Origin of the sequence: Microbacterium sp. NPDC056736 (genome assembly GCF_042790415.1) — a bacterium.
GTDB lineage: Bacteria > Actinomycetota > Actinomycetes > Actinomycetales > Microbacteriaceae > Microbacterium.
Map to the genome: position 1 here is coordinate 16,621 of NZ_JBHTZE010000004.1, position 57,671 is coordinate 74,291.

At 72.3% G+C, this 57,671-nt stretch carries 46 protein-coding genes (1 of these 46 running past the window's edge); 25 read left to right on the top strand and 21 right to left on the bottom strand.

Annotation, left to right across the window (positions count from 1 at the left end):
* The first annotated feature begins 228 nt into the window (after positions 1–228).
* The gene (locus tag ACFRAL_RS09570) at positions 229–3,000 is read left to right on the top strand and encodes a BTAD domain-containing putative transcriptional regulator (RefSeq protein ID WP_378882190.1); all 2,772 of its coding nucleotides are present in this window, start codon (positions 229–231) and stop codon (positions 2,998–3,000) included.
* Positions 2,997–5,729 carry a BTAD domain-containing putative transcriptional regulator gene (locus tag ACFRAL_RS09575; protein WP_378882193.1) on the top strand — a complete coding sequence of 911 codons (2,733 nt, stop codon included), beginning with the start codon at positions 2,997–2,999 and terminating at the stop codon, positions 5,727–5,729. The genes ACFRAL_RS09570 and ACFRAL_RS09575 overlap by 4 nt, the downstream gene beginning before the upstream one ends.
* A gap of 15 nt (positions 5,730–5,744) precedes the next feature.
* On the opposite strand, the gene ACFRAL_RS09580 is transcribed toward ACFRAL_RS09575, so the two are convergent.
* A complete protein-coding gene (locus ACFRAL_RS09580) occupies positions 5,745–6,791 on the bottom strand; it encodes an ATP-dependent DNA ligase (RefSeq protein WP_378882195.1) in 1,047 nt (348 codons plus the stop codon).
* A 157-nt stretch (positions 6,792–6,948) separates the two neighbouring features.
* On the opposite strand from ACFRAL_RS09580, the gene ACFRAL_RS09585 reads away from it, so the two are divergent.
* Positions 6,949–8,526: an aspartate:alanine exchanger family transporter gene (locus tag ACFRAL_RS09585; RefSeq protein ID WP_378882198.1), complete on the top strand. Its 1,578-nt coding sequence runs from the start codon at positions 6,949–6,951 to the stop codon at positions 8,524–8,526.
* 34 nt (positions 8,527–8,560) lie between these two features.
* On the opposite strand, the gene ACFRAL_RS09590 is transcribed toward ACFRAL_RS09585, so the two are convergent.
* The 7 genes from ACFRAL_RS09590 to ACFRAL_RS09620 all read right to left on the bottom strand — a co-directional run bounded on the left by ACFRAL_RS09590 (position 8,561) and on the right by ACFRAL_RS09620 (position 16,007).
* Positions 8,561–11,482: an AAA family ATPase gene (locus ACFRAL_RS09590; protein WP_378882201.1), complete on the bottom strand. Its 2,922-nt coding sequence runs from the start codon at positions 11,480–11,482 to the stop codon at positions 8,561–8,563.
* A gap of 37 nt (positions 11,483–11,519) precedes the next feature.
* The gene (locus ACFRAL_RS09595) at positions 11,520–11,711 is read right to left on the bottom strand and encodes a hypothetical protein (RefSeq protein WP_336398278.1); all 192 of its coding nucleotides are present in this window, start codon (positions 11,709–11,711) and stop codon (positions 11,520–11,522) included.
* A gap of 181 nt (positions 11,712–11,892) precedes the next feature.
* Positions 11,893–13,044, bottom strand: a complete 1,152-nt coding sequence (locus tag ACFRAL_RS09600) for an AI-2E family transporter (protein WP_378882205.1) — start codon at positions 13,042–13,044, stop codon at positions 11,893–11,895.
* Between the two features lie 63 nt (positions 13,045–13,107).
* Positions 13,108–14,340: an acyl-CoA dehydrogenase family protein gene (locus ACFRAL_RS09605; protein ID WP_336398280.1), complete on the bottom strand. Its 1,233-nt coding sequence runs from the start codon at positions 14,338–14,340 to the stop codon at positions 13,108–13,110.
* A 95-nt stretch (positions 14,341–14,435) separates the two neighbouring features.
* A complete protein-coding gene (locus ACFRAL_RS09610) occupies positions 14,436–15,104 on the bottom strand; it encodes a DUF4166 domain-containing protein (RefSeq protein ID WP_336398281.1) in 669 nt (222 codons plus the stop codon).
* A complete protein-coding gene (locus ACFRAL_RS09615) occupies positions 15,101–15,727 on the bottom strand; it encodes an SRPBCC family protein (RefSeq protein WP_336398282.1) in 627 nt (208 codons plus the stop codon). Before ACFRAL_RS09615 ends, ACFRAL_RS09610 begins: the two co-directional genes overlap by 4 nt.
* A gap of 49 nt (positions 15,728–15,776) precedes the next feature.
* A complete protein-coding gene (locus ACFRAL_RS09620) occupies positions 15,777–16,007 on the bottom strand; it encodes a YkvA family protein (RefSeq protein WP_336398283.1) in 231 nt (76 codons plus the stop codon).
* A gap of 104 nt (positions 16,008–16,111) precedes the next feature.
* On the opposite strand from ACFRAL_RS09620, the gene ACFRAL_RS09625 reads away from it, so the two are divergent.
* Complete coding sequence (locus tag ACFRAL_RS09625; RefSeq protein WP_336398284.1) at positions 16,112–16,453, top strand: DUF2834 domain-containing protein; 342 nt, start codon at positions 16,112–16,114, stop codon at positions 16,451–16,453.
* A gap of 31 nt (positions 16,454–16,484) precedes the next feature.
* Here ACFRAL_RS09625 and ACFRAL_RS09630 read toward each other — a convergent pair whose 3' ends face one another.
* The 5 genes from ACFRAL_RS09630 to ACFRAL_RS09650 all read right to left on the bottom strand — a co-directional run bounded on the left by ACFRAL_RS09630 (position 16,485) and on the right by ACFRAL_RS09650 (position 23,303).
* Positions 16,485–17,351, bottom strand: a complete 867-nt coding sequence (locus ACFRAL_RS09630) for an AraC family transcriptional regulator (RefSeq protein ID WP_336398285.1) — start codon at positions 17,349–17,351, stop codon at positions 16,485–16,487.
* A gap of 219 nt (positions 17,352–17,570) precedes the next feature.
* Entirely contained in the window at positions 17,571–18,944 is a 1,374-nt protein-coding gene (locus ACFRAL_RS09635) for a diguanylate cyclase (RefSeq protein WP_378882210.1), read from the bottom strand.
* Positions 18,941–19,738, bottom strand: a complete 798-nt coding sequence (locus tag ACFRAL_RS09640) for an alpha/beta fold hydrolase (RefSeq protein ID WP_378882212.1) — start codon at positions 19,736–19,738, stop codon at positions 18,941–18,943. The genes ACFRAL_RS09635 and ACFRAL_RS09640 overlap by 4 nt, the downstream gene beginning before the upstream one ends.
* A gap of 96 nt (positions 19,739–19,834) precedes the next feature.
* A complete protein-coding gene (locus tag ACFRAL_RS09645) occupies positions 19,835–22,555 on the bottom strand; it encodes a cation-translocating P-type ATPase (protein ID WP_378882214.1) in 2,721 nt (906 codons plus the stop codon).
* A gap of 61 nt (positions 22,556–22,616) precedes the next feature.
* Entirely contained in the window at positions 22,617–23,303 is a 687-nt protein-coding gene (locus tag ACFRAL_RS09650; protein ID WP_378882216.1) for a TetR family transcriptional regulator, read from the bottom strand.
* Between the two features lie 125 nt (positions 23,304–23,428).
* Between ACFRAL_RS09650 and ACFRAL_RS09655 the strand changes: the two genes are divergently transcribed.
* From ACFRAL_RS09655 to sucD, 3 genes are all read left to right on the top strand, one after another.
* Positions 23,429–25,012, top strand: a complete 1,584-nt coding sequence (locus tag ACFRAL_RS09655) for an FAD-dependent oxidoreductase (RefSeq protein WP_378882219.1) — start codon at positions 23,429–23,431, stop codon at positions 25,010–25,012.
* A gap of 84 nt (positions 25,013–25,096) precedes the next feature.
* Positions 25,097–26,263: an ADP-forming succinate--CoA ligase subunit beta gene (gene sucC / locus ACFRAL_RS09660; protein ID WP_336398291.1), complete on the top strand. Its 1,167-nt coding sequence runs from the start codon at positions 25,097–25,099 to the stop codon at positions 26,261–26,263.
* A 45-nt stretch (positions 26,264–26,308) separates the two neighbouring features.
* On the top strand, positions 26,309–27,211 hold the full coding sequence (gene sucD / locus ACFRAL_RS09665) for a succinate--CoA ligase subunit alpha (RefSeq protein WP_336398292.1): 903 nt from the start codon (positions 26,309–26,311) through the stop codon (positions 27,209–27,211).
* Positions 27,212–27,277: 66 nt separating this feature from the next.
* Here the strand turns inward: sucD and ACFRAL_RS09670 are convergent, their stop codons facing one another.
* Complete coding sequence (locus tag ACFRAL_RS09670) at positions 27,278–27,514, bottom strand: tautomerase family protein (protein ID WP_336398293.1); 237 nt, start codon at positions 27,512–27,514, stop codon at positions 27,278–27,280.
* Between the two features lie 57 nt (positions 27,515–27,571).
* Between ACFRAL_RS09670 and ACFRAL_RS09675 the strand changes: the two genes are divergently transcribed.
* Positions 27,572–28,012 (top strand): nitroreductase family deazaflavin-dependent oxidoreductase, encoded by a 441-nt coding sequence (locus ACFRAL_RS09675; protein WP_336398294.1) that lies wholly within the window; start codon positions 27,572–27,574, stop codon positions 28,010–28,012.
* Between the two features lie 10 nt (positions 28,013–28,022).
* Complete coding sequence (locus tag ACFRAL_RS09680; protein ID WP_378882223.1) at positions 28,023–28,766, top strand: formylglycine-generating enzyme family protein; 744 nt, start codon at positions 28,023–28,025, stop codon at positions 28,764–28,766.
* A gap of 155 nt (positions 28,767–28,921) precedes the next feature.
* Here the strand turns inward: ACFRAL_RS09680 and ACFRAL_RS09685 are convergent, their stop codons facing one another.
* On the bottom strand, positions 28,922–30,406 hold the full coding sequence (locus ACFRAL_RS09685) for an NCS2 family permease (protein WP_378882226.1): 1,485 nt from the start codon (positions 30,404–30,406) through the stop codon (positions 28,922–28,924).
* Positions 30,407–30,534: 128 nt separating this feature from the next.
* Between ACFRAL_RS09685 and ACFRAL_RS09690 the strand changes: the two genes are divergently transcribed.
* The 16 genes from ACFRAL_RS09690 (at position 30,535) to ACFRAL_RS09765 (ending at position 50,774) form a co-directional block, all read left to right on the top strand.
* The gene (locus ACFRAL_RS09690) at positions 30,535–31,866 is read left to right on the top strand and encodes a DUF6350 family protein (RefSeq protein WP_378882228.1); all 1,332 of its coding nucleotides are present in this window, start codon (positions 30,535–30,537) and stop codon (positions 31,864–31,866) included.
* 9 nt (positions 31,867–31,875) lie between these two features.
* Complete coding sequence (gene purN / locus ACFRAL_RS09695; protein WP_336398298.1) at positions 31,876–32,478, top strand: phosphoribosylglycinamide formyltransferase; 603 nt, start codon at positions 31,876–31,878, stop codon at positions 32,476–32,478.
* A 25-nt stretch (positions 32,479–32,503) separates the two neighbouring features.
* Positions 32,504–34,108, top strand: a complete 1,605-nt coding sequence (purH, locus tag ACFRAL_RS09700; protein ID WP_336398299.1) for a bifunctional phosphoribosylaminoimidazolecarboxamide formyltransferase/IMP cyclohydrolase — start codon at positions 32,504–32,506, stop codon at positions 34,106–34,108.
* 74 nt (positions 34,109–34,182) lie between these two features.
* A complete protein-coding gene (locus ACFRAL_RS09705) occupies positions 34,183–35,487 on the top strand; it encodes an RDD family protein (protein WP_378882231.1) in 1,305 nt (434 codons plus the stop codon).
* Positions 35,488–35,512: 25 nt separating this feature from the next.
* A complete protein-coding gene (locus ACFRAL_RS09710; protein WP_378882234.1) occupies positions 35,513–40,042 on the top strand; it encodes an FtsK/SpoIIIE domain-containing protein in 4,530 nt (1,509 codons plus the stop codon).
* Between the two features lie 126 nt (positions 40,043–40,168).
* A complete protein-coding gene (locus tag ACFRAL_RS09715; protein WP_194397663.1) occupies positions 40,169–40,456 on the top strand; it encodes a WXG100 family type VII secretion target in 288 nt (95 codons plus the stop codon).
* Between the two features lie 83 nt (positions 40,457–40,539).
* Complete coding sequence (locus tag ACFRAL_RS09720; protein WP_336398302.1) at positions 40,540–40,845, top strand: hypothetical protein; 306 nt, start codon at positions 40,540–40,542, stop codon at positions 40,843–40,845.
* Positions 40,846–42,078: a hypothetical protein gene (locus tag ACFRAL_RS09725; RefSeq protein ID WP_378882238.1), complete on the top strand. Its 1,233-nt coding sequence runs from the start codon at positions 40,846–40,848 to the stop codon at positions 42,076–42,078. It begins immediately after the preceding gene.
* Positions 42,079–42,106: 28 nt separating this feature from the next.
* Positions 42,107–42,724, top strand: a complete 618-nt coding sequence (locus ACFRAL_RS09730) for a hypothetical protein (protein WP_336398304.1) — start codon at positions 42,107–42,109, stop codon at positions 42,722–42,724.
* On the top strand, positions 42,721–43,335 hold the full coding sequence (locus ACFRAL_RS09735; protein WP_336398305.1) for a hypothetical protein: 615 nt from the start codon (positions 42,721–42,723) through the stop codon (positions 43,333–43,335). Before ACFRAL_RS09730 ends, ACFRAL_RS09735 begins: the two co-directional genes overlap by 4 nt.
* Positions 43,332–44,117, top strand: coding sequence for a hypothetical protein (locus tag ACFRAL_RS09740; protein WP_336398306.1), 786 nt, complete (start codon positions 43,332–43,334; stop codon positions 44,115–44,117). The genes ACFRAL_RS09735 and ACFRAL_RS09740 overlap by 4 nt, the downstream gene beginning before the upstream one ends.
* Before the next feature lie 102 nt (positions 44,118–44,219).
* On the top strand, positions 44,220–44,507 hold the full coding sequence (locus ACFRAL_RS09745) for a WXG100 family type VII secretion target (protein WP_194397663.1): 288 nt from the start codon (positions 44,220–44,222) through the stop codon (positions 44,505–44,507).
* A gap of 159 nt (positions 44,508–44,666) precedes the next feature.
* Positions 44,667–46,211 carry a DNA-3-methyladenine glycosylase 2 family protein gene (locus ACFRAL_RS09750; protein ID WP_378882243.1) on the top strand — a complete coding sequence of 515 codons (1,545 nt, stop codon included), beginning with the start codon at positions 44,667–44,669 and terminating at the stop codon, positions 46,209–46,211.
* Positions 46,208–46,720, top strand: coding sequence for a methylated-DNA--[protein]-cysteine S-methyltransferase (locus tag ACFRAL_RS09755; protein WP_378882245.1), 513 nt, complete (start codon positions 46,208–46,210; stop codon positions 46,718–46,720). Before ACFRAL_RS09750 ends, ACFRAL_RS09755 begins: the two co-directional genes overlap by 4 nt.
* 404 nt (positions 46,721–47,124) lie before the next feature.
* Complete coding sequence (locus ACFRAL_RS09760) at positions 47,125–48,963, top strand: ABC transporter ATP-binding protein (protein WP_336398309.1); 1,839 nt, start codon at positions 47,125–47,127, stop codon at positions 48,961–48,963.
* On the top strand, positions 48,960–50,774 hold the full coding sequence (locus tag ACFRAL_RS09765) for an ABC transporter ATP-binding protein (RefSeq protein WP_336398310.1): 1,815 nt from the start codon (positions 48,960–48,962) through the stop codon (positions 50,772–50,774). Before ACFRAL_RS09760 ends, ACFRAL_RS09765 begins: the two co-directional genes overlap by 4 nt.
* Before the next feature lie 202 nt (positions 50,775–50,976).
* Here the strand turns inward: ACFRAL_RS09765 and ACFRAL_RS09770 are convergent, their stop codons facing one another.
* The 6 genes from ACFRAL_RS09770 to ACFRAL_RS09795 form a co-directional block, all read right to left on the bottom strand.
* The gene (locus ACFRAL_RS09770; RefSeq protein WP_378882247.1) at positions 50,977–51,864 is read right to left on the bottom strand and encodes an endonuclease domain-containing protein; all 888 of its coding nucleotides are present in this window, start codon (positions 51,862–51,864) and stop codon (positions 50,977–50,979) included.
* 255 nt (positions 51,865–52,119) lie between these two features.
* Positions 52,120–53,031 carry an N-acetylglucosamine kinase gene (locus tag ACFRAL_RS09775; protein WP_378882250.1) on the bottom strand — a complete coding sequence of 304 codons (912 nt, stop codon included), beginning with the start codon at positions 53,029–53,031 and terminating at the stop codon, positions 52,120–52,122.
* The gene (locus ACFRAL_RS09780) at positions 53,028–53,999 is read right to left on the bottom strand and encodes a glycoside hydrolase family 113 (protein WP_378882252.1); all 972 of its coding nucleotides are present in this window, start codon (positions 53,997–53,999) and stop codon (positions 53,028–53,030) included. Before ACFRAL_RS09780 ends, ACFRAL_RS09775 begins: the two co-directional genes overlap by 4 nt.
* The gene (locus ACFRAL_RS09785; protein WP_378882253.1) at positions 53,996–56,497 is read right to left on the bottom strand and encodes a glycoside hydrolase family 2 protein; all 2,502 of its coding nucleotides are present in this window, start codon (positions 56,495–56,497) and stop codon (positions 53,996–53,998) included. Before ACFRAL_RS09785 ends, ACFRAL_RS09780 begins: the two co-directional genes overlap by 4 nt.
* Positions 56,494–57,396: a carbohydrate ABC transporter permease gene (locus ACFRAL_RS09790; protein ID WP_336398314.1), complete on the bottom strand. Its 903-nt coding sequence runs from the start codon at positions 57,394–57,396 to the stop codon at positions 56,494–56,496. The genes ACFRAL_RS09785 and ACFRAL_RS09790 overlap by 4 nt, the downstream gene beginning before the upstream one ends.
* On the bottom strand, positions 57,393–57,671 hold the final stretch of the coding sequence (locus ACFRAL_RS09795) for a carbohydrate ABC transporter permease (protein ID WP_378882257.1). Its footprint extends 714 nt past the window's final position; 279 of the gene's 993 nt are visible here — the last part of the coding sequence; the start codon falls outside the window, past its right edge; its stop codon occupies positions 57,393–57,395. The genes ACFRAL_RS09790 and ACFRAL_RS09795 overlap by 4 nt, the downstream gene beginning before the upstream one ends.

A 57,671-nucleotide genomic window follows, 5' to 3' on the forward strand; every position in this document is an offset into this window, starting at 1 on the left:
GTATGATACCTGGGGGGTTTCTCACACGGGGGCCACAGGTCGTCGGGTAGGCCGCGCCACACTGCGGGCCGCGGCATCCGCTCGCTCGTGGGTGGCGGATTGCAGCGCGCCGCGCCTGCCGACCCGTCCGCGATTGCACCAAGATTGCACCGTGACCCGCGCCCGGCGGCGCGGGCCGCGGCGCGCCTAGCATCCTGAGAGACCACGAACCGGAGGAGACCGACGCGCATGGGGATCGACATCGAACTGCTCGGGGCGTTCGGACTGCGGATCGACGGGAGCGCGGTGCCGGTGCGCGGCGACCTCCCGCGCGCCCTGCTCGCGCGTCTGGCGAGCACGCCGCGCGAGCTCGTCCCGTCGGAGGAGCTCATCGCCGACGTCTGGGCCGATCGTCCCGAGAACGTGGTCTCGACGCTCCGCGCGCACCTGTCGCGACTGCGCAGCGCCGGCCTCGGCGCGTCGATCGTCGGCGCGCGCGGCGGCTACCTCATCGACATCCCGCGGGAGCGGGTCGACCTCACGCGGTTCCGCGACGACCTCGCGCAGGCCGCGCAGATCACCGACGCCGAGCAGCACCTGGCCCGCCTCGTCGAGCTGGCGGGGATCGCGGGGCAGGAGCCGCTCGCCGACCTCGACGGGCATCCGTTCCTGGCGCGGCTGCGCGCCGATCACCTGGAGGAGCGGCGGCTGCTGGACGAGGACCTCGCCGAATCGGCCATCGAGCTGGGCGACGACAGCCTCGCCACCGCCGTGCTGGCCGGAACCGTGGAACGCCACCCGCTGCACGAGCGGCCGGTGCGGCTGCTCGCCCTCGCCCTCGCGCGCTCCGCGCGCTACGCCGACGCGCTGGCCGTGCTGGACGGCTACCGCGAGCGGCTCACCGACCAGGGGCTCGACGCCTCGGCCCGCGTGGACGCGCTGCGGGCCTCGATCGTGCGGCTCGACCCCGCCGTCGTCGCGCCGATCGGCATCGGCGGGACGGTCAACCGCGTCGGCATCGCCATCCCGCTGACCCGCTTCATCGGACGCGGGAGCGACCTGCTCGCCCTGCGCGAGGCCCGGCGCGGGCACCGGCTGGTCACCGTCGTGGGGCCGGCGGGAGTGGGCAAGACCCGGATCGCCGTGGAGCTCGCCCGCGAGGCGACCACCGCCCTGGACGACGACCAGTACATGGTGGACCTCGCCGACATCCGCGACCCCGACGACGTCGTGGCCGCCATCGCCTCCGTCGTCCGGGCGCGCGAGCTCAGCATCGACGGCATCGTGCGCCGCCTCAGCCGCGGTCGCGTGCTCCTGGTGCTCGACAACGCCGACCATGTGATCGGCGCCCTCGCCGTCGCCGTCGACGCCCTGCTGGCCCAGACCGAGCACCTGCGCATCGTCGTGACCAGTCGCGAATCGCTGCGCCTCGCGCAGGAGCACGTCGTCGTGCTGCGTCCGCTCGTCGGCGACGACGCGGAGGACGCCTGGCGGCTGTTCAGCGAGCGGGCCGCGGATGCGCGCGGCGGTCGCGCCTTCCACGACGAGGAGCTCACCGAGGCCCGGCAGCTGTGCGCGCAGCTGGAGGGCATCCCGCTCGCGCTCGAGCTCGCGGCGGCGCGGCTGGACGTGCTGGACGTCGAGCAGGTGCGCGAGGGCATCGGCGGCCGCGGGGCGGGCACCGGCCGGCACGACAGCGTGCGCGCCGCGATCGGCTGGACGTTCGGCGAGCTGAACGACGACCAGCGGGCGCTCCTGGCGGACGTCGCCCGGTTCGCCGGGACCTTCACCGTCGGCGCCGCGGCCGGTACGAGCGGCCTGGACACCGCCCGCACGTCCGAACTCCTGATGCAGCTCGTCGGTCGCTCGCTCGTCGCCGTCGACCGCAGCGGCACCGGCCGGCGGCGATTCCGCGTGCTCGAGTCGACGCGCGAGTTCCTCGCCGATCGCGACGACCCCGCCCGCATCGCCGCGTGGCGGCTGAGGCACCGCTGGTGGTTCGCCGACCTCGCCAGCCGGCTCGGCCCGACCCTGCGCACGTTCGAGGCCCGCGACACCATGGCCGTGCTCGACGGCTTCCGCGCGGATCTCGCCGTCGCGTTCGAAGGCGCCATCGAGGCCGGCGATCGCGAGGCGGCGGTGCGCATCGCGGGCTGGCAGGCGCAGTACTGGTTCCTCCGCGGGCTGCTGCGGGAGGGCCGCACCCGCGTCGAGCGGGCCCTCGCGCTGCCGGGCGACCCGACCGACTCGGACGGGCTGGCCCTCACCGAGCTCGCCAACCTCGCCTACCAGACCGGCGACGCGATGGCCGGGTTCGAGGCGATCGCCCGCGCCCGCGCGGAGGGGGAGCGTCGCTCGGACGCCTCGGTCACCGCGGTCGCGCTGTCGCGCGAGGCGTTCGGGCGGTCGATGTTCGGCGAGCCGGACCTCGGCGAGCAGCTGATGGCGCAGGCGCTGGACCTGCTCCCCGACGCCCAGGCCTGGGCGCGCGCCGAGGTCCACATGTCGCTCGGCCAGCTGCGACGGGCGCAGGGGCGGCCGGACGACGCGCTCGCGGCGCTGAGCGAGTCGCACCGCATCGCATCCTCGGTCGGGTACACGTGGATGATCACGTCGTCGCAGTACATCATGGCCAAGTCGCTCGTCGACGCACGACGGCCACGCGAGGCGATCGCCGTCGCGCGCAGCGCGATCGCGGCTGCGCGTGCGAACGAGGACGCCGCCGGTGCCCTCGCCATCGTGCACGTCGCGGCCGGCGCGTGCGCGTTCGTGGAGCGGCACGAGGTGGGCGCGCGCCTCATGGGCGCGGTGGACGAGCTCGGACGGCGCTACGACTACGACATCGCCGCCGCGGAGGGCGACGATGCGCGCCGCCTGCGGGAGGCCGTCGCGCAGGGTCTCACCCCCGGCGAGTTCGAGCACGAGTACCGCAACGGGCGCCGGCTCGGGTGGGATGAGGTCTCGGCGCTGATCGAGCGTCTTCCGCAGACCGCGCCGCTCCCCGCCGAGGCGACGGCGTGACAGCCGTGCGCATCGCGCTCTTCGGCGCCTTCGAGGTGTCCGGCGACGGTGCGCCCGAGGCGGTGCGGGGCACGATCCCGCAGGCGATCCTCGCGCGGCTCGCCCTCGAGCCCGGACGCGTCTTCTCGGCCGACGAGCTCGTCGAGGCACTGTGGTCGGAGCCGACCGCCGCCGTCGTCAGCAGCCTCCGCGCGCACATCTCCCGCCTGCGCGCCCGCGGGTGGGGCGAGGCGCTCGTCGGCGGCCGCGCGGGCTACCGGCTCGAGCTGCCCCCGCAGGCGGTCGACATCGTCCGCTACCGCGCTCTCGTCGCCGGGAACGGCGCCTCGTCGCGCGCGGCCGAGCTCGAGGACGCCGACCGCCTGTGGCGCGGCGCGCCGCTCAGCGGGTTCGGCGAGTTCCCGTTCGCCCGGCCAGTCGCGGAGGACCTGGCAGCGCTCCGTCGAACCGCGCTCCTCGAGCTGACCAGTCTGCGACTGGAGGCGGGGGATGCCGCGGGGGCGGTCGCCGCGATCTCGCCGCTGGCGCAGGATCTCGGCGACGAAGAGATCGGCGCGCTGTACGCCCGCGCCCTCGACCGCTCGGGGCGGACGGCCGATGCCCTGGCGACGATCGACGCGCGCGCCACCGCGCTGCGTGACACCGGCACCCGCCCGCCGCGGGACCTCGACGCCCTGCGGCTCGCGATCGCCCGGCAGGACGAGGCCGAGCCCGCCGTGGTCGACCGCCCCGTCGACCGTGTCGGGATCCCGGTCCCCGTCACGAGGTTCGTCGGGCGGGAGACGGAGCTCGAGGTCATCCGGCGCGGCCGCGCCGAGTCGCGCCTGGTCACGCTCACCGGCCCCGCGGGGGTCGGCAAGACGCGCCTGGCGATCGAGGTCGCCCGGCGCGCGCGCGCCGACGAGGACGAGCAGCAGCGGCTCATCGACCTCGCGGTCGTCTCGTCGCCCGACCGCGTCGTGGGCGCCGTCGCCGACGCCGTCGGCGCGGCCGCCCACTCCGTCGACGCGATCGCCGACGCGCTCGGCGGCCGGCGGACGCTGATGATCCTCGACAACGCCGAGCACGTGCTGGGCTCCACGGCATCCCTGGCCGCCCGGCTGCTCGAGCGATGCGCCGGGCTCAGCATGCTGGTCACGAGCCGGGAGTCGATGCGGATGCCGGGGGAGCGGGTCATCGTCCTCGATCCGCTCTCGAGCGCGGCCGCCGGTGACGCCGTCGCGCTGTTCCTGCAGCGTGCGAGCGAGTCCAGCGGCATCCGCGACTGGAGCGCCGCCGAGATCGGCGAGGCTCAGCGCCTGTGCACCCAGCTGGACGGACTGCCGCTCGCCATCGAACTCGCCGCCTCGCGCCTGGACGTCCTCACCCTGGAGGAGCTCGCCTCGTCGCTCGACGCGGCACCCACCGGGCCGCGGCGCGGAGGCCGTCATGACTCGATCGACGACGCGATCGCGTGGAGCGTGGCGACGACGTCGCCCGCCGAGCGTGCGCTGCTGGCGCAGCTGGCGGAGTTCTCGGGCTCGTTCACCCTCGACGCCGTCGCCGGCGTGTGCGACGCCGGCGACGGCGACCCCCGAGAGGTCGCGGTCGCCCTCGCGCGCAAGTCGCTCGTCGCCGCGGTCGCGCCGACGCCCGGCGAGCGCCGGTTCCGCGTGCTCGACACCGTCAAGCGCCACATGCGGGCGCGGCATCCGATCGAGGATCTCGAGTCGTGGCACCGGCGGCACGCGGCGTGGATGACCGAGGACGCCGAGCGCCGGGCGCCGCTGCTGCGCACCGCCGACAACCGCCGCGCACGGGCGGCGCTCACCGCCAACCGCGCCGACCTGGACGACGCGTGCCGGCGGCTCATCGAAGGAGGGGACCGCCCCACGGCCGTGCGTCTGGTCGCGGCGCTCGCATGGCACTGGTACGAGCGCGGCAGCGGGCACGAGGCGATCGCGACGATCGACCGGGTGCTCGACCTGCCCGGCCCGACCGCCCCCGACGCGGAGGCGACGGCGCTGTACGCCGCGTCGTTCATGCGGTCGGTCTCGGGTGACGTGCTGGCGACGCTGCGCACCATGGAGAGGTTCGCGCTGGTCGCCGACCAGGCCCAGGACCCCTCGCTGCCCATGATCGCGCACACGATGCAGGCGACGATCGCCGCGCACGGCGAGTCGGTCGAGGCGGCGGAGGCGGAGCTCGCCACGGCCCAGCGGCACCGGGAGCGCCTCGCCGACGACAGAGTATGGGCGGTCGTGGACCACCTGTACATCCGCGGCGACGCACTGCGGGTGATGGGACGGCCCGCGCAGGCGCTGGACTCGCTCGAGCAGGCCTACCGGCTCGCCACCGAGCTCGGGCACACGTGGGCGCTCGCCTCCACCTGCTACATCACGGGCAAGGTGCTGACGCAGGTCGGCCGTCCGCGCGATGCGATGGGGATGCTGCGGACCGCCGCGCACCGCTCCGCCGAGCGGGAGGATGCCACGAGCACGGTCGCCGCCGTCAGCGGGTACGCGATCGCCCTCGTGGAGGCCGGCGAGCATCGCCGCGCCGCCGAGCTCTTCGGCGCGGTGGACGCGCTCGGCCCGCGGTTCGGCTTCCACCCCGTCCTCTCGGACGGCTCCTACGCGGCGCCCTTCCGCGAGCGCGCCGCTGCCGGGCTGGGAGCGGCGGAGTGGGACGAGGCGATCGCGCGCGGGCGGGACCGAGATCTGCGCTGGGCGCTCGCCCAGCTCGCGTGACGCGGCGTCGGCTCGTCAGACCAGCACGTCGGCCAGATCGTACGCTGTCACGACCTCGAGCTGCTCGTACGTGCACGACCGCGGGTCGCGGTCGGGGCGCCAGCGCTCGAACTGCACGGTGTGGCGGAAGCGCCAGCCCTCGAGCTGGTCGTAGCGCACCTCGAGCACCCGCTCCGGGCGCAGCCGCACGAACGAGGAGTCGGCCCGGCCGGACTGGAAGCGCGACTTCTCGCCTTCGCCCCGCAGCACCTCGCCGTCGGCGTCGCGCTCCACGAGCGGGGCGAGCTCGTCGATGAGCTCGAGCCGGCGCTTGTCGCTCCACGCGGCGACCCCGCCGACCGGGTACAGCGTGCCGTCCTCGCCGTAGAGCCCCACGAGGAGGGAGCCGACGCCCTGTCCGGACTTGTGGATGCGATAGCCGAGCGCCACGACGTCGGCGGTGCGGGCGTGCTTGATCTTGAACATCGAGCGCTTGCCCGGGGCGTACGGCTGGTCGAGGGGTTTGGCCACGACGCCGTCGAGGCCCGCCCCCTCGAACTCGGCGAGCCAGCGCCGCGCGAGCTCGGGGTCGTCCGTCGTGCGCGTGACGTGGACGGGATGGGGAACGCCGCGCAGCAGCGTCACGAGCGCCTCGCGCCTCGTGCCGAACGGCTCCGCTTGCAGGTCGCGGTCGCCGACGGCGAGCAGGTCGAACGCGATGAACATCGCCGGCGTCTGCTCGGCGAGCATGTTCACCCGCGACGCCGCGGGATGGATGCGCTGCGACAGCGACTCCCAGTCCAGGCGCCGCCGCCCGTCGCGATCGACCGGCACCACGATCTCGCCGTCGAGCAGGCACGGCTCGGGGAGGACGCCGGCGAACGCCTCGACGAGCTCGGGGAAGTACCGCGTCAGCGGCTTGGCGCCCCGCGACCCGATCTCGACGTCCTCGCCGTCCCACGAGACGAGGGCGCGGAACCCGTCCCACTTCGGCTCGTAGCTGAGACCGCCGGGCGCCTTCGCCGGATCGGGGATGTCGGGCACGGACTTCGCCAGCATCGGCGCGGGGATCTCGTACGGCATGCGCTCCATCCTGCCGCTGCGCGCCGACACCCGACAGTCCCGGCGCGTCCCGCCCCACCTGCCCGGCCCGGCTCGCCCGGCCCGGATGGATGCGCGACGGCGCGGGAGTGGGCAGACTCGGAAAGCGCCCGCGTCAGCCCCGGGCACGGAGGTGAGCATGGACGTGGTCTTCCAGTTCCTGGCCGAACGCCCGATCGTGCTGCTGTTCCTCCTCCTCGGGGTCGGCGCGGCCCTGGGGACGGTTCGCGTCGCGGGCGTCTCGCTCGGTGCCGTCGGCGTGCTCTTCGCCGCGATCGGCATCACCGCGTGGGGTGTGTCGACGGGGGTGACGATCGAGCTTCCGGCAGCGGTCGGCGACCTCGGGCTCGTCGTCTTCGCGTTCTGCACCGGCCTCATCGCGGGGCCCGGGTTCTTCAACGCGCTGCGCACCTCTTACCTGCTGATGCTCGCTGTCGCCGGCGTGCTCGTCGTGGCGGGCGGCCTGGCGTTCTGGGTCGGGTCGGCTCTCGGCATCCCGCCGCTCACCATCGCCGGAACGTTCGCCGGCGCCCTCACGAACACCCCCGCCCTCGCCGCGACCGGCGGCAGCCCGGAAGCGACCGTCGGCTACGCCAGCGCGTACGTGTACGGCGTCATCGCCGCGATGATCGGCGTCGCGCTCGCGCTGCGCTCGCCTGCGCGCGACACCGACGCGCAGGCCCCGATCGTCGGCAAGCCGATCGAGGTCGACACCACCTCGCGCCCGACCGCGGCCGACATCGCGGCCGGGTACGGCGGCCGGGTGGCGTTCTCGCGGCGGCGGCACGCCGACGGCGAGGTGGAGATCGTCGGCCCCGACACGGCGCTGGAGCCGGGTGACATCGTCAACGTCGTCGGGCCGAGCGACGACGTCGAGGCGGTGAAGACCGAGCTCGGCCACACGTCGGCGATCGACCTCACCCGGGACCGCAGCCGTCTCGACTTCCGGCGGATCATCCTGTCGGATGCACGGCTGGCCGGACGCTCGATCGCGAGCCTGCGCCTTCCCGAGCGCTACGGTGCGACGATCGCGCAGGTGCGGCGCGGCGATGTCGACTTCGTCGGCAGCCCCGACTTCGTGCTGCACCAGGGCGATCGCCTGCGCGTGGTCGGGCCCACCGGATCCATGGGGGAGATCACCCGCTTCCTCGGCGACTCCGAGCGCGGTCTCGCCGACATCAACCCGGTCGCCCTCGGCATCGGCGTCCTGCTCGGCATGCTGCTCGGGTCGATCGTCGTCCCGCTCCCCGGCGGCGGGCAGTTCAGCCTGGGCTACGCGGCGGGCGTGCTCGTCGTCGGGCTGATCATGGGGCGCATCGGCCGCATCGGGCGCGTGGTGACGTCGCTGCCCAACACCGCGTCGACCGTGCTCGCCGAGTTCGGGCTGCTCACCTTCCTCGCCTTCGCCGGCACCAAGGCGGGTTCGCTCATCCTCTCGGCGATCGCCTCGGGCGAGGTGGTGCGCCTGCTCGTGCTCGGCGCCGTGCTCTCGACGTTCTTCATGGGCGCGACCTTCGTGCTCGCCCGCGCCGTGTTCCGCCTCGGCGGCACGCGGTCGTCGGGCGTCATCGGCGGTGCGCAGACGAACCCGGCGATCCTCGGCTTCGCCAATTCCCGCACCGACTACGACGTCCGCGTCGCGCTCGGCTACACCTTGGTCTACCCGGCCGCGATGGTCGTCAAGATCCTGATCGCGCAGGTGCTCGTCGAGCTGTGACGACGGATGCCGCTCCCCGCGGCATCCGTCCCGCTCATGCGGACGCCGAGGCCGCGGCGGAGGCGGCGTACAGTGCGGCGGCCTCGGCGCGGTTCGCGGCGCCGATCTTGGCGAGGATCGCCGACACGTGCACCGACGCGGTCTTCGGGCTGATGAAGAGCCGCTGACCGATCTGCGGATTGGTGAGCCCCTCGGCGACCAGCTCGAGCACCTGCAGCTCCCGCGGCGTCAGCGCCGCCGCGCCCTTCGTCTGCCGCGCGCCGGCGCCGGCGAGCCGGGCCTGCGCCGCCAGCTCGGCCGCCCACCGCGCGGCGCGGGCGACGCCCTGCGCCGGCGCCTCGGCGGCGACCTCGTCCAGGACGGAGGCCGCGCCCGAGCGGTCGCCGTCATCGGCGAGCGCCCACGCGAGGCGGATCCGCCCGGCCTGCCGATGCCACACCGGCAGGCCGTCGTCCCCCGGTGCGCCGGACACCTCGCGCCATGCCGCCACCCGGTCGGCCGGGGTGGCGGCGTCGCCGGCGTCGGCGAGGAGCGCCCGCACGAACCGCGCGGCCGCCTGCGCCGCGTCGTGGCGGGACCAGCCCGCCATCGCCCGCTCGAACCGGGCGCGCAGCTCCGGAGCGGCGGGCCTTCCGGCGGGCAGGCTCAGCAGTCCCGCGGTCACGAGCGCGTAGCGGCGCGCGGCGGGCGAGCCGGCCTCGCCCTCGGCGACCGCCAGCACGTCGCCGGCGGCCTCCGTCCCGCCGTCCGTCGCGTGCAGCGTCAGGGCGCGATCCGCCGCCTCGATCACCCACCACCCCTCCTTGTCGGGGTAGCGGCGCTGGGCCTCGTCGATCCGTGAGCGCTCGGCGGCCAGCAGCTCGTCGCGCTCGTCGGGGCGGTCGTCCCACGAGAGGTGGGACGCGAGCAGCCGCACGACGAACGCGCTGTCGACCGGGTTCATGAGCCGGCAGGCGCGCTGCGCGAAGCGGTGGGCCTCGGCAGGCCGGCCCGCAGCGAACAGGGCGAACGCCAGCGAGTGCGCGATCGACGCGCCCGAGCCGCGTTCGATGCCCGCCCGCGCGACGTCGTCGTAGTGCTGGGTCCCGACGACGATGGCCTCGTCGTACCGGCCCACGCGCACCAGCATGTCGGTCAGGGCGTGCCCGGCGTACGCGCGCAGCGGCGGGTCGAGCCGCAGCGTGACGGCCCGCTCGAGCGGTGCCAGCGCGCCGGGCTCGTCGTCGTCCTCGCCCGCGATGCGCCACGCCTCGACCGTCAGCGCGACGGCCAGCGCGGCGTCGTCGCCGGCCTCCTCGGCGAGGGCGATCGCCCGGTGCGCGTGGGCGGCGGCGGCCTCGCCGTGCTCGTCCAGCGCGATGTTGGTGAGCACGCGCGACAGCAGGATGCGGGCACGGGGGTCGTCGATGCCCTCCAGCAGGGCGACGGCCTTCTCGAGGTCCTCGTTGCGGCCGTGGTGCTCGAGGTTGTACGTCTCGACGAACCGCTGGCGCAGCAGTGCCGCGCGCGTGTACGGGTCGTCGGGGCAGACGGCCAGGCCCTCGTTCGCCGACCGCAGCGAGCGCTCGGGGTCGCCGAGGTCGTGCCACGCCTGTGCGGCGTCGAGGTGCAGCTCGGGGAGCGTCGTGCCGGCGCGGGTCGCGGCATCCGGCACCTGATCCCACAGCTCGGTGAGACGCTCGGTGAGCTTCGCGGAGGTGGCGGGCGAGAAGCGCGAACGCGACTGCCGCAGCGCCGCGACCGTGGCATCGAACGCCGCGGTGAGGTCGCGTGCGGCGAGCCAGTGCTCCGCGACGGCCGACGCGTCGTCGGGCGAGTCGCCCCGGTGGTCGCGCAGGTGCTCGGCGTAGCGACGGTGCACCCGCACGCGCTCGCTCGGCAGCATCTCCGCCTCGACGGCCTCGCGCGTCAGCGCATGGCGGAAGGCGTAGCCGGCGCCGTCGGCGAGGATCACCCTGCTGTGGACCGCCTCGCGCACGGCGAGATCGAGCGCCGCCTCGTCCAGCGCGCACACCGCCGCGAGCACGTCGTGGTCCAGGTGCATGCCGCCGGCGGCCATGGTGCGCACCGCCTGCTGCGCATCGTCGCCGAGCCGTGCGTAGCGGGCGAGCACCAGCTCGCGCAGCGTGTCGGGAAGCGGACGGTCGCCGAGATCCACGAGCTCCTCGACGAGGAACGGGATGCCGCCGCTGCGCTCCGCCAGCGCCTCGACGAGCCGGGGGTCGAGCCGTCCGGTGAGCTGCTCGACCTGCTCGGCGACCTCGTCGGGGCTGAGCGGAGTCACCTCCACGCGCACGACCGACCGGGTGCGGTCCAGCTCCGCCAGCACCGGGCGCAGCGGATGGAACCGGTCGATGTCGTCGGAGCGGTAGGTGGCGACGATCGTGAGGCGCCGCCCGCGGAGCGTACTGGCGAGGGTCTTCAGCAGCGCCATGGTCGCGGCATCCGCCCACTGCAGGTCCTCGAGCACGACCACGATGTGCCGGCGCTGCGACAGCCGCTCGAGCAGCACCTCGATCGCCTCGGCGAACTCGCCCGCTGGCTCATCGTGCTCGGGGGTCTCGGGTGCGATGCCGGGAACGAGCGCGGCCAGGCTCGCGATCGCCGCCGCGGAGCCCGCCGCCTCGCGCAGCGCGTCGGTGCCGACCGCCGTGTGCAGGTCGCGCAGCACACGGCGGATCGGCCCGAACGGCGCGCCGATCGGGCCGAGGTCGACGCACTGCCCGAACGCGACGACGGGGCGTTCGGTGACGGCGGCCGGCTGTCCGGCCTCGAAGGGGTCGGTCGCGACGAGCGCGAGGAACTCCTGGACGAGCCGCGTCTTGCCCACACCCGCCTCGCCGCGCACGACGACGGTGCGGGGGTGGCCGCCGGAGCCCTCGTCGAACGACTCGAGCAGGGTGGCGAGCTCGGCGTGCCGGCCGACCATGCGCGAGCTCGAGGGGAGTGCGGGCATGGTCATATCGTGGCACCTTCCCGGGCTCGGCGGCGGGTCATCGCGCGGCGACGAACGTCGAGCGCCGCACGCGCGTCGCCCCGCGGGACCACGTGGCGAGCGGACGCACGCGCGGGCGGTCCGCCGCCGGGCCGTGCTCACGCTGCCTGCGCACGAGCTCGGCGTCGCGCGCGAGGTCGGACGCGCGGTGCCGGTCGAGGGTGTAGGCGGTGTAGGTGATGTCGTTCATGGGTCGCTCCCGTCTGCTCGCGATCCCCGGTGCGGGGTGCGGACTGCTGACAGGAACGACCTTCCTCCCTGAGGAGGGGGCGCTTCATCGGGCGGATGCCCAGTCTTGGGACGCCCGATGCCTTAGACCGCCGCGACCGGCCCCCTGAGCCGTAAGGCGGTGGAGGACGCGGAGCCGCGCGTCACCCGGCGACGGGATGCTTCGGGCGCGCCCACCGGGCCGCGAGGTTCGGACCGTCCCATACCTGCACGGCTCCCCACGCCGCCGCCGCGATCGGCACGGCCAGCACGGCGCCGACGATGCCGCCCAGCACCGTGCCGATGGTCAGGGCGACCAGGATGACGAAGGCGTGCAGCTTCATCGAGCGACCCATGAGAACCGGCTGGAGGAAGTTGCCCTCCAGCTGGTTCACCAGGACCACGACGCCGACCACGAAGAGCGCGTTGACCCAGCCGTTGGCGACGAGGGCGACGAGGGCGGCGATGATGCCGGCGAGCGTGGCACCCACGATGGGGATGAAGGCGAGGAGGAAGACCAGCACCGCCAGCGGGATCGCCAGCGGCACGCCGAGGATGAGGAGGCCGATCAGGATGCCGACCGCGTCGACGAGCGCCACGAGCGCCGTGCCGCGCACGTACGAGCCGAGCACGCCCACCGTCTTGTCGCCGATGCGGTGCGCCCGCAGGTAGTTCTCGCCGCGGAACGGGCGCAGCATGAACTCCCACATCTGCGGGCCGTCCTTGAGGAAGAAGAAGAGGATCGTGACCATCAGCACGAAGCCGGTCACGAAGTTCGCCACGGCGCTCACGCCCGCGAGGGCCCCCGAGCCGAACTGCGCGCTCGTGATGAAGTCCAGGACGCCCTCGAGCCACTGGTCCAGCTGTTCCTGCGTCGGCGCGAACGGAAGCGTCCGCACCCACGCGATCACCGCCTCGATGCCGTCCACCGCCTGCGCGTACAGCTCGTCCCACTGGTCGCGGATCGCCCATACGATCAGCCAGCCGACGCCGGTGAGCAGCACCGTGACGACCAGGAGCGTGATCACCGTCGCCAGCACCGCCGGGACCCCGCGTCGCACCATCCACCGCATGACCGGTGCGAACGCGCAGGCGAGGATGAGCGCGATCACGAGCGGGATCGTGACGAGGGTGAGGAACTGCAGCGCGAAGACGATGCCCGCGACCAGCAGCACCACGACGATGATCTGGATCGAGCGGATGCCGAGCTTGCCGAAGCCGTCGGCCCACAGGCTCCACGGGGGTCGCGTCGCCTTCGGCTCCACGTCCTGCGTCTCGAGCACGACGCGCTGCGGGTCGTTGCGGAAGAGTCCCATGTGCCGAGAGTAGGCGCACAGGGCCGCGCGACCGGGCGGCTTGCGCGCGAGTCCCGCAGCGGGCTAGGCGAAAGCGCTCAGGCCGGTGATGTCGCGGCCGATGAGCAGAGCCTGGATGCTCTCGGTGCCCTCATAGGTGTGGATCGCCTCGATGTCGGCCATGTGCTGCATGACGCCGTTCTCGAGCAGGATGCCGTTGCCGCCGAGCAGGTCGCGGGCGACGGCGGCGATGCGGCGCGCGGCGCGGGTGTTGTGGTACTTCGCCAGCGACGCCTGCGTCGGGCGCAGCCGGCCGCCCTCCTCGAGGTCGGCCATCCACCGGCAGTACAGCTGCATCGCCGTGAGCTCCTCGAGCATCTGCGCGAGACGCTCCTGCACCATCTGGAACTTGGCGAGCGGCTTGCCGAACTGCACGCGCTGCTGCGAGTAGGCCAGAGCCGCCTCGTAGCAGGCGGTGGCGTGGCCGAGCGCCGACCAGGCGACGCCCGAGCGGGTGGAGTACAGCACCGTCGAGGCGTCCTTGAAGCTGCGCGTGCCCGGAAGGACCGCGTCGGCCGCCACGCGCACGCCGTCCAGGACGATGTGCGCCTGATGGATGCCGCGCAGCGACGCCTTTCCGGAGATCACGGTGCCGGTGTAGCCCGGCGTGGTCTGCTCGACCAGGAAGCAGCGGACGGCGCCGTGGAACTCGTCGCCGGGGGAGTCCACCCGCGCCCAGACGAGGGTGATCCCGCCGGAGGCCCCGTTGCCGATCCACTTCTTGGCGCCGTCGAGCACCCACTCGCCGCCGTCGGCACGGGCGACCGTCTCGAGCGACACCGAGTCCGAGCCGTGGTCGGGTTCGGTGAGTGCGAAGGATGCCGCGACCTCGCCGCGTGCCACGGGCACCAGCCACCTCGACTGCTGCTCGTCGCTGCCGAACAGGGCGAGCGTGCGAAGCGCCAGGCCGCCCTGGACGGCGAGCACCGTGCCGAGTGAGCCGTCGCCGCGGGAGATCTCCATGTTCACCAGCCCCGCCGCGAGCGGGGAGAAGCGCGTGAGCGCGGGGTGGACGACGCCGTCGTTGAAGAGGTCCAGCTCGCCGGCGCGCATCGCGATGTCGAGGGGGTAGTCGCCGGTGTCCCAGGCATCCTGCATGCGGCTGCCGACCTCGTCGATGTACGCCTTGGCGCGATCCCACGCCGCGCGGTCGGCGTCGGGGATGTCGGCGAAGACGGCGTAGTAGTCCGTGTCCTGGCGCGAGGTCACGTCGTAGCCGGCGACGCTCTGACCGGGGCGGGGCTGGAAATCGGTCACGGGGGACTCCTGACGCGGGTGCGACGATGCGGCGGGTGGAACTGAATGCCAGCATCAATAGTACTCAGTGTCACCTCCGGCTGTCGTCGGCGGCGTCAGGTGCGCGCTTCGTGGCGGCGGGGCTTGAGCCGTGCGGGGGCGTCGTGCGCCGGCATCCACTCGCACCGGAACGAGCCGCGGTACCCGAAGAGGAAGCCGAAACGGCGGTTGTGCACCTCCAGGTCCACGTGGAAGAGCCCGTCGGCGTCGTCGAAGTACTCGTGCAGGCGCGCGCGGCCGCTGAAGAGCATCGGGAAGCGGAAGGCGACAGGTCCCTCGTAGAACCGCTGCGCGTCGGAGGTGAGCACGAGCCCGCCGCGGTCGTCGACGCGCAGATCGAGATCGACCGCGAGGTGCTGGTGGGTGCCCAGGTAGTCCACGATCCTGTGGCCGTCGAGGATCATGGTGGCGTCGAATCGCCGATGACGCCGCCCGATCGTGTACTCGCGGACGAAGGTGACCGTCTCGCGCCCCAGCGGGTCGCGGTACGGGAAGTTCTCGATCGTGAACGGCACGTCGGTGCCGGAGTCGGGGACGAGGATGTTCCGAAGCCGCCCGATCTGCAGGAACGGCACCGTCCACCACGGGCCGCGACGGACCGAGGTCATGACACCGCGGCCGACGCAGGCCTCACCGGACCGCAGGCCGACGCCGAACCGGCGCTGCATCATCGGGTGCAGGCGCTCGAACTCGGCGCCGAGCGCCTCGCGGAAGATCGACGTCATCGCACGCGCTCCGGATCGGGAAGCGCCGCGAGGGATGCCGGAGCCGCGGCGAGGTGGTCCGCCCGGCGCGAACCGCCCGCGGGTGCCCGGCGGCAGCGGGCGGCGCGCGGCCGGTCGCTGCGCCACCACCACAGCACGCTCCACAGCGGCCAGCGCTCGGGCGGAGTCCCGGTCTCGAGCCAGATCCGCAGCCGGTCGAAGCTCCATGCCGTCGCCCAGCCCAGGACCGGGCGGACGACGGCATCCAGCACGCCCCATCCGGGCGTGTAGTCGTAGCCGGTGATGAACACCGTGCCGCCGGGGCCGGGCACGTACCGCCAGTAGCCGCGACCGGCGCTGATGGGCGACATCCGGTCGCTCGTGTGGAAGCGCAGCGCAGACGTGCGGGCGCCGCCGGCGCCGTGCCGCTCGCCGATGCTCACGCCGGTGCCGTGCACGGTGTGGAAGGGCACGCGGCGCTCGTACGTGAACGCGGTGGCGCCGCCCTCGGCCGTGCCGGTCGGCGTGATGCGCGTGAAGCGCACGTCCCACCGCACGTGTTCGGCGGGGTCCTGCGTCGCGTTCCAGACGGCGTCGGGAGGGGCGGCGATCGACGTCTCCACGTAGATGCCGCTGCGCCTCACACCACGACGTTACGACACGCGCGTGCGCGGACGGCGCGGCGCACCGGCGCTACCGCGTGGTGAGACCGGCCCGCCAGCGGCGCTGCTCGCGCGCGAAGAGCACGGCGAAGACCGCCCACACGCCGACGTCGTCGGCGAAGCCCAGCGGGCCCAGCACGAGCTCGGGGATGAGGTCGATCGGGACGACCGTGTAGACGACGGCGGCGACGGCCGCGACCCATGTCGTCGGCGCGACACGGTGCTCGCGGCGCGTGATCGCCTTGAGGAACCTGAACCACATGCCATCCAGTGTGCGCCACGCCGGGGGGAGGAGGGCGCGGTTCGCACAACGAACTGGTCACGGCCGCGCGGGCGGTAGCATCCGGGGAAACGACCGGAGGCGTCATGAAGGCCAGCTGGACCCCGCTCGCGATCGTCTACCTCGTGCTGGCGATCATCGGCCTCGTCGGGACGTTCTTCTTCAATGCGTGGACCGTCGTCGCCGGTCGGGACTTCCTCGGCGACGTGTTCGGAGGGGGCCCGGCTGTCTCCTCGATCGGCGTCGACCTGCTCGTGGTCGCCGTCGCCGGCGCCGTGTTCATCGTCGTCGAAGCGAGGCGGCTGGGGATGAAGCGCGCGTGGCTCTACATCGTCCTGTCGCTGGTCACCGCCTTCGCGTTCACCTTCCCGCTGTTCCTCGCGATGCGAGAGCGCAGGCTGCGGTCGCCCGCGGCGGACCGGTCATGATCGCACTTCCGGTCCGCCGCGGCGTGCGCGGCTAATCGCGCTCGACGGGCAGCCACAGCTCGCAGGTCGCGGTGCTGAAGTCGTCCGCGCGATCGAGCACGGCGACGATCGATGGTCCGGGCCGCAGTCGCCATGGGTTCGACGGGAACCAGTCGGTCGCCGTCGCGGCCCACGCCGCCTGCAGCGCCGACGGGTACGGGCCCTCGCTGCGGAAGACCGCCCAGGTGCCCGCCGGCACCTCGATCGCGTCGAGATCGTCGGGAGCCGGGGTGTCGTGGCCGACCGCGACGCCGTGCAGGTAGGTCAGCTCGCTGCCCTCGGCGTAGTCGGGGTCGACGTCGGCGCTCACCTGGAGCAGTCCGTGCGGCTCGATGTCGCTCAGCTCCTTCAGCCGGGCGTGCTCGGCGGCCGGGAGCCCGGCGATGTGAGCCTGGATGTGCGGATTGACGCCGTCGTGGATGAGGGGGACGCGGGTCGCGTGCCCGATCAGGCGGAAGGCGGGTCGGTCGGCGATACGGGTGTCCATGGGGGAGCTCCCTTCTACGGTCAGGCGGAACCTGAGCTGCGGTTGTGTGCGAAGGGGGCCGCCGTCGCGACGCACGTCGCCGGGGCTCGCGCCGTGCACCGCCCGGAACGCCCGGCCGAACGCCTCGGTCGACCCGTAGCCGTAGCGGACCGCGACGCCGAGCAGGTCGCCGCCGCCGAGCACCTCGGCCGCGGCGACGGTCATGCGCCGCCGCCGGATGTACTCCGACAGCGGCATGCCCGCCAGCGACGAGAACATGCGCCGCACGTGGTACTCCGTCGTGCCCAGGCCCGCGGCCAGGGTGCCGAGGTCGATGTCGCCCTCGAGGTTGTCGTCGACGTACTCCACGACGCGGTTCAGGATCGCGATCACGGTTCCTCCTTCGACATCCAGCCTTCCGGTCGACGCGCGCCCGCACCCGATCATCCCGGTCCGATCCGATCGGGTCACCCCTGGTCTCGTTCGGCAACACCACGTTTCGTTCGACACACCACGGCGGGGCGTGGCGTCTCGTCGCGGATACGGTGTTCACCCGCTCCGGCTGTCGGCATGCACCACGTTGCCCGCGAGACACCACGGGCGGAGCGGGGGTCAGTCGACGGCGGCGAGGGTGAGACGGTTCTTGCCGGCGCGCTTGGAGCTGTACATCGCGGCATCCGCTCTCACCAGCAGCTGCTGCGCGTCGGGACGCTCGTCGATCCCGGGCAGGTACAGGGAGATGCCGAGGCTCACGGACGCCGAGACCACGCCGCCCGCGACGGTGATGGGCGCGCGGGTGACGGAGAGGATCCGCTCGGCGATCGCCTCGGCCGCCAGCGCGTCGGCCCCCGGGCAGATCGCGACGAACTCGTCGCCGCCGATGCGCCCGACCAGGTCACCGGTGCGCACGGATGCCGTCAGCCGGGTGGCGATCTCGAGCAGCACCATGTCGCCGGACGCGTGGCCGAAGGCGTCGTTGATGCTCTTGAAGTCGTCGACGTCCAGGAAGAGGACGGCGAGCGGCTCCCCCGAGGCGGTGGACGCCTCGATCTCGTCATCCAGGCTCAGCTGCAGCAGCTGGCGGTTGGCGACGCCGGTGAGCTGGTCGTGGAGGGCCAGGAACGCCAGGCGGCGCTGCAGCCGCACACGCGTGAGGGTCTGGGATGCCTGCCGCCCGAGCGCCTGCTGCAGCTCGAAGTACTGCGCGTCGAAGTCGGTGCGCCGTGCGAAGAAGCACGCGAGATTGCCGAGCCGCCGGCCCTCGGCGAGCAGCGGGGTGACGGTGATCGACGACAGGCGCTCGGCGCGCATCGCCGTGGCGAGCTCGGGGTGCACGTCGTCGATGTCGTCGGCGTTGACGACGGTCACCTCGGGGGTGTTGCGCAGCGACGGGATGGGGGCGACCTTGCCCGCGAGCGGATTCGTGCCGCCCCTGAGCACGAGTTCGCCGTCGTCCTCCCGGAGGTAGACGGCGGCCTCGCGCGCGGCGAACGCATCGCGCGCGGCGGCGGCGAACGACTCGGCGACCTCGTCGTCGGTGGCGCTGACGTCGAAGCTGCTGGAGACGTCCTGCAGGACGCGCACCCGCTGCTCCGAGGTCTCGGCGGTCCGCCGTGCGGCCAGGAGCTCCCGCTCGTACTGCGCGCGTTCGGTGGCCTTGAAGATCGCCATGCGGACGAGGCCGGTTTCGTCGTCGCGCACCGCGTTGACCAGCGTCGGCAGCGGCGTCCCGTCGGCCGCGACGAGGGTCAGGGCGACCTCCTCCACCGCGCCCACGAGGTGCATCAGCGGGGTGTGGCGGGTCTCGTAGAAGATGCGGCTCCCCCCGTCGAGCAGCGACGCGAACGGCCGGCCCACGACGTCCTCCCGCGCGCGGGCGGTCCACGCCAGGAAGGTGTCGTTCGCCTCGACGACGTCCCCGCCCGGCGTGGTCGCGACCAGCCCGCACGGCGCGAGCTGGAACCAGCCCCGATCGTGCAGGCTCATGCGACGAACGCGAGGATCTGGTCTGCCACCTCGTCGGGCGCGGAGAGGTTGGGCACGTGGCCGGTCGCGTTCAGCAGCGTGAAGCGGCTCTCCTTGATGGCGGCGTGCACATAGCGGCCGACCTCCTCGGGCGCGATGGCGTCGTCACGACACTGCAGCACCAGGGTCGGCACGGAGACGAGCGGAAGGTCGGCCCGGTTGTCGGAGAGGAATGTCACGCGCGCGAAGTGCCGGGCGATCGTCGGGTCGATGCTGCAGAAGCTGTCGGTGAGGCGCTCGCCGAGGGCGGGGCGATCGGGGTTGGCCACGATCGCCGGCGCGATGACCCGCGACCACCCGAGGTAGTTCGCGTCGAGGGCGTCCATCATCGCGTCGATGTCGCTGCGCCGGAAGCCGCCTCGATAGCCGTTCTCGTCGGTGTACCGCGGCGAGGGGGAGACGAGCACGAGCGCCTTGAAGCGGGACGGATCGCGGTTGGCGGCCAGCACGCCGATCATCGCGCTCACCGAGTGGCCGACGAAGACGACGTCCGTCGCGTCGAGCGCCTCCAGGATCTCGAGCACGTCCGTCGCGTACCCGTCGAGCGAGTCGTACTTGCTGGGGACGTACGCGGACGAGTCCGAGCCGCCGGCGCCGACGTGGTCGAACAGGACGACGCGGTGGCCGGCCTCGAACCGGGGTGCGACCAGGTTCCACGCTTCCTGGCTGCAGCCGAAGCCGTGGGCGAACATCACCATCGGGCGACCGGATTCGCCCGTGACCCTCACATTGTTTCGGCGCAGCGCGTCGGTCATGGCGTTCCTATCCTCGGCGCAGGGGGACGCCTCAAGTGATCGTATGCGACGGCGCCGACGCCGGCGCCCACGGGCCCGCGCCGCCGCCCGTGCCCGTCATGCGACCGCCGCCCGGCGGCGGAGGCGGCTGCGGCGGATCCACTTCTCCAGCTCGATCAGCACGGGCACCAGCAGCGCCAGCCCGAGTGCCGTGAGCCACTCGTCGCCCGACAGGCTCGTCGTTCCGATGAGCCGCTGCATGAAGCCGACCTCGACGGCCGCCACCGTGAGCACGAGCGGGATGGAGAGCCACTTCACCGCGATGATGATGGGCGGTGCGAGGCCGGACTCGGGATCGCGGCGCATCACCAGGCCGCCGAAGATCGAGCCGAGGGCGCACACGACGAATGCCATGGTCACGGGCACGTTCGGCTGGGTGGAGCTGAGCTGGTCGGGGTAGATCAGCAGCGGGATCAGCGTCGTGAGGAAGATGAGGCCGCCGTAGATGAACCACAGCGTCACCGCCGCGGGATTGGCGATGGTCTTCTTCGGGTCGCGCGGCGGCTTGAGCATGATGCCCTCGGGAGCCGGGTCGAGGAGGATCACGATGACGGGGAAGATCGCCACGAAGAAGTTCAGGAACAGCACCATGATGGGCGTCAGCGGCACGCCGTCGTTGATGCCGAAGATGCTCGCCACGAGGAACAGCAGCACGAGCGAGAACAGCTGCGACATCTGGAACCGGACGTAGCTGACGATCTTCTCGTAGATCGAGCGCCCGAGGCGGACGGCCGTGACGAGGGTCCCGAAGTTGTCGTCGACGAGGATCATCTTCCCCGCCTGCTTGGTCACGTCGCTTCCCGACCCCATGGCGACGCCGATGTCGGCCTGCTTGAGCGCGGCGGCGTCGTTCACGGCGTCGCCGGTCATCGCGACGACGGCGCCCTGCTCCTGCATGAGGCGGGCCAGGCGCAGCTTGTCCTCGGGCGTGACCCGGCCGAACATGTGGAGTCGGGGGAGGGCGGCCTTGAGCTCGTCGTCGCTCATCGCCTGGATCTCGGCGCCGCTGGCGGCGCCCTCGCCGAGACCGAGCTTGGAGCCGATCGCGGCGGCCGTGATCGCGTGGTCGCCGGTGATCATGCGCACCTCGATGCCCGCCTCCCGGGCGATCCGCACCGCCTCCTTCGACGACGGGCGCAGCGGGTCGATGATCCCGACCAGCCCGACGAAGATGAGGTCGGACACGGCCGCCATCGGATCCTCCGCCACCGCCGCGTCCGGCGCGTAGCGTCGGAACGCGAAGGCCAGCACGCGCAGCCCCTGCTCGGAGAGCGAGCGGTTGGCTTCCAGGATCTGCTCGCGGCGGTCGGCGATCGGCACGACGCCGTCCATGGTCGCCACCGCGCTGCAGCGGTCCAGCACGACGTCGGGGCCGCCCTTGACGTAGCCGACGAGCGTCTCGGTGCCCTCCACCGGGATGCGGTGGAAGGTCGCCATGAACTTGTACGCCGAGTCGAACGGCACCTCGGCCACCCGCGGGAACTTCGCGCGCGTGAGCTCCGCCTCGGCGCCCAGCTTCGCCGCCAGCACCACCAGGGCGGCCTCGGTCGGGTCGCCGATGACCGCGCCGTCGTCCGACACGGTGGCGTCGCTGCAGAGCGTGAGCCCGAGGGCGAGCTGGGTGAACTGCGGCACGGGGAGTCCGGCGGCGTGGCGGACCTCGCCGGTCTTCTCGTAGCCGGAGCCCGCCACCGTGAACCACTCGCCGCGGTAGTACAGCGACTCCACCGTCATCTCGTTCATGGTGAGCGTGCCGGTCTTGTCGGAGTTGATGGCGCTCGTCGCGCCGAGCGTCTCGACGTCGGTGAGGTTCTTGACCACCGCCTTGTGCTCCGCGAGCTGGCGGGACCCGTACGAGAGCATCGCCTGCACGAACGACGGCATGCCCGTCGGGATCGCCGAGATCGCCATCGAGATGCCGAGCAGGATCACCGAGGCGATCTCCTGCCCGCGCAGCAGGCCCGTCACGATGATGACGGCGACGGCCCCCCACGCGATCCAGCCGAGCACGCCGGTGAGCGAGTCGAGCTCACGCTGCAGGGGCGACTTGGCGGGCTTGACGGACGAGAGCATCGACGCGATGCGACCCATCTGCGTCTGCATGCCGGTGTCGGTGACGACGATCGCCGCCGTGCCGCGGGTGACCTGGGTGTTCTGGAAGACCATGTCGGTGCGGTCGCCCAGCGTGGTCTCGGGATCGGCGAGGGTCGAGGCATCCTTCGCGATCGGCGCGCTCTCGCCGGTGAGCGCCGCCTCCTGCGTCTCGAGCGTCGCCGACCGGAGGATCCGCCCGTCGGCGGGGACCAGGTCGCCCGCCTCGAGGTTCACGATGTCGCCGGGGACGAGGGCCGTCGCGTCCAGCTGGACCAGCGTGCCGTCGCGGACGACCTTCGCCTGCGGGATCTGCATCTTCGACAGCGCGTCGACGGATGCCTTCGCCTTCATCTCCTGCCGCGTGCCGAGCACGATGTTGAGCACGACGAGGGCACCGACGAGGATTCCGACGCTCACCTGGTTGATGAAGAGGCTGATGACCGCGACGGCCACCAGCATGATGTTCATGGGGTCGGCCAGCTGCTGCAGCGCCACCTGCCATGTCGACGGGGGCTTCTCGGCGGCGATCGAGTTGGGGCCGTGCTCCGCCAGCCGCTGCGCGGCGTCGGCGGAGGTCAGTCCGCGCTCGCGGTCGCTGCGCAGGGCGGCGACGACGGCGTCGGGATCCTGGGCGAACCAGGGGGCGGGCGTTGCCGTGTCTTGCGAGGCGTCCACGGTGCTCATGGCTTGAACATACAGCCGGGCATCGCCCGCGGAACAGGAAATTTCCTCGTCGCCGGGCGGGTCAGGCGTCGAGCTGCTCGCGGAGCCTGCGGGTGAGCTCCGCGGTCGGCGTGCCCCGGCGGAACACCGCGACGACCACGTCGTCGGCGGCCGCATCCGACTCGCCGTCCGGAAGGACGCCGAACCGGCGGCGCGCGTCGTCGAGCGCCGCGCGCAGCACCGAGACCGGGACCTTCTTCGGCCCGCGGATCAGGCGCCGGAGCACGTGGTTGTGCACCGCGGTAACGAGCGCGGCGAATCCCACGGCGTCGAGGGGGTCGAGCCCCGGCAGCGACGCGCGCAGGTACTCGTCGAAGAGCCGCTCGTAGCGGAAGACGGTCACGATCTCGCGGTCCCGCAGCGCCGGCACGCCGCGCACCACCGCGTAGCGGCGGCGGGCGAGCTCGGGGTCGGCGGCGAAGTGGGAGTAGACGAGGACGGATGCCTCGCACACCGCGGCCCACGGGTCGCGGTGCGCCTGCCCCAGGAATTCCCGCAGGCGGTCGAGCAGCACCTCGTGGTCGGTGAACACCACGTCGTCCTTGCCGCCGAACTGCCGGAAGAAGGTCGATCGCGACACCCCGGCCGCCTGGGCGATCTGCTCCACGGAGGTCTGGTCGAAGCCCTGCTCGTCGAAGAGCTCCAGCGCGGCGGCCACCACGGCCGCGCGCGAAGCGGCCTGAGCGGCGGAGGCGGCGGTGTCGGACATCTCGGGGAGAGCCTAGTCCGTGCGTTCCGCGCCCGCCGCGACGCTCCGCCGCGCGCCGAGGACGCACGGACCCGCCGCTGTCAACGGGGCTCGACGCGGCGTCGATCGTGCACTTCACTTGCTCCATGACGCCGATCTGGAAGCGGGGGGCGCCACGGGTCGCCGGAACCCCCTTCGAACCGGGACGACACCGCGACGTGGTGGTCGTCGGCGCGGGGCTGACGGGCCTGGCGACCGCCCTGATGCTGGTGCGCCAGGGGCGCGAGGTCGCCGTGATCGAGGCGGGCGAGGTCGGGGAGCTCGCGTCCGGTGCGAATACCGGCAAGCTCACCGTGCTGCAGGGGTCGGTGCTGTCCGCGCTGCGCCGCCACCATTCCGCGCGCCTGGGCCGCGCCTACGTCGACGCCAACCTCGACGGCGCCCGATGGCTGACCGCGACCGCCGACGAGCTCGGCGTGCCGTACTCCCGCCGCGCCGCCTACTCGTACGCCCAGACGCCCGAGGGCGTGCACCGGGTGGACGCGGAGCTCGAGGCGGCACTCGACGCCGGACTGCCGGCGCGACGCGTCGAGCCGGACCAGCTCGCGCAGTCGCCGTTCCCGATCCTCGGCGCGGTGGCACTGGACTCCCAGGTGGCGATCGACCCGTACCGGCTCCTCGTCGCGCTCGCCGAGGCCTTCGTCCGCGAGGGCGGGACGCTGCACACCGGCGTGCGCGTCACGTGCGCGCACGTCGTCCCGCGCGCGGCCGTCGACACGACCGCCGGCTACGCCGAGGCCGATCACGTCGTGCTCGCGACCGCCACGCCCATCGTCGATCGCGGACTGTACTTCGCCAAGGTGCGCGGGCTTCGCTCCTCGTGCGTGGCGTTCGCGACGGACGGGCCGCTTCCCGAGGGGCTGTACGTCACGGTCGACGGCGAGACGAAGTCGGTCCGATCCATCACGGCCGAGGACGGGCCCGTCGACCAGGCGCAGCTCGTCGTCGGCGGCAACGGGTTCCCCACCGGACGCTCGTCCTCGCCGCGCACGCGGATCGACGCGCTCGTCGCGTGGACCCAGCGCCACTTCCCCGGGGCGGAGCCGGTCGCGGCGTGGTCCGCGCAGGACTACGAGTCGCACAACCTGGTGCCGTTCGTCGGGGCGATGCCCCGGTCCCTCGGACGCATCCGGTTCGCCACCGGCTACGCGAAGTGGGGCCTGTCCAACCCGCCCGCCGCCGCGCTGCGCCTGGCCGCCGAGATCGACCGGGTGCCTCGGCGAGATCGTCCGGACTGGATGAACGTCCTCTCGACGCGCTTCACCGTCCCGGCCGACCTCGCACGCGGCGGCGTGCAGAATCTGCGGGTCGGCTGGGAGGCGACATCCGGCTGGATCGGCGCCCAGAGCGTTCCCACGCCGATACGTCGCCCCGCCGAGGGGTGCGGCGTCGTCGCGAGCCGTGCAGGACAGCCTGTCGGCATCTCGACGGTCGACGGGCGCACCAGGGCGGTGAGCGCCGTCTGCACCCACATGGGCGGCGTCCTGCGGTGGAACGACGCAGAGTGTACGTGGGACTGTCCGCTGCACGCGTCCCGGTTCACCGCGGAAGGGCGCCGCCTGGAGGGCCCTGCGCTGCACGACCTGTCCGGACTGCCGCGGGTGCCGGGCGAGGAGGTCGAGGAACCGCCCGGCGCGTCGCTGCGGTCAGAACCGGACGACGACCGGTAGTAGGCTGGGGCACTGGTCGATATCTCGACATCAAGACGCTTTCCCCGCGTCATCCCGCCCGTTCGCCCCAGCGAAGGAATCACTGTGGATCTGTACGAGTACCAGGCACGAGACCTTTTCGAGAAGTACGAGGTGCCGGTGCTCCCGGGCATCGTCGCCGACACCCCCGAGGAGGCGAAGGCAGCGGCCGAGAAGCTCGGCGGCGGCGTCGTCGTCGTGAAGGCCCAGGTCAAGACGGGCGGCCGCGGGAAGGCGGGCGGCGTCAAGGTCGCCAAGAGCCCCGACGAGGCCTACGAGGCGGCCAAGGCCATCCTCGGCCTCGACATCAAGGGCCACGTCGTCAAGCGGGTCATGGTCGCCGCGGGCGCCCGCATCGCCGAGGAGTACTACTTCTCGGTGCTGCTGGACCGCGCCAACCGCTCCTACCTGTCGCTCGCCTCCGTCGAGGGCGGCATGGAGATCGAGCAGCTCGCGGTCGAGAAGCCCGAGGCGCTCGCCCGCATCGACGTCAACCCGGGCACGGGCATCGACAAGGCCAAGGCCGTCGAGATCGCCGAGGCCGCCGGCTTCGACGCGGGCCTCGTCGACAAGGTGAGCGACGTCTTCGTCAAGCTCTACAACGTCTACAAGGGCGAGGACGCCACCCTCGTCGAGGTCAACCCGCTCATCCTGTCGGAGGACGGCGAGGTCATCGCCCTCGACGGCAAGGTGACGCTCGACGACAACGCCGAGTTCCGTCACGCCGCGCACGCGCTCCTCGAGGACAAGGCCGCCGCCGACCCGCTGGAGGCCAAGGCCAAGGAGAACGACCTCAACTACGTCAAGCTCGACGGCGAGGTCGGCATCATCGGCAACGGCGCGGGCCTGGTCATGTCGACCCTCGACGTGGTCGCGTACGCCGGTGAGAACCACGGCGGGGTCAAGCCCGCCAACTTCCTCGACATCGGCGGCGGCGCCTCGGCCGAGGTCATGGCCGCGGGCCTGGACGTCATCCTCGGCGACCCGCAGGTCAAGTCGGTGTTCGTGAACGTCTTCGGCGGCATCACGGCGTGCGACGCCGTCGCCAAGGGCATCGTCGGTGCGCTCGCGGAGCTCGGCGCCACCGCGTCGAAGCCCCTCGTGGTGCGCCTGGACGGCAACCGCGTCGAGGAGGGCCGCAAGATCCTCCAGGATGCCAACCACCCGCTGGTGACCCTGGCCGCCACGATGGACGAGGGCGCCGACAAGGCCGCCGAGCTCGCCAACGCCTGACCGCCGCTTCGACAAGCTCAGCGACCCACATAAGGAACAACAGACATGTCGATCTTTCTTGACAAGGACTCCAAGGTCATCGTCCAGGGCATCACCGGCGGCGAGGGCACCAAGCACACCGCGCTCATGCTCAAGGCCGGCACCAACGTCGTCGGCGGCGTGAACGCGCGCAAGGCCGGCACCACGGTGCTGCACAAAGACAAGGACGGCGGCAGCGTCGAGCTGCCGGTGTTCGGCTCGGTGGCCGAGGCCATCGAGAAGACCGGTGCGGACGTCTCGATCGCGTTCGTCCCCGCCGCGTTCACGAAGGCCGCGATGATCGAGGCGATCGACGCCGAGATCCCGCTGCTGGTCGTCATCACCGAGGGCGTCCCCGTCGGCGACTCGGCCGAGGCGTGGGCGTACGCGTCGGCCAAGGGCAACAAGACCCGCATCATCGGCCCCAACTGCCCGGGCATCATCACGCCGGACGAGTCGCTCGTGGGCATCACGCCCGCCAACATCACCGGCAAGGGACCGATCGGCCTGGTCTCGAAGTCGGGCACGCTCACGTACCAGATGATGTTCGAGCTGCGCGACATCGGCTTCTCCACCGCCATCGGCATCGGCGGCGACCCGATCATCGGCACCACCCACATCGACGCGCTCGAGGCGTTCGAGGCCGACCCCGAGACCAAGGCGATCGTCATGATCGGCGAGATCGGCGGCGACGCCGAGGAGCGCGCGGCCGACTTCATCAAGGCCAACGTCACCAAGCCGGTCGTCGGCTACGTCGCCGGCTTCACCGCCCCCGAGGGCAAGACGATGGGCCACGCCGGCGCCATCGTGTCGGGTTCGGCCGGCACCGCGCAGGCGAAGAAGGAGGCCCTCGAGGCCGCCGGCGTCAAGGTCGGCAAGACGCCGTCCGAGACCGCCGCGCTGATGCGCGAGATCATCGAGTCGCTCTAAGGGGTACAGCTCGACAAGCGATGGCGGATGCCGCGACCCCGGGTCGCGGCATCCGCCATCGTCGTCTCAGCCGGCGACCGGCGAGCCGCCGAAACGCGACACCTGGCCCGCGCGGTCGGCGTCTTCGCTGGCGAGGACACCGCCGTTGGCCACGAAGTCGGCGGCGACCTCTTCGAACATGATGCGGACGTCCTGCCTGCGCGCCCCGAGCGCCTCGACGGCGGCGCGGGTGACCTCCTCGGCGAAGCGGCGGCGCTGGTCCACGGTGCGTCCGGGAAGGAGTTCGACTCTGATGTTGGGCATGACTCGAACATAGAGGGCGCGCGGCCCGCCCCTGCGCAGGCCGAATACGCTGGTGGCATGCCGTTGACCGGAGAGTACAAGCCGTCCACGTCCGACTGGGCGCGCAAGCAGGCGGAGGTCTTCGAGGCCTCCAACGGAGAGAAGGCGAACACGCTGCGCGGCGTGCCGATCATCGTGCTGACGACCGTCGGCGCGAAGTCCGGAGCGCTGCGCAAGACCGCGCTCATGCGCGTCGAGCACGACGGCCGCTACGCCGTCGTCGCGTCGAAGGGCGGCGCGCCGGACGAGCCGAAGTGGGCCGAGAACATGCGTCGCCACCCGCTCGTGGAGCTGCAGGACGCCGATGTGAAGCGCGACTACCTCGCGCGGGAGCTGGACGGCGACGAGCGCGCGCAGTGGTGGGAGCGCGCGTGCGCGGTGTGGCCCGACTACGACGCGTACCAGACTCGCACCGACCGGCAGATCGCCGTGTTCGTCTTGGAGCCGCAGGACGGCTGAGCCGGCCCGCATGACCGACATCGAGCTGGCGTCGATCGGCGCCGGGACGGTCACCCTCCACGACGCCCGCCGCAAGGCGCGCTGGAGCGTCGAGCTCGAGCCGTTCGAGATCGGCGTGCTCCCCGTCACCCAGGAGCAGCTCGCCGAGCTTCTCGGCGAGCCGTCGACCCACCCTCGGCGGCCGGCGACCGACGTGAGCTGGCTGCGGGCCATCCGCTTCTGCAACGCCGCGTCCGAGTGGGAGGGACTGGACCCCGCCTACACGTTCGACGGCGAGGTGGTCACGTGGCACGTCGATGCCGACGGCTTCCGCCTGCCGACCGAGGCCGAGTGGGAGCACGCGTGCCGCGCGGGGTCGGCCGGCCCGCACTACGGACCGCTCGCCGACATCGCGTGGACGAGCGCGGACGGCGTCACGTCGCCGCAGGACGTCGGCGGGAAGCATCCGAATCTCAACGGGCTCTTCGACACCCTCGGCAACGTGTGGGAGTGGTGCTGGGACCTGCTCGACCCCGCGCGCTACGCCGACTACCGGGTGTTCCGGGGCGGCGGCTTCGCCGACGACGCGTGGAGCGTGCGCGCGTCGACGCGCCGGGGTGGCGCGCCGCGCATGCACCACGACGATGTCGGCTTCCGGGTCGCGCGCGGCGGCTTCGACGCCGTCGGGGCCGCCCAGGGCTGGTCGGCCGCGGTCGACCGCGAGCGCGCCGACCTCGACGGTCCGCTCCCGCCCGGCTGGACGCCGTTGCGCTGAACCCCCGGTTCCCGGGTTTGGGGCGCGTCCCGCTCGTCCGGGGCGCGTCGCGTGCGCCCCGGATGCACGTCGCGCGCCCCGAACCCGAGGCGCGCCGGGCCGGGAGATGCCGAAGGGGACGGATGCCGCAGCACCCGTCCCCTTCGCGGTGAGACTCAGCCGAGCACGGCCTCCAGCGGCCCGCGGGCGAAGTAGAGCACGAAGCCGGCCGCGACGACCCACAGCAGCGGGCTGATCTCGCGCGCCTTGCCCGACAGCGAGCGCACCACGACCCACGCGATGAAGCCCGCCCCGATGCCGTTGGCGATCGAGTAGGTGAGGGGCATGACGGTGACGGCGAGGAAGACCGGCAGCAGGATCGAGAAGTCAGTGAAGTCGATGAAGCGGATCTGCGACATCATCAGGGCGCCGACGATCACCAGCGCGGCGGCGGCGACCTCGGTGGGCACGATCGACACCAGCGGCGTGAAGAACATCGCGATGAGGAACAGCGCACCGGTGACGACGTTCGCGAAGCCGGTCCGCGCCCCCTCGCCGATGCCTGCGCCGGACTCGATGAACACCGTGTTGGACGAGCTCGACGTGAATCCACCGGCGACCGCGCCGACGCCCTCGACGATCAGCGCCGACTTGATGCGGGGGAAGTCGCCCTTCTCGTCGGCGAGCCCCGCCTCCTTCGACAGGCCCGTCATGGTGCCCATGGCGTCGAAGAAGTTCGTGAAGACGAGCGTGAAGACGAGCATGAGGGCCGCGAGCACGCCGATCCGCTCGAACGAGCCGAACGAGATCTGACCGACGAGCGAGAGGTCGGGGACGCTCACGAGCGACGCCGGCAGCTCCGGCACCGACAGGCCCCAGCCGCCCGGGTTGACCTCGTCGCCAGCGAACTTCGGCCCGATGTTCCAGATCGCCTCGACGACGACCGCGACGACGGTGCCGGTGACGAGGCCGATCAGGATGCCGCCCTTGACCTTGCGCGCCACCAGGACGCCGGTCAGCAGCAGCGTGAACACGAAGATGAGGGTGGGGACCGTCGCGACAGAACCGTCGACGCCCAGGCCGACCGGGGGAGAGGACGCTCCCGTCGAGGTGACCAGGCCCGCGTCGACGAATCCGATGAAGGCGATGAACAGGCCGATGCCGACCGTGATGGCGATCTTCAGCTGGATCGGCACGGCGTCGAAGATCATGCGCCGCAGCCCGGTCGCCGCCAGCAGCACGATGATCAGACCGTTGATGACGACGAGACCCATCGCTTCGGCCCACGTCACCTGGCCGACGACCGAGACCGCGAGGAACGAGTTGATGCCGAGCCCGGCCGCGAACGCGAACGGCAGACGGGTCACGAGGCCGAACAGCACGGTCATGACACCGGCGGTGAGTGCGGTGGTCGCCGCCACCTGGGTGAAGCCGAGGGAGTCCCCGGCGACGTCGACGCCGCCGGAGAGGATGATCGGGTTGAGGATGACGATGTAGGCCATCGTCACGAACGTCACCACACCGCCGCGCACCTCGGTGCCGATGGTCGATCCTCGCCGGGTGATCTCGAAGAACCTGTCCAAGCCGTTCTTCGGCGGGGGTGTCTCGCTGCCGTCGAGTGCCTCGGGTGCGTTCGACGTCGTGGACGGGGCTGCGCTCATGTGTGGTTGACCTCCGTCAGAGAACGTTAGTCGCTCCGGCGGCCGGCAGATTCCGCAGAACGGATGCCGCGCCTCCGCGGCGCGGGCGACCGGGAGGCGGACGCGGCGCGAAGTAGGGTCTATGGCGCATGCATCGCCTCATCGTCGCCCTCCTGTCATCCGTCGACGCCGCCATCGCGGTCGCCGTCGGGATCGCGGCGACCCTCGCGCCGCTGACGCTGCTGTGGGTCTTCGGGTTCGGCGGTGGCGCCGACTGGGGGGTGCTGTGGCCGGCGGCCGTGGCGGTGTGGCAGCTGGGCAACCTCGTGCCGCTGCACATCATGCTCCCGCCCGAGTACCTCGCCGCGACCGGCATCCCCGCCGACGCGGCATCCTTCGCCCTCTCGCTCGCCCCGCTGGCGTTCGCCGTCTTCACCGCCGTCTTCGCCGCCCGGTCGGGCGTGCGCGCGTCGCGCGCCGACGCGTGGATCACCGGGGTGGCCTCGTCGATCGTCGTGTTCGCGGCGCTCGCGACCGGCGCGGCGCTCACGGGAGTGAACGGCGTCGCGGTCGCGGTGACCTGGCAGGCGATCCTGGTGCCCACGCTGGTCTTCGCGCTGCCCGCGCTCACGGCCGCCGTGGTGACGGAGTGGATCGAGGCTGGATCGGGTGCGATCGCGCGGCTCCGCGACCGGGTCGAGTCGATGCCCCACGGCTGGGCCGAGACCCCGGCGCTCATCGCGCGGGGATCCGCCGTCGTGGTGGTGGGGCTCGTCGGCCTCGGCGCGGCCGTCGCCGCCGTCGCGGTGTTCGCGCGGGCGGGTCGGATCGTGGCCCTCTTCCAGGCGGGCGACGCCGACGTGCTCGGCGCGACCCTGCTCACGCTCGCGCAGCTGGCGTACGTCCCGACCCTCGCCGTGTGGGGCCTCAGCTTCGTGGCCGGACCGGGTTTCGCGGTGGGCGAGGGCACCTCCGTCTCGCCGGCCGGCACGCAGGTGGGCATCGTGCCGGGTCTTCCCGCGCTGGGCGCCGTGCCGGAGTCGACGACCTCGTGGCTGCTCCTGCTGGCGCTCCTCCCCGTCGCGCTCGGCGCGCTCGCGGGGTGGATCGCCCGCTCCCGTCTGGTGCACGCCGGCGCGCCGACGCCCGGGCGCGCGGAGGACGCCGTCGCGGCGCGGCTCACGATCACCGCGGGCATCGCGCTCGTGTCCGGCGCCGCCGCCGCGCTCCTCTGCGTCGCCGCGTCCGGATCCGTCGGACCGGGGCGCCTGGCGCACTTCGGCCCGGACGCAGGGCCCGTGGCCCTCGCTGTGGGGCTCGAGGTGCTCGTCGGCGCGGCCATCCTGCTGCTTTCCCCCCGCGGCTCGCACGATCCGGCCGCGCCCGAACCGCCCGCACCCGCCGCCGCCGCGGAGGCGACCACCGAGCCCATCGAGCTGCCGCGGCTCACGTCGCACGGTCCGAGCCGGGTTCCGGACTAAACTGAGTCGGTGCTCACGGTCGCCGTCCTCATCTCGGGCACAGGGTCGAATCTGCGTGCTCTGCTCGACGCGGCGGCCGAACCCGAGTTCCCCGCCCGCATCGTCGTCGTCGGCGGCGACCGCGAGGCCGACGGCTTCGCGCACGCGGAGGACTACGGCATCCCGACCTTCATGGTGCCGTTCGCGCGATTCGGCACCCGTGAGGAATGGGGCGCCGAGCTGGGTGCGCAGCTGGCCGTGTGGAAGCCCGACCTCGTCGTGCTCAGCGGCCTCATGCGCCTGCTGCCGGCCGACCTCGTCGACGCGTGGTCGCCCCGCATCATCAACACCCACCCGGCGTACCTGCCGGAGTTCCCCGGCGCGCACGGCGTGCGCGACGCGCTGGCCGCCGGCGTCGCGCAGACCGGAGCCAGCGTCATCATCGTCGACAGCGGCGTCGACTCGGGGCCGATCCTCGCCCAGGAGCGCGTGCCCGTGCTCCCCGGCGACGACGAGCACGCCCTGCACGAGCGCATCAAGCCCGTCGAGCGCCGCCTGCTCATCGACGTCGTGCGCCGCATCGCGACCGGCGACCTCGACCTCGCGGCGGCCTCCGCACGCGCCCAGCTCTGACCCACCCCACCGAGGAGAACCCGCCATGGCCGGACCGAGCCACGACCCCGCCCTCTACCGCTCCCGCGACGTCGTCCCGGTGCGCCGGGCGCTGGTGTCGGTGAGCGACAAGACCGACCTCCTGACGCTCGGGGCCGCCCTCGCGGAGGCGGGCGTCGAGATCGTCTCGACCGGCGGCTCGGCGACGCTGCTGCGCGAGGCGGGGTACGAGGTGACCGACGTCTCGCGCGTCACCGGGTTCCCCGAATCCCTCGACGGCCGCGTCAAGACGCTGCACCCGAGCGTGCACGCGGGCCTGCTCGCCGACCTCCGCCTCGAGGACCACGAGCGGCAGCTCGCCGATCTCGACATCGCCCCGTTCGAGCTCGTCGTGGTGAACCTCTACCCCTTCGTCGAGACCGTGCGCTCCGGCGCGCAGGGCGACGACGTCGTCGAGCAGATCGACATCGGCGGGCCCGCCATGGTGCGCGCGTCGGCGAAGAACTACGCCAACGTCGCCATCGTCGTCTCGCCGTCGTCCTACCCGGCCGTCATCGAGGCCGTGCGGTCCGGCGGCACCTCGCTCGTGCAGCGCCGCGAGCTCGCCGCGCGCGCGTTCGCGCACACCGCGGAGTACGACCGCGCCGTGGCGACCTGGTTCTCGGAGGGCACGCTCCTCGAGGACGACCTGCCCGCGCACCTCACGATCAAGGCCGAGCGCCTCGCCACACTGCGCTACGGCGAGAACTCGCACCAGCGTGCGGCGATCTACACCCGCAACGGCGGCCACGGCATCGCCCAGGCCACGCAGCTGCAGGGCAAGGGGATGTCGTACAACAACTACGTCGACGCCGACGCCGCCCTCCGCGCCGCGTTCGACATGGTCAAGCCCGCCGTCGCGATCATCAAGCACGCCAACCCGTGCGGCATCGCCGTGGCGGCTCCGAAGTCGCCGGACCCCATCGCCAGCGCCCACCTGCGCGCGCACGAGTGCGACCCGGTGTCGGCCTTCGGCGGCGTCATCGCGGCCAACCGCACCGTGACGCTGAAGATGGCCGAGAACCTCCGCGACATCTTCACCGAGGTCATCGTCGCGCCCGACTTCGAGCCCGAGGCGCTGGAGGTGTTCCGCCTCAAGAAGAACCTGCGCGTGCTCCAGCTGCCGGCCGACTGGCAGCAGGAGCGGATGGACGTGCGCCTGGTGTCGGGCGGCCTGCTGCTGCAGGACGCCGACCGGTTCCCCGACGACATCGAGTCGGTCGCCAAGGACTGGCAGCTCGTCTCGGGCGAGCGTCCGTCGGACGACGAGATGACGAACCTCATCTTCGCGTGGAAGTCGTGCCGCGCCGTGAAGTCCAACGCCATCGTGCTGGCCAAGAACTCGGCGACGGTCGGCATCGGCATGGGGCAGGTCAACCGCGTCGACTCGTGCCGGCTCGCCGTCGAGCGCGCCGGGGACCGCGCGGCGGGGTCGGTGGCGGCATCCGACGCGTTCTTCCCCTTCGCCGACGGCCCGCAGGTGCTGCTCGACGCCGGCATCTCGGCGATCATCCAGCCCGGCGGCTCCGTGCGCGACGACGAGGTGATCGCTGCCGCGCAGGCTGCGAACGTCACGATGTTCTTCACGGGCGAGCGCCACTTCTTCCACTGACGCCGTGTTCCGATGACGGCGCCCGCCGGGCGCCCGGGTTAGGGTCGATGCGGAGTTTTGGCCAGGAGGACCGCGTGATCTGGGAGATCGACGAGTCGACCCGTGGTATCGAGGGTCTCGACGACGACGGGCGACCGCGGCCGGAGTACGCCGCGTCACTCGGCCTCGTGCGCGCGCCCTTCGGTCGCCGCGCGCTGTCGGCGACCATCGAGGCGGTCGTCTACGTCCTGCTGCAGCTGCCGCTGCTGCTGGGCGCGCTGCCGGCGCTGCTCGCCGCGTCGGCGGAGGCGGATCCCGCCGAGGCGCTGCAGGGGCGGCTCGTGCTCGTCGTGGTGCTCACCGCGATCTCGACCGTGCTCACCACCGTCTACCTCATCGTTCAGCTGGTGCTGCACGGCCGGCGCGGCATCACGCTCGGCAAGGCGCTCACCGGCCTGCGGTCGGTGAACGTCCGCACGCTCGAGCGCCCCGGCTTCTGGCGCGGCGCGGTCGTGCGCGGGCTCGTGCTGTGGGCGAGCTTCGCGGTGCCGCTCCTGGGGCCGCTGCTGGTGATCGCGCTGTCGCCGTTGTTCGACCCGGAGCGCCGGGGCCGGGGCTGGGCGGACCTCGCGGGCGCCACCTGGCTCGTCGACGCCCGGCACGGCCTCAACCCGTATGACGACAAGCGCATGCGCATCGCGCGCAAGACGGTCGCGACGGATCTGGCGGACGTCCGCAGCGAGCTGCCCTCGCTCGCGACGGCCGCCGGCCCGCGTCCGCCTGCCGCCTACGTCCCGGCCCCGCGCAGCAGCGGCGGCGTCCTCGGGGCGGCACGCGGCGAGGCGGCATCCGGCATCGCGACACCCGCTCCCGCTCCGGAGCACGGGGCGCCCGCGCCCGCGACGACGCCGTTCGACGCGCCGGATCCCGTCGCGGCGCCCGCCGGTCCCACGGCCTCGGGATGGGTCCCGCCCCAGCTGCTGCCCGACGGGAGCGCCGCGTCCCCGGTGCGCGAGGCCCCGGCCGTCACGGGCGCGCAGGGCGGCCCCGCAGCCCCCTCCCGTCCGGGTGCGTCCGCCGCGCGCTTCGTGCTGGATACCGGCCGGGTCGTCGACGTCGGCAGCGGCATCCTGATCGGCCGCGATCCCGCCCCGGTCACCGGCGACGACGGCGTCGCCCCGGTCGCGATCGACGACCCGACGATGTCGGTCTCCAAGACGCACCTCGCGGTGCTGCCGCACGGAACCGACACCGTCGTGGTCGATCGCGGGTCGACCAACGGCAGCGCCGTCGTGCGCGGCGGGGCGGAGCATCCGCTCGTCCCCGGTGCCCCGGTCGCGCTGCGGCCCGGCGATACGATTCGGTTCGGGGACCGCCACGCAATGATCCGCATCGGCTGAGGCCGATGCTCGACCGGGACAGCGAATGAGACTCAAACTGACGCTCCAGCGTCGCGACGGCCATCACACCGACATCGTGGTCACCTCCGACACGACCGCGACCGTGCAGGACGTGGCGCGCCGGATCGCCGAGGCCGATCCCGCCCGCAGCTTCGTCTCGTCGCCGCGCGACGTGCTCACCCTCCAGGTGGCGCCGCCGACCTCGTCGACGTTCCAGCTGCTCGAGCCCGACATGCTGATCAGCGACGCGCCGGTGGGGTCGGGCTTCGTCGCGACGATCGCGAACCTCGGGGCGGACTACGTCTCGGGCCGCCGCGCGGGCGCGCCGCCGGCGGCGATCCTGTCGGTCGTGGCCGGCCCGTTCGCGGGGCGGGAGTTCCAGCTGCCGCGCGGCCACTTCACGATCGGCCGGGCGGCGGGCGCCGACGTCGTCCTCGACGATCCGCTGGTGTCCAAGCGGCACGCCCGCATCGAGGTGGGATCCTCCGTCGAGCTCGTCGACCTCAACTCGGCGAACGGCATCGTCGTGGACGGCGGCCTGGTGCAGCGCCTGAAGGTCATCCCGGGGCAGCGGTTCGCGCTGGGCGACACCGAGCTGGTCGTGCGCATGGTGCAGGACTTCGCACCGCTGGACCAGGACCCGGTGCTGGAGCGCGGCGGATCGCTGCTGTTCAACCGCAGCCCCCGCGTCGAGCCGCGGTACGTGGGGGAGGAGCTGCCGGAGCCCCGTCTCCCCAAGGATCCGATCAGCCGCCTGTTCCCGTGGCCCATGCTGGTGGCGCCGGTCATCCTGGGCGCCTCGATCTTCGCGATGACAGGCAACCCGCGCTCGCTGCTGGTGGTGCTCCTGTCGCCCCTCATGCTGCTCGGCAACTTCATCTCGCAGCGCACCCAGGTGGGTCAGCGGGTGCGCAAGGAGGCCGAGATCTTCGAGCGCACGTTCGAGGAGCTCGAAGAGACGCTGTACCGCGAACGGCCGCGCGAACGCGAGGTGCGCAACGCCGAGGTGCCGCCGGTGGCCGTGGTGTTCGACGAGGCGATGCGGCTGGGGCCCATGCTGTGGACCAGGCGCCCCGAGCACTGGAACTTCCTCTCGGTGCGGCTGGGGACGTCCGAGGCGCCCTCGCGCACGACGATCAAGCGCGCCGAGAACCCCGACGCGCTCCAGGAGTACGTCGACCGCGTCGATCGGCTGCGCGAGCGCTACCGCATCATCGACGGCGTGCCGGTGCTGGAGTCGCTGCAGAGCGTGGGCGTCATCGGCGTCGCGGGGCCCCCGCGCGAGGCGGCGGACGCGCTGCGCGGCCTGTGCGTGCAGCTGTTCGGCCTGCACTCGCCCAACGAGCTCGTCGCCGTCGCGCTGACCGAGCCGCAGTGGGCGACGCAACTGGAATGGCTCAAGTGGCTTCCGCACACCACGAGCGAGCGCAGCCCGTTCCGCGACATGCCCCTGTCGGACTCCGCGTCGACCGGCGCGGCGCTGCTCTCGGCGCTCGAGGAGCTCGTGATGCGCCGCTCCAAGGCGGCCTCGTCGCCGCGTCTGCCGCTGGACGACGACTGGGACCCGATGCGCTACGGCACCGACGTGCGCCGCGCCGCCGAGGATGCGACCTTCCCGGGGCAGACGGCGGTCGTGGTGATCGTGACGGCGGATGCCCCGGTGGACCGTGCCCGGCTCACCCAGGTGCTCGAGCGCGGCGCCGACGTCGGCGTGTACGGACTGTTCGTCGCGCCGGTCGTCGAGGCGCTGCCGGCCGTATGCCGCAGCTTCGTCGACGTGGCGGGGGGTCTCGAGGCGGCGCGGGCGGGGACGGTCCGCAGCGGCGTCGAGTACCCGGCCACCGTCGTGGAGGGCGTCTCCAACGAGCTCATGACCGTGCTCGCCAAGCGCCTCGCGCCCGTCGCCGACTCCAGCACCGTCATCGAGGACTCCTCCGACATCCCGAACTCGGTCATGTTCCTCTCGGTCGTCGGACCCGAGATCGCGACCGACCCGTCGTTCGCCGTGGAGCGCTGGCGCGAGAACAACACCATCGTCGACCGGTCGGGGGCGGCGCTGCCGCGGCTGAAGAAGGCCGGCAACCTGCGCGCCATCGTCGGGCAGGGCGCGACCGACGCGATGACGCTCGACCTGCGCACGCAGGGACCCCACGCCCTGGTGGGCGGCACCACCGGCGCGGGCAAGTCGGAGTTCCTGCAGGCGTGGGTCCTCGGCATGGCCGCCGCCCACAGCCCCGACCGCGTCACGTTCCTCTTCGTCGATTACAAGGGCGGTTCCGCCTTCGCCGACTGCGTCGAGCTGCCGCACTGCGTGGGCCTGGTGACCGACCTCAGCCCCCACCTCGTGCGGCGCGCCCTCACCAGCCTCCGCGCCGAGCTGCACCACCGCGAGCACCTCTTCAACCGCAAGAAGGCCAAGGACCTGCTCGAGCTCGAGAAGCGCCGCGATCCCGACGTGCCCCCGGCGCTGGTCATCGTCATCGACGAGTTCGCCGCGCTCGCCGGCGAGGTGCCCGAGTTCGTGGACGGCGTCGTCGACATCGCCCAGCGCGGCCGGTCCCTCGGCATCCACCTCATCATGGCGACCCAGCGTCCGGCGGGCGTCATCAAGGACAACCTGCGCGCCAACACCAACCTGCGGGTCGCGCTGCGCATGGCCGACGAGTCCGACTCGAAGGACGTCGTCGACGACCCGGTCGCCGCGCGGTTCGACCCCGGCATCCCCGGGCGCGGCATCGCCAAGACCGGGCCGGGGCGACTGGTCCCGTTCCAGTCCGCGTACGCGGGCGGCTGGAGCACCGACGAGGTGCCGGTGGCCGACGTGAGCGTCGCGGAGCTGCGGTTCGGGTCGGTGCAGAGGTGGGAGCTCGAGGATCCGGGCGACGCCGCCGACGACACCGCCGACCCCGGCCCCAACGACCAGAAGCGCATCGTCGCGACGCTGGTGGCGGCGGCCGCGCAGGCTCGCATCCCGGCTCCCCGGCGCCCGTGGCTGGACGACCTCGAGACGACGGTCGACATCCGGGCGCTCCGCGCCGGCCGCCCCGGCAGCATCCTGCTCGGCAAGCGCGACGTCCCCGAGCGACAGCTGCAGGAGCCCGTGTACTTCGAGCCGGACCGCGACGGGTCGCTCCTCGTCTACGGCACGAGCGGCTCGGGGAAATCCACCGTGCTGCGCACCGCCGCCATCGCGGCCGCGATGGGGCGTCGCCCCGAGAACGTCGCGGTCTACGGGCTCGACTTCGGAGCGGGCGCGCTCAAGAGCCTCGAGGTGCTGCCGCACGTCGGCTCGATCATCCCGGGCGACGACGCCGAGCGCGTGCAGCGCATCCTCCGGTCGCTGGGCGCGGTGCTCGACGACCGCGGCAAGCGGTTCAGCGCGGCCAACGCCTCCAGCATCGCCGAGTACCGTGACCTCACCGGCCGGGACGAGGCCCGCATCATCCTGCTGCTGGACGGCCTGCCGCAGTTCCGGGCGGAGTGGGAGACGACGACGGCGCGGATGCCGTTCTATCAGGCGTTCATGCGGATCCTGGGCGAGGGGCGCCCGCTGGGCGTGCACGTCGTGGCCACCGCGGACCGCTCGGGGTCCGTTCCGACCGCGGTGAGCTCGAACATCTCGCGCCGCGTCGTCCTGCGCCTGGCCGACGAGAGCGCGTACTCGCTGCTGAACGCCCCGAAGGACGTCCTGGACGAGCGGTCCGCGCCCGGCCGCGCGATCATCGACGGGTTCGAGACGCAGATCGCGGTGCTGGGCGGGACGCCCAACGTGGCGGAGCAGACCAAGCTGCTCGTGCAGTGGGCGCAGGAGCTGCGCGCGCTCGGTGCCCGTGAGGTCGACGAGATCGGCTCGCTGCCGACCCGCCTGGCGTGGTCGGCGCTGCCCGACCGCGTCGGCGAGTTCCCGGCGCTCGGCATCGCCGAGGACACGCTCGCGCCGCGCGACTTCGACCCGGTCGGCACGTTCGTCGTGGCGGGCCCGCCGCTGGCGGGCAAGACCAACGCGATGAAGGCGCTCGTGACGGCGATGGTGCGCTTCGACCCGGGCGTGAGGCTGTTCCACTTCGGCGGCCGCCGCTCGCAGCTGAAGGAGTTCGCGCCCTGGATGCGCAGCGCCACGACGCCCGACGAGGCCAAGGAGCTCGCGACCGAGCTCGCCGAGCTGGTCGCCGACGAGTCCATCGACACCCGTCTGATGATCGTGATCGAGGACGTGCCGCAGTTCGCCGATTCGCCCGCCGAGCGCCCGCTGAAGGCGCTGTTCCAGGCGGTCAACCGCAGCGAGCACTTCCTCATCGGCGACGCCGACGTGACGCAGGTCACGAGCGGCTTCGGGCTCGTCGGGGACTTCAAGGGCGGTCGCAAGGGCGTCATCCTCAAGCCCGACGCGTTCGACGGCGATGCGGTGTTCAAGGTGCCGTTCCCCAAGGTCAAGCGCGCCGACTTCCCCGACGGACGCGGCATCTTCGTGCAGGCGGGCCGCCAGGTCACCGTGCAGCTGCCGCTGGTCGAGGCATCCGCCCTGCCCGTCGCCCAGGCCGCCGCGCAGCACTGACCGCGGCGAGAGGCCATGGGTCATGCCATGGGGAATGGTCCCCATCGCGTGGCGTCGTGGGCGTCGGTTAGGTTTCTGAGTGTCCCGCCCGGGGTGGGTCGGGTTACCTGAGTGAGGGAGTTGACGATGGCGGATTTCGGTGCCTCGTATGCGGAGATGGAGCAGGTGGCGTCGTCGCTGTCGCAGGCTCGTGATGACATCCAGGGTCAGCTGGACGCGCTGAAGAGCCAGGTGGACACGCTGCTGGGTGAGGACTTCAAGACGCAGCACGCGTCGGGGAAGTTCGGTGAGGGCTATTCCGAGCTGACGACGGGTCTGAAGGGTGCGGTGGACGGCATCAACGACATGTCGGAGGCTCTGCTGGGCATGATGCGTGCCATCCAGGACCTCGACCAGCAGCTCGCCGGCGGCTGAACCGACTGACTTCACGCGTGGGGAACCACGGTTCCCCACGCGTCCTCGTTCGATCACGGCCTTGGGAGTGAACACACGTGTCGGTGAAGATCTCATACGACGAGCTCGGTGCGCTGTACACCAACCTGCTCGCGACGCAGACGGAGTTCGAGTCGGCGTCCAAGCGGCGGAGCGACCTCAGCCATGACATCGGGTCGCCGTACGGTCGCAGCGACCTCCGCGACAAGACCGACGACTTCGAGGAGCGCTGGGACGACCGGCGCAACAAGCTCAACGAGGGCCTGAAGGCGGTCACCGAGCAGGCCAAGACGGTCCTCGAGGGCTTCGGCGACTTCGACACCCAGGTGGCCGCAGAGCTCGCGGCGCAGATGCAGGAAGTGGGCGAGTAGATGGCGATCCATCAATCCCCGAAGGGACGCCCGATCGAGGTCGTGTCGGGCAACGGCGACGACGTCCGCGAACGCGGCCAGCAGATCATCAACCTCGGCGCGGCCATGTCGGAGGCCGAGACGCTGCTCACGCGGCTCGTCGACGACGGCGCCGACATGGAGGGCAAGGCGGTCGACAAGCTCCGCGAGCTGAGCGGGGAGGTCAACGTCGAGCTCGGCCGGGCGGCGGAGCTGTACCAGGCGGTCGGTCCGTTCGTGCGGGACTACGGCTCGGAGCTGGCCGCGGTCAAGGCGCTCATGAAGGTGACCGTGCCCGACGCCGACACCTACTGGCAGAACTACCAGCAGGCCCTCAGCGAGTGGCAGAGCGCGCAGATGGCGCCGGTGCCCTACCCCGAGGGATCCGGCGACGACGACTCCGCCCGCACCGAGGCGGAGCGCACCCACGACAACGCCGTGGAGTCCGCCGAGGGCGACAAGGACGCCGCCTACGCACTGTGGAAGGGCGCCGCCGACGACTTCGACGAGCAGTACGACCGGTGGGAGACCGCGTTCGATGCGGCCGTCGAAGGCGTGCGGTCCTCGAACGCCAACGCGATCAAGGACGGCTGGCGCGACAACCTCGACGGCTTCGTCGACTTCGCGCTGGACGTGCTCGCGGTCGCGGGCGTCGTGCTCGCCGTGCTCGCGATGGTGGTCGGCGGACCCATCGTCGCCCTGCTGGCGCTCGCCGTCGGCGTGCTCACGCTCGCGGGAACGCTCTGGCAGTACTCGCGCGGCGATGCCGCGCTCTGGGAGGTCGGCCTCGCGGTGCTCGGCGTGCTCCCGTTCGGCGCGTTCGGCGAGTTCGCCAGTGGCGGCTTCGGGGCCGGCATGCGGGCGTGGGCGGGCCTTCCCACGGGCGGCATGTCGTACGGCGACGACTTCGCCCGGTGGACGCTGAGCATGGGATCGCGCAGCCCGGGTCAGTGGATCTCGAACATGCGCTCGCTGGGCCCGGAGGCCGGGTACGTGGTGAACTCCTTCGACGACATCCTGAGCACGGTGATGACCGGACAGGATCCCTTCATGTGGGAGGTCATCGGAGCCCTCGGCACCACGGGCGAGCAGCTCACCTACGCCTTCAGCGGCCTGGGTGCCCACTACAACAACATCGCCACGCTCGCCGGCGGCCTGCAGGGCACCGTGGAGCTGGCGACGGGCATGGACCGCATCGCCTACCCGACGTGGTGACCGGGTCGACTGTGGCAGGGTGGAGCGGGTGAGTTCACTGCGCGATCAGCTCGCCGGCGGGCGTCCGGGAGTCCCCGAGTTCCGGATGACGCTGCCCGAGGGCTGGACCATGTACGACACCTCCGGCGCGACCGAGCGTGCGCTGCTGGACCGGGCGAAGGCGCGGCTGCGCGAGGCGCACCGGCCCGACGTGTACGCCGCGCTGGAGACCCACGTCACCGGCGCGCTCGGGGCGGCGCGGCGTCAGGGGGCGTTCGTGATGATCATGGCGGGTGAGGATGCCCCGCAGTGGTCGACGGTCCCCATCAGCGTGCTCGGCACGATCACCGAGGGAGCGCCCGGCGTGTCCCTGGACGCCATGGTCGCCGACGCCGTCGAGCGGCGCGGCGCCCGCGCGCTCGAGGGCAGCCGGCAGTTCCTCCGCTGGACGGATCGTCGCACCGTGGAGCTGTCGGGGGAGTCGGCCGGCGCCTACACGATCGTGTACCTCACGCCCCTGCCGGGATCCCGCCGCACCAAGGCCCTCCAGCTCACGGCGACGCTGGTCCACCCGACGGACGTCGACCCCGACGAGGACCCGTACATGAAGAACTGGCTGTCCCTGATGGACGCGCACGTGCTGACGTTCGCGTGGACCGGGCGATGACGCGCGTCGACTTCGGCTTCGACGCCGCGACCGTCGTCCCGCTGCCCGGAGCCGACCTCGGCTCCGGTGACGTCGAGGCCTGGGCCGCCGAGGCGGCGGCGCGGATGGCCGGGCTCCACGACCTCCCCCCGCAGGAGACGGAGGTCCTGGCCCGGGCTCTCGCGCGTGCGCAGCGGTCGGCGGCATCCGATCCCGGCACCAACCTGCTCACCTTCGAGCCGGCCACGTGGTCGTGGGCGCCACTGCGCCTCACCCTGGCCGACTGGGAGCCGGATGCCGACGAGCAGCGGCGGTACCTCTGGCCGCCGTCGGTCCTCGCTCCCCGGATCCGGCCTGCCCGCTCGGCCGGTCTCGGCGAGGGCTGCTCGGTCACCCTCATGGACGAGGACGGCCGCGGCGTGGTCCGCTGGCTCTTCATGACCACCGGCGCGTCGTTCTTCGCTGTCCTGGGACCGCTCGACCCGGCGGCGATCGCGCTGTCCGCCGCGCGGGTGGAGGACCTGCTCGACACCGTGCGCATCGACGGCGCGCCCTGGACGCCGTCCGGCCTGCTCGACGTGCCCGCCCTCGTCCAGTCCGCGCAGGACCCGGAAGGACTGTGGCGGGTATGACCGACGCGCCCGCGACGGCGTACGCGCGCACGGTGAGCGCGTGGACGCCGCTGGACTGGTGGAAGCTCGAGGCCCGCGCCCTGCACCACGTGCCCGACGCGCGCCGCGCGCTGGCCTTCTTCGCGCCGCCGGCGGCGTGGAAGGACCTCGCGAAGAACGTCGCGCCCGCCTGGGGGTGCCTGCTCACCCTGTCGCACATCGCGAGTTTCACGCTGCCCGTGGTGGCGCTGCTGATGCTGCTGCCCTGGCTCTTCGACCGCACAGAGACCGCGCTGGTCGGGTGGGCCGGCATGCTCGCCGGGATCGCCGCCCTCCTCGGCGCGAACGGCATCCTCACCGAGATGCGCGAATCGCTCGGCACCGAGCCCGGCATCCACCGGCTGCTGGGGGCGCTCCACCTCGTCCCGTCCGCAATCGCCACCGCCGTCGCCGCGCTGGCGATCGCACAGGGCGCCGCCGACGCCCCGATCGGCATCGTGGGCCTCGCGGCAGACGTGGCCGTGGGCGTGCTGCATCTCGTACTGTTCCGCGGTCCCGCGCACACCGGCACGGATCGATGGCGGCGGAGCCTCACGGCCCTCGAGAAGGCCGTCGAGGGGATGCCTCCCGACGAGCGCGCCCGCATCTACGCGGACGTCCAGGGTGCGCTGGCCGTCCTCGCGGAGCGGGGGCTCATCACCGAGCCGGAGCTCGTGCGCGCCCGGGACGTGCGCATCGGACTGCTCGGCATCACCATGGCGCCCCGTGAGGACCTCACGCCCCGAGGCGGACGAACGGCGTGAGCGCCGGATGGGGAATGGTCCCCATGGGCCCCGGCGCCGGCCCGGGTTAGCGTGGAGGGCATCGGCCGGCTGGGTCGGGTTACCTGAGTGAGGGAGTTGACGATGGCGGATTTCGGTGCCTCGTATGCGGAGATGGAGCAGGTGGCGTCGTCGCTGTCGCAGGCTCGTGATGACATCCAGGGTCAGCTGGACGCGCTGAAGAGCCAGGTGGACACGCTGCTGGGTGAGGACTTCAAGACGCAGCACGCGTCGGGGAAGTTCGGTGAGGGCTATTCCGAGCTGACGACGGGTCTGAAGGGTGCGGTGGACGGCATCAACGACATGTCGGAGGCTCTGCTGGGCATGATGCGTGCCATCCAGGACCTCGACCAGCAGCTCGCCGGCGGCTGAACCGACGGACTTCGGCGGCCGGTCGTCGCCCCGCGTCGCGGCGGGGCCGCGACCGGCCGCTTCGTCGTCTGCGGGCGGCGCGCGGCCTGCCTCGCGGGGCGTCACCGTCGTGTCCGATTTCCGCGAGCCGATGTCGGGGGAGCGTGTCAGGCTAGGGACATGAGCCTGGCGATGACGTTCGACGAGAGGTACCGCGCGATCGACTCGCGCGATGCGCGCTTCGACGGCCAGTTCGTCACGGCGGTGCGGTCGACCGGCATCTACTGCCGTCCCAGCTGCCCCGCGCGCACGCCGAAGGCGTCGAACGTCACGTTCTACCCCACGAGCGCCGCCGCCCACGAGGCCGGCTACCGCGCGTGCAAGCGGTGCCTGCCCGAGGCCGCGCCGGGGTCGCCGCAGTGGAATCTCCGCGGCGACACCGCCGGCCGCGCGATGCGGCTCATCGCCGACGGCGTCGTCGAGCGCGAGGGCGTGCCGGGCCTCGCCCGGCGGCTGGGCTACTCGCCGCGCCACCTGTCGCGCCTGCTCACCGCCGAGCTCGGCGCCGGTCCGCTCGCGCTCAGCCGCGCGCACCGGGCGCAGACGGCCCGCATGCTCCTGGTGGGCACCGACCTGCCCGCGGCGGACGTCGCGTTCTCGTCGGGGTTCGCGAGCGTGCGGCAGTTCAACGACACCGTCCGTGAGGTGTTCGGCCTGTCGCCGCTCGAGCTGCGCGCCCGGCGCCGCCTGCCGCGCCCCTCCAGCGCGCCGGAGGACGCGATGCTCGGCGCGATCGACCTCGTGCTGCCGCATCGCGGGCCGCTCGATGCCGACGGGCTCTTCGCGTGGATGGCGGCCCGCGCCGTGCCGGGCGCCGAGGTGGCGACCTCGACGTCGTTCGCCCGCACGCTGCGGCTGCCGCACGGGCCGGCGTGGTTCGAGCTGCGTGTCGACGATGGCGGACGCGTGCGGCTTCGGGCCCGCCTGACGAACCTCGCCGACCTCTCGACCCTCGTCACGCGGGCCCGGCGGCTGTTCGACCTCGACGCCGATCCCGTCGCGGTCGACGAGGCGCTCGGTGAGCATCCCGAGCTCGCGCCGCTGGTGGCGGACCTTCCCGGCATCCGGGTGCCGGGGGCCGCCGATCCGCACGAGATGCTCGTCCGCGCGATGGTCGGGCAGCAGATCACGGTGGCGGCGGCGCGCACTGCGCTCACGCAGCTCACGACGGCGCTCGGCGACGACGTGGACGGGGCCGAGGGCACGGTGAAGCTGTTCCCGACGATGGCGGCCATCGCCGACCGCGGCCACGAGGTGCTGCGCGGGCCCGCCGCCCGCATCCGCGCGATCACCGGGGCGGCGGCGGCCCTCGCCGACGGCTCCCTCACGCTGACGACCGGCGACGACGCCGTCGAGCAGCGGGCCGCGCTCCTGGCCATGCCCGGCATCGGCCCGTGGACCGCCGACTACGTGCGCATGCGCGTCCTCGCCGACCCCGACGTGTTCCTCCCCGGCGACGTCGCCGTGCGCACCGGCGCCGCGGCCGCGGGACTCCCGTCCGAGCCGCGCGCCCTCACCGGCTGGGCGGCGCGCACGGCGCCATGGCGCAGCTACCTCACCGCGCACCTGTGGCGCGCCGTCCCGCCGAAGGGCCCCGCGCAGCGCAGGGGCGCCGCATCCGTCCTCTCCGTCCCGCCCGTCCCGACCACCGGAGGCATGCCATGACCACCGCGACCATCCAGACCATCGACACCCCCGACGGGGCGTTCACGATCCTCACCGACGACGAGGGGCGCGTGCTCGCATCGGGCTGGACCTCCGAGGCCGGCCGCATCCTCGAGCGTCTGCGGGCATCGGACCGCCCGTCCTCCGTGGCGGAAGGGCGAACGGATGCCGCCGCCGCCGTCTCGGCCTACTACGACGGCGACCTCGCCGCCATCGACGGCATCCCCGTCGTGCAGCACGGCACGGTCATGCAGCTGACCGGGTGGAGCGCTCTGCGGCGCATCGCCCCCGGCCGGCCGCTGACGTACGCGGAGTTCGCCGCGGAGCTCGGGTCGCCGAGCGCGGTGCGGGCCGCGGCCTCGATCTGCGCGCGCAACGCGCCCGCGCTGTTCGTCCCCTGCCACCGGGTGCTGCGCACCGGGGGCGCGCTCGGCGGCTTCGCGTGGGGGCTCGACGTGAAGCAGCGGCTGCTCGACCGCGAGGCCGGTGTGCCCGCCCTCGTGGTCTGACACCGCTCGCCGACAACCGCTTTCCGGGGGACCGGAAAGCGGTTGTTGCGTTCAGTCAACTCCCAGGTATAGGCTGGTCGGCTGTCGCACCGCGAGGAAACCCGCGGTGCCGACATGCCCATTCCGCTCATCCCAAGGAGGAAGAAATGTCTCAGGCCGCCGTCGCTGCGAACGCCGCTCTCGTCCTCCGCTCCGCGGGACCCCGCACCGCCATCCGGCTGCCGCGTCCCCGCATTCAGGGGTAGCAGCCTCCTCCGCACGCCCCGGCTCGGCCGGCTTCGGCATATCGCCGCCCGGCGAAGCGTTTCCCCACTCGGAGCCTTCGCACGACGACGCCCGCCCATGGGCGCCGTTCAGACACGACCCGACGACGGGTCACCGCATCACCGCCACCCACAAGGATCATGACCTCCACCGCCACCCCTGAGCGATCAGAACCGCAACGGTCCGAACTGTCCACCTTCCAAGCCCTCGGCCGGCTGACGCCCTTCGTCAAGCCGGTGCTTCCGCGTCTCGCGCTCGGCGGCGCCAGCGCGCTCGTCGCGAGCCTGCTCGCCCTCGGCATCCCGCTCGTGCTCGAGCAGGTCGTCCGCGGCCCGATCTCGTCGGGCGACATCGCCGCCATCGGGTGGGGCGCCGCCGCCATCCTCGCCCTGGGCCTCGCCGAGGCCGCCATGGTGTGGCTGCGCCGCTGGTTCGTGCTGGGGCCCGCCACGCTCGTCGAGTACGACCTGCGCCAGACGTTCTACTCGCGGCTGCAGCGGCTCCCGGTCGCGTTCCACGACCGCTGGCAGTCCGGCCAGCTGCTCAGCCGCATGATGCAGGACATGAGCATGCTCCGCCGCTGGCTCGCCTTCGGCCTGGTGCTGCTCGTCGTGAACGCGATCACCATCGCCGTCGGAACCGCGCTGCTGTTCCGCTGGCACTGGCTCCTCGGCACGATCTTCCTCATCACCTCGGCGCCCCTCTGGTACGCCGGCTACCGGTTCGAGAAGACCTACGGCACCCTCGCCCGGCAGTCGCAGGACCAGGCGGGCGACCTCGCCACCTCGGTCGAGGAGAGCGTGCACGGCATCCGCGTGCTCAAGGCGTTCGGTCGCGGCAAGCACGCGCTGCAGAAGTTCGCGCGGCAGGCCGAGACGCTGCGCCAGACCGAGCTCAGCAAGGCCCGCGCCATCGGCTGGATCTGGTTCTGGCTGGTGCTGCTGCCCGACGTCGCGTTCGCGCTGTGCCTCGGCGCCGGCATCTACCTGACCGCGATGGGTCAGCTGCAGGGCGCCGAGCTGATCGCGTTCTTCGCGATGGCGACCGTGCTGCGCTGGCCGATGGAGTCCATCGGGTTCCTGTTCTCGTTCCTGCTCGACGCCCGCACGGCGACCGACCGCATCTTCGAGGTCTTCGACGAGGAGAACACGATCGTCGACCCCGAGAACCCCGTGTCGATCGCGAAGCCGCGCGGCGAGCTGGCGTTCGAGGACGTCCACTTCCGGTATCAGGACGCCGCGTCCCGCGAGCGCGATCTGCTGGACGGCGTCGACCTCGTGCTGCGCCCCGGCGAGACCATGGCGCTGGTCGGGCTCACCGGCTCGGGCAAGACGACGCTCACCACGCTCCCGACGCGCCTGTACGACGTGACGGGCGGCCGCGTGACGCTGGACGGCGTCGACGTGCGCGACCTCACCCTCGCCGAGCTGCGCCGGCACATCGGCATGGCGTTCGAGGACGCGACGCTCTTCTCGCAGTCTGTGCGCGACAACGTGCTGCTCGGTCGTGAGGACCTCGAGCCCGGCAGCGCCGAGGCCGAGCGCGTGCTGCGCGAGGCGCTCGGCGTCGCGCAGGCCTCGTTCGTCGACGACCTGCCCGACGGCGTCGACACGGTCATCGGCGAAGAGGGACTCTCGCTCTCGGGCGGGCAGCGGCAGCGGCTCGCGCTCGCCCGCGCGGTCGCCGCGCGCCCCGCGGTGCTCGTGCTCGACGACCCGCTGTCGGCGCTCGACGTCGACACCGAGGCGCTCGTGGAGGACGCCCTGCGCGAGGTGCTCCACGAGACGACGGCGCTCGTCGTCGCCCACCGTCCGTCGACCGTCATGCTCGCCGACCGGGTCGCGCTGCTCGAGGCGGGCCGCGTGACGGCGGTCGGCCGCCACTCCGAGCTGCTGCGCACCAGCGAGCACTACCGGCACGTGATCTCCAGTCTCGAGATCGAAGAAGCCCGCATGCGGGAGAGGGAGGTGACCCTGTGAGCACCACCGTCGTCGGAACGAGCGGGGAGGACCGCTCCGACTACACGCGCGACGAGAGCAGGGCGATCCGCAAGCGGTCGCTGCGCCTGCTCGGGTCGCTCATCACCCCGGTGCGCGGTCAGCTGATCCTGGCTGCGGTCGTGCTCGTGGTCTCGACGGCGCTGCGCGTCGCCGGCCCCTGGCTCATCGGCATCGGGATCAACAACGCGCTGCCGGCGGTCATCGAGCGGAACGACTGGATGCCGACGATCGTGGTCGTCGCCGTCTACCTCGTCGCCGCGATCGGCGGCGCCGCCCTCATCGGGTGGTACGTCGTCGTCGCCGCGCGCCTCACCCAGGCGATCATGCTGGACCTGCGCAAGCGCATCTTCCTGCACACGCAGCGGCTGAGCCTGGAGTTCCACGAGTCGTACACGTCCGGCCGCATCATCTCGCGCCAGACGAGCGACCTCGACACCATCCGGGAGCTCCTGGACGGCGGTCTGAACGAGCTGGTGTCCGGCATCCTGTACGGCGCGTTCACGCTGGTGGCGCTGTTCCTCGTGGACTGGCAGTCCGGGCTGATCCTGACGGTCATGGGCATCCCGCTGTTCCTGCTGATGCGGTGGTTCTACACCCGCTCGCAGCGGGTGTACCGCGAGTCGCGCGTCATCAGCGCCGGCGTCATCGTCAAGTTCGTCGAGACCATGACCGGCATCCGCGCCGTGAAGGCCTTCCGCAAGGAGGTCCGCAACGACGAGGAGTTCGGCGTGCAGGCGATGAACTACCGCGACGTCAACATGCGTTCGATCCGCCTCTTCGGCACGTTCGAGCCGGGACTCATGGCCGTGGCATCCGTCACCCTCGCGGTCGTCATCGCCTGGGGCGGCATCCGCGTCGCCGGCGGCGTGATGGAGATCGGCTTCCTGCTTTCGGCGGTGCTGTACGTGCGCAACTTCTTCTCGCCGCTGCAGGAGGTGGCGTTCTTCCTGAACTCCTACCAGTCCGCGACGGCGGCGCTGGAGAAGGTGTCGGGCGTGCTCGAGGAGCAGCCGACCGTCCCCGACCCCCGCGACCCGGTCGATCTGTGGGAGGCGAAGGGCCACATCCGGTTCGACGACGTGGTGTTCGGGTACTCCCGCGACCGCGTCATCCTGCCGGACTTCTCGCTGGACATCCCCGCGGGGCAGACGATCGCGCTCGTCGGCACGACCGGAGCCGGCAAGTCCACGCTCGCCAAGCTGGTGTCGCGCTTCTACGACCCGACCGAGGGGGCCGTGACGCTCGACGGCGTGGACCTGCGCCGCATGCACCCGAAGGACCTCCGGCGGGCGATCGTCATGGTCACGCAGGAGGCGTACCTGTTCAGCGGCACGGTCGCCGACAACATCGCGCTCGGCAAGCCCGACGCGACGCTCGACGAGATCAAGGCGGCGGCGCGGGCGGTGGGGGCGGATGCCTTCATCGAGCGCCTGCCCGACGGCTACGACACCGACGTCAACAAGCGCGGCGGCCGCGTGTCGGCGGGGCAGCGGCAGCTGATCTCGTTCGCGCGGGCGTTCCTCGCCGACCCGGCGGTGCTCATCCTCGACGAGGCCACGGCCTCGCTCGACATCCCGTCGGAGCGGCAGATCCAGGACGCGCTGCAGACGCTGCTCGCCGACCGCACCGCGATCATCATCGCGCACCGCCTCTCGACGGTCGCGATCGCCGACCGCGTGCTGGTCATGGAGCACGGCCGCATCATCGAGGACGACACCCCCGAGACGCTCATCGGCGGCACGGGCAAGTTCGCCCAGCTGCACGCCGCCTGGCGGGAGTCGCTCGTCTAGCCCGCGAACCCGGATGCCCCGGCCCCGCCTGTCCACGCGGGGCCGGGGCATCCGCCGTCTCCGGGCTCCCGCTGTCCGCGCCCGCCCAATCGGATCCGGAATTCGGACTTCACGCCACTTTCCGGATCCTCCAACGTGGAACGCTCCGGAAACGGAGCGATTGTCCGAATTCCGGATCCGCCGACGCGGCGCCCGCGACGATTCAGCGAGCGAGGTGCGCGCCGGCGGCGATCGAGCGCGCGATCGTCCGCTCGACGGCGTCCCAGTCGTGCATGACCTGTGCGTAGGTGAACCGGATCACCGTGTACCCCTGGAGCGTGAGTTCCGCGTCGAAGGCGACGTCCTTCGAGCGCTGCGCGGAGGACGAGTGATGGGCGAAGCCGTCGACCTGGATCACGAGGCGCTCACCGATCAGGAGGTCGACAGGTCGTCCGAGCAGGACGACCTGCTGACGCATCGGGATGCCCCAGGCACCGAGCCGCACGGCGATGATCGTCTCGAGACCGGAGTCGGACTGGTCCGACGCCCGGTCGGCGCAGTCTCGCGCCCGACGGTGGGGCCAGCGGACGCGGCGGATCGCGATCGGGGTGATCTGCTCGATCTGGAGTGCGGAGTTCCAGAGGATCTGCGCGTTCTCGGGCGACAGGCAGACGGCGATGTGGGCGAGAGTGTCTTCGATCGACTCGACCAGCCCGTGGCCCGGGGCCGGTGCGATCCGCTGCGTCCAGTGCGCGGTGACGGGGGATGTCGGCGACGTCGCATGGGGCTCGAGGCGAACATGCACGGAGTCGTCCATCCCATCGGGTATCCACCATCCCCGGCGCCGCGCAGCCGAGACGCACGTGAGGCTGCCGCCGTTCTCGGCGGCAGTGAGGAGATCGGCGGGTGCGGCATCCGTCGCCAGCCAGTCCCGACGGACACGACGGACGGCACCGCACCGCACCGCCGCGCGACGCACGGCCACACCGAATCCCGCGTTCGCGGCGGCATCCCGGTGGGCGATGCCGCCCGCCGCGTCCACCCACTCCGCCAATCGGCCGACCTCGCGCGCCATCCGCTGGACAGGACTCACTCGGTGGACGACGCTCACACGAGCATCCTGCTGCGCGGCACGCTCCGCACCGCGCCGTCCACAGCCCGCGCGCGCCACGCCGCGTGAATCCTGCCCTGGGGAGGAGGGGGCTTTGTGCGTCGCCCCGCAGATTGCCTCGTCAAGCCCTACTTTCGCGGATCCGGAAATCGGACTTCGCGCCGTTTTCCGGACTTCCCGAGGCGAGCGGATCCGGAAACGGTGCCGTTGTCCGAATTCCGGATCCGCGCGCACAGCGAAGGAACGCGACGACCCTCAGGCGTGGGCGAACGACACGGCGTGGGCGAGCGGATGCCGCGCCTCGAGGCCCGCGAGCGCGACGGCGCCGTCGATGCCGTGGCCGCGGGGCTCCACGAGGGCGACGTCGAGCTCGCTCGCGGCGATGTGCGAGGCGAAGGCCTCGCGCAGCTGCGGCGAGCGGAAGACGCCGCCGATCGCGCACACCGAGAAGTGCTCGCGATCGTCGGAGCGCACCCGCCGCAGCGCCGTCTCGACGCTGTGGGCGAGCTCGCCGCCGGCGCGGACGGTGATGTTCTGCGACACCGCGTCGCCCTCGGCGGCCAGCCGGGCGACGTGCTCGGCGAACGACGCGACGAGGCGCACGCGGTCGGGGTCGGACTGGATGTGGATGTACGCCTGGCTGAGGTCGGGCCAGCGCTCCTCGGCCACGGCGCGCAGCGACGTCGCGGGGCCGCGGCCGTCGAACTCGCGCATGACCGCGTCCAGCGCCTCGCGCCCGATCCAGTAGCCGCTGCCGGCGTCGCCGATGAGGTAGCCCCACCCGTCGACGCGGGCCACGCGCTCGGCTCCGACGGCGAGGGTGACCACCCCGGTGCCGGCGGCGACGACCGCGCCCCGCTCGTCGCCCAGCGCGCCGAGGAACGACGTGGTCGAGTCGTGGGCGAGGATCACCTCGTGCACCGCGGGGTCGTCGATGCGGGCGAGGAGGGCCGCGGCATCCGCTTCCCGCGTCGTCAGTCCGGAGACCCCGGCGGTCACGACCGAGACATCGGCGCCGATGCGCACGATGGTCGCGTCGGCGACGGCCGCCAGCTGGGGGAGCAGCGGCTCGTCGGTGCGGATGCCGGGGAACACCAGGTCCTGCTCGCGCACCCGCACCTTGATCCCGGTCTGCCCGGCGTCGATCGCCAGGACGTCGGCGGTCACCGCGTCACCGCCGCGGTCAGCGCGGTGTACCGCTCGCGCAGGAGGTCGCCCGCGGGCTTGCCGTACGGGCAGTAGTCGTCGTTGCGCGCGGCATCCGCCACGTCGTAGAGCCGAGCGGGCCAATCCCACATCATGAATCCCCCCAACCACGGGCGCTGCGCGCACGCGTCGAACATGACTCTGTAATACCGCAGCTGCTCCTCGGCCGAGGGGGCTCCGGGCAGCGACCAGTCGTTCGGACGCTCCGCCGACCCCTCGCGCGAGGGGCACCCCGCCTCCATGAAGAAGAACGGCTTGCCCGTCGCGGCGACGGCGCGCTCGATGCGGTCGAGCTCGGCGTCCCACCGGTCGATGGGGTAGTACCCGCTCGACGTGACGACGTCCACGGCGTCCCACCAGGTCAGGCGGTCCTCCTGGTACTTGTCGCAGTTGTACGTGACGATGCCGGAGTACTCGGCTCGGACCGCCGCGATCAGCTCGCGCCACTCGGCCTCGCGCGCGTCGGCACGCACCGTCTCGCAGCCGACGCAGAGCATCTCGCAGCCCTCGGCCTCGGCGATGCGGGCGGCGTGGACGACGAACGCACGGTACGACGCGAACCACTGCGCCCACGTCGGCTCGCCGGGGACGTCCTGGTCGAAGAAGCCGATGTGCGCGCGCCACGTGCCGTCGGCCACGTTGACGACGGGCTTGAGGCACACCTTGAGCCCGAGCGCCTTCGCCTCACGGATCGCCCACACGATCTCGTCGTCCGTGACGGTCGGCTCGTCGCCGAACCGCACGTCGGTCGACTGCGCGGTGTCCTGCAGGGCCGAGTACGCCAGCGCCGTCCAGTTCACGCCGTGGTCGGCCATCGCCCGGAGGGACGCGGATGCCTCTGCGGTGCGCCACGTGCCGCGCACGCCGGTCCACCCCCACGTCATCCCGGCCACGTACGGCTCGAGCGCGCGGGCCGTCTCGGCGCTCACGAGGCGACCAGTTCGTTCGCGGTGCGGAGCACGCGCGGATCGGACAGAGCGGATGCCTCGAGCGCGGCGCCGTCGTGCCGCACGAGGATCGTCGTGCTCTCGCCGGGCAGCAGCGTCAGGAGGGCGTCGGAGGCCACGGCATCCGGGTCGACCTTGTCGACGAGCAGCGTGAGGTCGCGCACGAGGCCGGCGCTCGTGAGCGTCACGCGGGTGCCGCCGTCGGCGGGCTCGGTGCTCACCGCGACCGCTGCCGCCTCGAGCGCCGAGTCGCGCGGTTCGGCGAAGTACCAGAACCCGCGCGTCTCGCCGACTCCCGCGACCACGAGCTCGCGCGCCGCGTCGGCCGGCGTCGCCACGTCGGCCGGCAGGGCCACGGTCACGGTCTCGCGCGGCGCGAGCGACACCGGCGACGTGAAGCGGGCGAGCGCGTCCCCGGCGACGTCGAGGCGGCGGGCGACGAGCTCTCCCGTCCACGGCTCGGCGGTGTCGTTGACCAGCACCGCGGCCAGGCCGCCGTCGCGCGGCTGGATCGTCGCCAGACGCGGCGCGAAGGCGTGCTTCAGCCCGTAGTACAGCGGCTTCGGCCGCTCGTCGCCGTCGATCGCGGCCCACGACGTCACCGGCCAGCAGTCGTTGAGCTGCCAGACGACGGCGCCCTGCGTGTGCGGCGCCCACGAGCGGAAGTGCTCGAGCGCGGTGCGCACCGCGAGGGCCTGGTTGAGCTGCATCGCCCAGTGCCAGTCCTCCATGGCCTCAGGCATCCGGAAATGCGGGATCAGCCCGTTCGTGAGCTTGGTGTTCCCCTCCATCGCCTTCTGGTGCACGATCATCCCCGGCGACTCCGGTGTGAGCGGGTCGTCCGAGACCGATCGCGTGAGCGTCGTCCACGTGGGCGGGCCCTGCCAGCCGAATTCGGCGACGAACCGCGGCCGGTGGTCGAGGTAGGTCGCCCAGTCCTGACGGTTCCACTGCTCCCACAGGTGCATCGACCCGTGCTGCTCGTCGTTGGGGTGGGGGCCGGTCTGGCGCTCGCCGTCCCAGCCCATCCCCGGGCTGAACGGGCTGCCCGGCGCATACGGGACGTGCGGGGCGAGCTCGGCGACCAGCCCGGGGAACAGCTCGTAATAGTAGTGCGCGCCCCAGCTCTTGCCGTCCAGGCGCAGCTTCCAGCCCCAGTCCTCGTAGCCCCACAGGTTCTCGTTGTTGCCGGTGAGCAGCACGAGCGAGGCGTGGTGGGCGAGTCGCACGATGTTCTCGCGCGCCTCCGCCTCGACCTCGGACCGCAGCGGCTCCTCCTCGGCGTACGCGGCGCACGCGAACAGGAAGTCCTGCCACACCAGCAGCCCGAGCTCGTCGGCCAGTTCGTAGAAGTCGTCGGACTCGTACAGCCCGCCGCCCCACACCCTGATCAGATTCAGGTTGGCGTCCAGGGCCTGCGCGAACCGGCGCCGAAGCCGGTCGCGCGTGACGCGGACGGTGAGGGCATCGTCGGGGATCCAGTTGACGCCCTTGACGAAGACCGGCTGGTCGTTGACGACGAGGGTGAACGGCGTGCCGTCCGCGTCGGGCGTCGTGTCCCACCGGACGTCGCGGAATCCCACGGACCGGTGCGTCGCGTCCAGCGGCTGCGGCGCGTCGCCGTGCAGGCGCACGTCCACCACGTACAGCGGCTGGTCGCCGTACCCCGCCGGCCACCAGCGCCAGGCGGCGGGCAGGTCGACGCGCACCTGCGCGCGGTCGCCGACCACGTCCACGACCGTGCCCGGCAGGTCGTCGCCGAGTCCCGGACCGTTCACGACGACGCTGACCGAGAGGGGGACGGATGCCGCACCCGCCGCCCGCTCGAGCTCCACATCGACCGTGATCGTCCCGCCGTCGCCTGCGGGCGTCGCGACCACCCTCGTCTGCGCGAAGCGGGCGACCGACCAGGACTCGAGGCCGACGGGCTTCACGATCCCGCTCGTGTAGGTGGCGATGCCCCAGTCCCACCCGAAGCTGCAGGCGGACTTGCGGATGGCGTCGTACGGCAGTGGGTAGGGCCGCTGGCGCACGCCGAGCGCCACGCTCTGCTCGTTCGCGTACTTCACGGGGGAGCGGAAGCGCACCACGAGCTCGTTCTCGCCGGCGACGAGCGCGTCGCGTACGGCGAACCGGTAGGAGCGGTGCTGGTTGGCGGTAGACCCGAGCACCCGGCCGTTGAGGGCGACGGATGCGACGGTGTCGAGCCCCTCGAACACGAGGTCCGTGCGGTCCGAGCCGTCGGGCTCCCACGCGAACGACGTCGCGTACGTCCAGTCCACGAGGCCGATCCACGCGAGCGCCGACTCGTTGTCATCGAGGAACGGATCCGGGATGAGGTCTGCGGCGAGCAGGTCGGTGTGCACGCATCCCGGGACCGCGGCCGGGACGGGGCCCTCCAAGCCGGCCGCCGCGGGCCCCCTCTCGGCGCGGAGGGTCCAGCCCGAGTCGAGTGGTCGGAAGGTGCGGGTGAGGGTCACTTGACGGCTCCTGAGGTGAGGCCCTTGTAGATCCAGCGCTGAAGCAGGAGGAAGGCGATGAGGGTGGGGATGATGACCAGGACGGTGCCGGCCGCGATGACCTCCCACTGCGCGCCGAACGGTCCCTTGAACCGGAACAGCGACGTCGAGATGAGGCCCTCCGACGGCAGGTAGAGGAAGGGTGCGTAGAACTCGTTGTACACCGCGATGCCCTTGATGATCACGACGGTCGCGATGGCGGGCTTGAGGAGCGGCAGCACGATGCGCCAGTAGATGGTCCAGCGGTTCGCGCCGTCGATCATCGCCGCTTCGTCGAGCGACACCGGGATCGACTGCATGAACTGGATGAACAGGTAGATGGCGATGATGTCGGTGCCCATGAAGAGCAGGATCAGGGCGGCCTTCGTGTCGTACAGGCCCAGGCCGTTGATGAGCTGGAAGGTCGCGACCTGACTCGTCACGCTGGGGATGAGCGTGGCGACCAGGAACAGGCCGAAGACGAGCTTCTTCCCGCGGAAGGCGAAGCGGTCCAGCGCGTAGGCGGCCATGGTGCCGATGAAGATCGTGCCGGCCAGCGACACCACGAGCACGATCGTCGTGTTGACGAAGCCCTCCAGCATCTCGCCGCTGGTGAACGCCGTGACGAAGTTGTCGAAGTTGAGCCAGTTCGACGGCGGGTCGAAGGGACCCGTCTGCGCATACTCGGGCGCCGTCTTCAGGCTCGCGAACAGCAGCACCGACAGCGGCAGCAGCGTCACGACGGACGCGATGACGAGGCTCAGGTACTTGGCCGTCGTCGCGCTGATCCCGCGCAGTCGCTCGAGAGGGGAACGGCCCCGGATGCTGCGTGCCGGCGCAGCCGGGGTCGTGGCGGTGCGCGGCGATTCGGTGATGGTCATGTCAGGTCGACCTTCTCGTCGGGGAACACCTTTCGCTGGATCCAGGTGACGACCAGCACGATCGCCAGGAGCACGACGGCCATGGCGGAGGCGAGGCCCACCTGCCGGAAGGTGAACGCGGTCTGGAGCGTCTGGATCACGAAGGTCGCCGATCCGTTGGCGCCGCCAGTCATGATGAAAGGGATCTCGAAGACGCTGAGGCTGCCGGCGATCGCGAGGATGAACGACAGGCCGACCACGCGCCGGATGCCGGGGAAGATGATCGCCCAGAACTG

Coding starts and splice junctions, on each gene's coding strand:
- ACFRAL_RS09570 (WP_378882190.1), top strand. CDS start 229: ATGGGGATCGACATCGAACTGCTCGGGGCGTTCGGACTGCGGATCGAC.
- ACFRAL_RS09580 (WP_378882195.1), bottom strand. CDS start 6,791: ATGCCGTACGAGATCCCCGCGCCGATGCTGGCGAAGTCCGTGCCCGAC.
- ACFRAL_RS09585 (WP_378882198.1), top strand. CDS start 6,949: ATGGACGTGGTCTTCCAGTTCCTGGCCGAACGCCCGATCGTGCTGCTG.
- ACFRAL_RS09590 (WP_378882201.1), bottom strand. CDS start 11,482: ATGCCCGCACTCCCCTCGAGCTCGCGCATGGTCGGCCGGCACGCCGAG.
- ACFRAL_RS09595 (WP_336398278.1), bottom strand. CDS start 11,711: ATGAACGACATCACCTACACCGCCTACACCCTCGACCGGCACCGCGCG.
- ACFRAL_RS09600 (WP_378882205.1), bottom strand. CDS start 13,044: ATGGGACTCTTCCGCAACGACCCGCAGCGCGTCGTGCTCGAGACGCAG.
- ACFRAL_RS09610 (WP_336398281.1), bottom strand. CDS start 15,104: ATGACGTCGATCTTCCGCGAGGCGCTCGGCGCCGAGTTCGAGCGCCTG.
- ACFRAL_RS09620 (WP_336398283.1), bottom strand. CDS start 16,007: ATGTGGTTCAGGTTCCTCAAGGCGATCACGCGCCGCGAGCACCGTGTC.
- ACFRAL_RS09625 (WP_336398284.1), top strand. CDS start 16,112: ATGAAGGCCAGCTGGACCCCGCTCGCGATCGTCTACCTCGTGCTGGCG.
- ACFRAL_RS09635 (WP_378882210.1), bottom strand. CDS start 18,944: ATGAGCCTGCACGATCGGGGCTGGTTCCAGCTCGCGCCGTGCGGGCTG.
- ACFRAL_RS09640 (WP_378882212.1), bottom strand. CDS start 19,738: ATGACCGACGCGCTGCGCCGAAACAATGTGAGGGTCACGGGCGAATCC.
- ACFRAL_RS09645 (WP_378882214.1), bottom strand. CDS start 22,555: ATGAGCACCGTGGACGCCTCGCAAGACACGGCAACGCCCGCCCCCTGG.
- ACFRAL_RS09650 (WP_378882216.1), bottom strand. CDS start 23,303: ATGTCCGACACCGCCGCCTCCGCCGCTCAGGCCGCTTCGCGCGCGGCC.
- ACFRAL_RS09655 (WP_378882219.1), top strand. CDS start 23,429: ATGACGCCGATCTGGAAGCGGGGGGCGCCACGGGTCGCCGGAACCCCC.
- sucD (WP_336398292.1), top strand. CDS start 26,309: ATGTCGATCTTTCTTGACAAGGACTCCAAGGTCATCGTCCAGGGCATC.
- ACFRAL_RS09670 (WP_336398293.1), bottom strand. CDS start 27,514: ATGCCCAACATCAGAGTCGAACTCCTTCCCGGACGCACCGTGGACCAG.
- ACFRAL_RS09675 (WP_336398294.1), top strand. CDS start 27,572: ATGCCGTTGACCGGAGAGTACAAGCCGTCCACGTCCGACTGGGCGCGC.
- ACFRAL_RS09680 (WP_378882223.1), top strand. CDS start 28,023: ATGACCGACATCGAGCTGGCGTCGATCGGCGCCGGGACGGTCACCCTC.
- ACFRAL_RS09685 (WP_378882226.1), bottom strand. CDS start 30,406: ATGAGCGCAGCCCCGTCCACGACGTCGAACGCACCCGAGGCACTCGAC.
- ACFRAL_RS09690 (WP_378882228.1), top strand. CDS start 30,535: ATGCATCGCCTCATCGTCGCCCTCCTGTCATCCGTCGACGCCGCCATC.
- purH (WP_336398299.1), top strand. CDS start 32,504: ATGGCCGGACCGAGCCACGACCCCGCCCTCTACCGCTCCCGCGACGTC.
- ACFRAL_RS09710 (WP_378882234.1), top strand. CDS start 35,513: ATGAGACTCAAACTGACGCTCCAGCGTCGCGACGGCCATCACACCGAC.
- ACFRAL_RS09715 (WP_194397663.1), top strand. CDS start 40,169: ATGGCGGATTTCGGTGCCTCGTATGCGGAGATGGAGCAGGTGGCGTCG.
- ACFRAL_RS09725 (WP_378882238.1), top strand. CDS start 40,846: ATGGCGATCCATCAATCCCCGAAGGGACGCCCGATCGAGGTCGTGTCG.
- ACFRAL_RS09735 (WP_336398305.1), top strand. CDS start 42,721: ATGACGCGCGTCGACTTCGGCTTCGACGCCGCGACCGTCGTCCCGCTG.
- ACFRAL_RS09740 (WP_336398306.1), top strand. CDS start 43,332: ATGACCGACGCGCCCGCGACGGCGTACGCGCGCACGGTGAGCGCGTGG.
- ACFRAL_RS09745 (WP_194397663.1), top strand. CDS start 44,220: ATGGCGGATTTCGGTGCCTCGTATGCGGAGATGGAGCAGGTGGCGTCG.
- ACFRAL_RS09750 (WP_378882243.1), top strand. CDS start 44,667: ATGAGCCTGGCGATGACGTTCGACGAGAGGTACCGCGCGATCGACTCG.
- ACFRAL_RS09755 (WP_378882245.1), top strand. CDS start 46,208: ATGACCACCGCGACCATCCAGACCATCGACACCCCCGACGGGGCGTTC.
- ACFRAL_RS09760 (WP_336398309.1), top strand. CDS start 47,125: ATGACCTCCACCGCCACCCCTGAGCGATCAGAACCGCAACGGTCCGAA.
- ACFRAL_RS09790 (WP_336398314.1), bottom strand. CDS start 57,396: ATGACCATCACCGAATCGCCGCGCACCGCCACGACCCCGGCTGCGCCG.